Here is a 55,294-nt window from a genome sequence, read left to right as displayed (position 1 = left end):
GCGCCCTCGGGCAGTTCCGCGGCACGGGCCGCGAGATCGGAGTTGGTGGACCCGGTGGCGGCGACGACCTCCAGCGAGGTCCACAGGCCGTCCGGCGTGACGAGCGCCTTCGTGAGCGCGGAGGCGTTCAGGGGCGGGCGGTCCAGGCTCGACCAGCGGCCCTGACCTGCTCCGGCTGAAGCATCTTGTGGAGTCATGCAAGTAAATGTAGGTGTGTCAAACGCCGCACTGCCGAGCGCCATGCCCGCCGATACGCTACGCACCAGTAGCCAGCAGCAGTCAATCAATTGACCAGGCAGTTGACACCACACAGGGAGCCGCGACCCCGATGTCCCAACCCTCAGAGCCGATCGACATGCACACGACCGCGGGCAAGCTCGCGGACCTGCGGCGCCGCGTCGAGGAAGCCACGCACGCCGGTTCCGAGCGCGCCGTCGAGAAGCAGCACGCCAAGGGCAAGCTGACGGCACGTGAGCGCGTGGCGTTGCTGCTGGACGAGGGGTCCTTCGTAGAGCTGGACGAGTTCGCCCGGCACCGGTCGACCAACTTCGGACTGGAGAAGACCCGCCCCTACGGCGACGGCGTCGTCACCGGCTACGGCACGGTGGACGGCCGGCCGGTGGCCGTGTTCTCCCAGGACTTCACCGTCTTCGGCGGGGCCCTCGGCGAGGTCTACGGCCAGAAGATCATCAAGGTGATGGACTTCGCCCTGAAGACCGGCTGCCCGGTCGTCGGGATCAACGACTCCGGCGGCGCCCGCATCCAGGAGGGCGTCAGCGCGCTCGGGATGTACGGCGAGATCTTCCGCCGCAACGTCCACGCCTCGGGCGTGATCCCGCAGATCAGCCTGGTCGTGGGGCCCTGCGCGGGCGGCGCCGTGTACTCGCCGGCCATCACCGACTTCACGGTCATGGTCGACCAGACCTCGCACATGTTCATCACCGGCCCGGACGTCATCAAGACGGTCACCGGCGAGGACGTCGGCTTCGAGGAGCTGGGCGGGGCGCGCACGCACAACAGCACGTCCGGCGTCGCCCACCACATGGCCGGTGACGAGAAGGACGCGATCGAGTACGTGAAGTCGCTGCTCGCGTACCTGCCGTCGAACAACCTCTCCGAGCCGCCCGCCTTCCCCGAGGAGGCGGACACCGAGGTCTCCGGGACCGACCTGGAACTCGACGTCCTGATCCCGGACAGTGCGAACCAGCCGTACGACATGCACACTGTGATTGAGCACGTGCTGGACGACGGGGAGTTCCTGGAGACGCAGTCCCTGTTCGCCCCGAACATCCTCACGGGCTTCGGCCGGGTCGAGGGACACCCGGTGGGCGTCGTCGCCAACCAGCCGATGCAGTTCGCCGGCTGCCTGGACATCAACGCCTCCGAGAAGGCCGCGCGGTTCGTCCGGACGTGCGACGCCTTCAACATCCCGGTGCTGACGTTCGTCGACGTCCCGGGCTTCCTGCCCGGCACCGACCAGGAGTACAACGGAATCATCCGGCGCGGCGCGAAGCTGATCTACGCGTACGCCGAGGCCACCGTCCCCCTCATCACCGTCATCACGCGCAAGGCCTTCGGCGGCGCCTACGACGTCATGGGCTCCAAGCACCTCGGCGCGGACCTGAACCTGGCCTGGCCGACCGCCCAGATCGCCGTCATGGGCGCGCAGGGCGCGGTGAACATCCTGCACCGGCGCACCATCGCGGAGGCCGCTCCGGAGGAGGTGGAGGAGACCAGGGCACGGCTCATCACCGAGTACGAGGACACCCTGCTGAACCCGTACACCGCCGCCGAGCGCGGTTACGTCGACGCGGTGGTCATGCCGTCCGAGACCCGCGCCCACGTGGTGAAGGGGCTGCGGCAGCTGCGTACGAAGCGGGAGTCGCTGCCCCCGAAGAAGCACGGCAACATCCCCCTCTAGGCCCTCCAGGAGGACTCTGTGGTGATCAAGGTCGTCAAGGGCAACCCGACCCCCGAGGAGCTGGCCGCCGCACTGGCGGTGGTCCAAGCGCGCGCGGCGGCGCTGGCCTCGGCCCCGTCGGGCGCGCCCCGGGTCCCGGACGAGTGGGCCTCGCCGAGCCGGGTGGCGCGGCGGCGCCAGATGCTGCCCGGGCCGCGCGCGTGGGGCCGCACGTACTGGCCCGGACGGGGCTGAGCCCCGCGTTCCGGAAGATGGCGCGAACGGACGGTGGCGCCTGAGTACCCGTACTCAGGCGCCACCGGCGTACCACGGGCCAGGATCGGGGCATGCTCTGGTCAGACCCGAAGAACGAGCCCCCGAAGGACATGCGCGACGCCCAGGCGATGCTCCGGCGGATGCTCGTGGTCCTCGTACTGGCGATGGTGGTCGCGGTGTACGTCCTCGGCGTGCCCCCGTTCTAGGGGGGCCGGCCCGGCGGCGGCCGCGGGCGACCGCGGGGGCCGCCCTACGATGGCCCCCATGACCGTACGCACGCTCGTCCTCGCCTCCGCCTCGCCCGCCCGGCTGAACCTGCTGCGGCAGGCCGGGCTCGCCCCGCACGTGATCGTCAGCGGCTTCGACGAGGACACCCTGGACCACGACGAACCGGCCGGCCTGGCGCTCGCCCTGGCCGAGGCCAAGGCGGGCGTGGTGGCGGGCCTGGAGGAGGCCGCGGGCGCCCTGGTGATCGGCTGCGACTCCGTGCTGGAGCTGGACGGCGAGGCGCTCGGCAAGCCGGCCGACGCGGCCGACGCCACGGCCCGCTGGAAGTCGATGCGCGGCCGGGCCGGGGTGCTGCGCACGGGCCACTGCGTGATCGACACGGCGAGCGGCCGTCAGGTCTCGGCGACGGCCTCCACGACGGTCCGCTTCGGCGAGCCGACGGACGCGGAGGTGGCGGCGTACGTGGCCAGCGGCGAGCCGCTGCACGTGGCCGGGGCGTTCACCCTGGACGGCCTGTCGGCGCCGTTCATCGACGGCATCGACGGCGACCCGGGCAACGTCATCGGGCTGTCGCTGCCGCTGCTGCGCTCACTGCTGGGCGAACTGGACGTGTCCATCACGGACTTGTGGGCCTGAGGCTCCCGCCGGGCTGTTCCGCCGGGCCGGCCGCCGGCCCGGCGTAGAGCATCAGGGTCAGTACGAGCAGGCAGAGGATCGCCGCCGTCGCCGCGAAGGCGGCCCAGCCGACGAGTCCCACGGCGAGGGCGCCGAGCACCCCGTGGGTGACGGCGGCGACGACGAGCACGATGCGGGCGGGGCGGCCCGGCGGGCGGTCGCGCAGGGCGGCGACGGCGGCCAGGACGGCGCACAGCAGGAGGAAGGCGCCCATGCCGGCACCCATGCCATAAGTAGCCATGGCCATGACATCCGGATCCATGCCCGCGACGGACATCGACTGGGCCTCGGTCGCCCGGCCCAGCACGAGGTGGACGAGCACGAGCACGGCGGCCTCCGCGACGAGCGCGATCGCGACCAGCCCCGCCACGAGTCTGCGCAGCACGACGCCCCCATCCCTCCCACGCCACAAGCGTGTTCGACGCCTGGGAGGCTACTAACGAGTAAACCTTCGGACAAGAGTCCGGGCCCGCTTCGTTACGGGAAAGGGCGCGCGGGGCGCGCGTGACGGCCCTCACTCAAAGAATGCATAGGCTGTTCGTAGGGACTCCACAAAGAATCGGCGGGGGCCGCTGACCCGCCGAACAGAGACCTCCCCCTCCCCACGGGGTTACTGTGCAGTCGGGGATCTCCCTGACCTGGGGCGACACACGGGCTTTCCCACTCAAGGGGCACTCGAATAACACTCCGTGTGGGCAAGGTCACCATTGGGGAAGGGTCGTAAGGCCGTGTCGACTGTCCCTAAACTCAGCTTGTTTCAAGGAGGGAGCCATCGTGCGCAAGGTGCTCATCGCCAACCGTGGCGAAATCGCTGTCCGCGTTGCTCGGGCCTGCCGGGATGCCGGAATCGGGAGCGTAGCCGTCTACGCCGATCCGGACCGGGATGCCCTGCACGTCCGCGCGGCAGACGAAGCTTTCGCGTTGGGCGGTGACACCCCGGCAACCAGCTACCTCGACATCGCGAAGGTACTGCAGGCAGCCGCGGACTCCGGTGCGGACGCCATCCACCCTGGATACGGCTTCCTCTCCGAGAACGCCGACTTCGCCCAGGCCGTGCTCGACGCCGGCCTGACCTGGATCGGCCCGCCGCCGCAGGCCATCCGCGACCTCGGCGACAAGGTGGCCGCCCGCCACATCGCCCAGCGCGCCGGGGCCCCGCTCGTCGCGGGCACCCCCGACCCCGTCTCCGGTGCCGACGAGGTCGTCGCGTTCGCCCAGGAGCACGGCCTGCCCATCGCCATCAAGGCCGCCTTCGGCGGTGGCGGCCGCGGCCTCAAGGTCGCCCGCACCCTCGAAGAGGTGCCGGAGCTCTACGAGTCCGCCGTGCGCGAGGCCGTGGCCGCCTTCGGCCGCGGCGAGTGCTTCGTCGAGCGCTACCTCGACAAGCCGCGCCACGTCGAGACCCAGTGCCTCGCGGACACGCACGGCAACGTGGTCGTCGTCTCCACCCGTGACTGCTCGCTGCAGCGCCGCCACCAGAAGCTGGTCGAGGAAGCCCCCGCGCCGTTCCTGTCGGAGGCTCAGAACGCCGAGCTGTACGCGGCGTCGAAGGCGATCCTGAAGGAGGCCGGCTACGTCGGCGCCGGCACGGTCGAGTTCCTGGTCTCCGCCGACGGCCTGATCTCCTTCCTGGAGGTCAACACCCGCCTGCAGGTCGAGCACCCGGTCACCGAGGAGGTCTCGGGCATCGACCTGGTGCGCGAGATGTTCCGCATCGCCGACGGCGAGGCGCTCGGCTACGGCGACCCGGAGCTGCGCGGCCACTCCTTCGAGTTCCGCATCAACGGCGAGGACCCGGGCCGCGGCTTCCTGCCCGCCCCGGGCACCGTCACCAAGTTCGCCCCGCCGACCGGTCCGGGCGTCCGCCTCGACACGGGCGTCGAGTCCGGCTCGGTCATCGGCCCCGCCTGGGACTCGCTGCTCGCCAAGCTGATCGTCACGGGCGCCACCCGCGAGCAGGCCCTGCAGCGTGCCGCGCGTGCGCTCGCCGAGTTCGAGGTGGAGGGCATGGCCACGGCCATCCCGTTCCACCGCGCGGTCGTCGTGGACCCGGCCTTCGCCCCCACGGACGGCAACCCGTTCACGGTCTACACCCGCTGGATCGAGACGGAGTTCGTCAACGAGATCAAGCCCTTCGCCGCTCCGGCGGCCGAGGAGACCGAGGACGAGCCGGGCCGCGAGACGGTCGTCGTCGAGGTCGGCGGCAAGCGCCTGGAGGTCTCCCTCCCGTCCTCGCTGGGCATGACCCTGGCCCGCACGGCCGCCGCCGGCGGTGCCAAGCCGAAGCGCCGCGCCGCCAAGAAGTCCGGCCCGGCCGCTTCCGGCGACACCCTCGCGTCGCCGATGCAGGGCACGATCGTCAAGGTCGCGGTCGAGGAGGGCCAGCAGGTCAACGAGGGCGACCTGGTCGTCGTCCTGGAGGCGATGAAGATGGAGCAGCCGCTGAACGCGCACCGCTCCGGCACCATCGTCGGCCTCACGGCCGAAGTCGGAGCCTCCCTCACCTCGGGCGCCACGATCTGCGAGATCAAGGACTGACGCCCCGCCGCTCCACGCGAAGGCCCCCGCCCGGCATCCCGGACGGGGGCCTTCGCCATGGATAGCCCCGCCGGCGTTTGAGGCGCGGGGTCTGGGGGCGGAGCCCCCAGGAAGGGGTCCGGGGCGAAGCCCCGGTGAGCGGGAGAGGGGCGGGTAGGGGACCAGCCCCTCAGGGCACCGCACCGCAGCCACCGGCCGGTGTCCCGACGGGCCGCCCTGGCGGGAACCGCCCGGCAGAACCCCACCCCGAGCGGCTAGCGACGCCGCATGTCCGCGACCCGCCCCCGCTCCCCCGCCTGCTGCTCCAGCAGCGACGCCGGCGCGCTGCGCAGCTGCGCGGTCGGCCCGCCGCGCCGCTGGACCGGCAGCGGGGACTCCCGGCGCGGCCTGCGCCCCGGCATCCCGTCCCCGGCGCCCCCGTGGCCGCCGGCCACCGGCGCCGACCCGGCCACGGTGATCTGCACGCCCTGGTCGGCCAGCGCCTGGAGCTCCGTCGCGGCCCGTTCGTCGTGCTGCGGGGGCTCGTCCGTCACCAGCCGCGTCATCACGTCCGTCGGCACGGTCTGGAACATCGTGTCCGTGCCGAGCTTCGTGTGGTCGGCCAGTACGACGACCTCCGCCGCCGCCTGCACCAGCGCCCGGTCCACGCTCGCGGAGAGCATGTTGGAGGTGGAGAGCCCGCGCTCGGCGGTCAGGCCGCTCCCGGACAGGAACGCCCGGGAGACCCGCAGCCCCTGCAGGGACTGCTCGGCGCCGCTGCCCACGAGGGCGTAGTTCGAGCCGCGCAGCGTGCCGCCGGTCATCACCACCTCCACCCGGTTGGCGTGCGCCAGCGCCTGGGCGACGAGCAGCGAGTTGGTGACGACGGTCAGACCGGGCACCCGTGCGAGCCGGCGGGCCAGCTCCTGGGTCGTGGTACCCGCGCCGACGACGACGGCCTCGCCTTCTTCGACGAGGCCGGCCGCGACATCGGCGATGGCGGTCTTCTCCGCCGTCGCGAGATGGGACTTTTGCGGAAAGCCGGACTCCCGCGTGAAACCGCCCGGCAAGACCGCACCGCCGTGCCGGCGGTCGAGGAGTCCTTCTGCCTCCAGTGCCCGCACGTCCCGACGTACGGTCACTTCGGAGGTCTGGACGACGCGGGCGAGCTCCCGGAGCGATACCGCACCGTTGGCCCGCACCATTTCGAGGATCAATTGGCGACGTTCAGCAGCGAACACGAAACTGACAGTAACCCCAACGACCGTCTGCTTTCAGCTCTTTGCGCCGGAATACCGAAGTTGTCCATACGACGGCCCGACAGGTGGTATACGCGGCGGGCCCACTTGCCGGCCCCCGCCACCACAAGCCCCCGCCCCACCTCGGCTTCCGCCCCAACCCGCGTACGGGAAGGGGCGGTTGGGCCTCGGGGCGGGGCCCGCTACGCCTCGTCGCCCGCCTTGCGGGTGTGCAACTGGCGGGCCACTTCGGCGATCGAACCCGACAGCGAGGGGTACACGGTGAACGCGTTTGCGATCTGCTCGACGGTCAGGTTGTTGTCGACGGCGATCGAGATGGGGTGGATCAGCTCGCTCGCGCGCGGCGAGACGACGACACCGCCCACCACGATCCCGGTGCCCGGACGGCAGAACAGCTTCACGAAACCGTCCCGGATGCCCTGCATCTTCGCGCGCGGGTTGCGCAGCAGCGGCAGCTTCACCACACGGGCGTCGATCTTGCCGGCGTCCACGTCGGCCTGGGTGTAGCCGACGGTGGCGATCTCGGGGTCGGTGAAGACGTTCGAGGAGACCGTCTTCAGGTTCAGCGGGGCCACCGCGTCGCCGAGGAAGTGGTACATCGCGATGCGGCCCTGCATGGCGGCGACGGAGGCGAGCGCGAACACGCCCGTCACGTCGCCGGCCGCGTACACGCCCGGCGAGGACGTGCGCGACACCTTGTCGGTCCAGATGTGCCCGGACTCCTTGAGCCGGACCCCGGACTCCTCCAGGTTCATGTTCCGGGTGTTCGGGATCGCGCCGACCGCCATCAGGCAGTGGGTGCCCGTGATCACGCGACCATCGGAGAGGGTGACCTCGACCCGGTCGCCGACCCGCTTGGCGGACTCGGCGCGCGAACGGCCGATGACGTTCATGCCGCGGCGGCGGAAGACGTCCTCCAGGACGGCGGCCGCGTCCGGGTCCTCGCCGGGCAGCACGCGGTCGCGCGAGGACACCAGGGTCACCCGGGAGCCCAGCGCCTGGTACGCGCCGGCGAACTCGGCACCGGTCACACCGGAGCCGACCACGATCAGCTCCTCGGGGAGCTCCTCCAGGTCGTAGACCTGGGTCCAGTTCAGGATCCGCTCCCCGTCGGGCATCGCGTCCGGGATCTCGCGGGGGGTGCCGCCCGTGGCGATCAGCACGGCGTCGGCGGTGAGGATCGTCTCCGTGCCGTCGGCGGCGGTGACGATGACGTCGCGCGTGCCGTCGATGCCCTGCGGGCCGCCGAGCTTGCCGCGGCCGCGCATCACGCGGGCGCCGGCCCGGGTCACGGAGGCGGTGATGTCGTGGGACTGCGCCAGCGCGAGGCGCTTCACGCGCCGGTTCACCTTGCCGAGGTCCACACCGACGACGCGGGCGGCCTGCTCGATGTGCGGGGTGTCGTCCGCGACGACGATCCCCAGCTCCTCGTACGACGAGTCGAAGGTCGTCATGACCTCTGCGGTCGCGATGAGGGTCTTCGAGGGCACGCAGTCGGTCAGCACCGACGCCCCGCCCAGACCGTCGCAGTCGACGACGGTCACCTCCGCGCCGAGCTGGGCCCCCACCAGGGCTGCCTCATACCCGCCGGGTCCGCCGCCGATGATCACGATCCGGGTCACGAAAAGTCCGCCTCACGTCTACCCGGCCGGCTGCCGCCCCGGCCGGTGGTCCGGGGGTTCTCCCCGGGGGATGCATTCCGTGCCCCATTGTCCCGCACGCATCAAGGTGCTCGCACCATCCGGACACGCGGGCCGGGGCGAGCCTCCCGTACCCTCGACCTCATGTCGCTCTACGCCGCGTACGCCGGCAACCTCGACCCGCGGCTGATGACGCGCCGCGCTCCCCATTCCCCGCTGCGCGGCACGGGCTGGATCAACGACTGGCGGCTGACCTTCGGCGGCGAGCAGATGGGCTGGGAAGGCGCCCTCGCCACCATCGTGGAGGCCCCGCGCCAGCAGGTCTTCGTCGCGCTGTACGACATCGCCCCGCTCGACGAGGACTCCATGGACCGCTGGGAGGGTGTCGGCCTCGACATCTACCGCCGCATGCGGATCCGCGTCCACACCCTGGACGGCGAGGAGGCGGCCTGGTGCTACGTCCTCAACGGCTACGAGGGCGGCCTGCCCTCGGCCCGCTACCTGGGCGAGATCGCGGACGCCGCCGAATCGGCCGGCGCACCGCACGACTACGTCATGGAGCTCCGCAAGCGCCCCTGCTGAGCCCTGCCGTGCCCTGCCGGGGCCTGCTGGGGCTTGACCGCCCGTACGGGCGCAGGGGCGGACGGGGACGATTCGGCGGAAACGACAAGGCAACGATCCGAACACCGTGAGCTGCGCCATCTACGCGCGTAGGCGATAAGCGGCTACGCTCGTCTGCGTGAACGCATCTGTTACCGACCCCTTCGCCGCCGCCGACGCCGCCGCCGCCCGCCTCCGCGAGCTCACCGGCGTCGAATCCCACGATGTCGCCCTCGTCATGGGCTCCGGCTGGGCCCCCGCCGCAGAGGCGCTCGGCGCCCCCGAGTCCGAGTTCCTCGTCACCGAGCTGCCCGGCTTCCCGCCCGCCGCCGTCGAGGGCCACGGCGGCAAGATCCGCTCGTACAAGATCGGCGACAAGCGCGCCCTGGTCTTCCTCGGCCGGACCCACTACTACGAGGGCCGCGGCGTCGCCGCCGTCGCCCACGGCGTGCGCACCGCCGTCGCCGCCGGCTGCAAGACCGTCGTCCTGACCAACGGCTGCGGCGGCCTCCGCCAGGGCATGCAGCCCGGCCAGCCGGTCCTGATCAGCGACCACCTCAACCTGACGGCCACCTCGCCGATCGTCGGCGCGAACTTCGTCGACCTCACCGACCTGTACTCGCCGCGCCTGCGCGCGATGTGCAAGGAGATCGACGAGACCCTCGAAGAGGGCGTCTACGTCCAGTTCCCCGGCCCGCACTACGAGACCCCGGCCGAGATCAACATGATCCGCGTCATGGGCGCCGACCTGGTCGGCATGTCCACCGTGCTCGAAGCCATCGCCGCCCGCGAGGCCGGCGCCGAGGTCCTCGGCATCTCCCTGGTCACCAACCTGGCCGCGGGCCTGTCCGGCGAGCCGCTGAACCACGAAGAGGTCCTCCAGGCCGGCCGCGACTCCGCCGCCCGCATGGGCACGCTGCTGACGCAGGTCCTCGCCCGCATCTGATCGACACGATCGACACCGACGACGTACGAGAGGCAAGGCGGAAGCAGTGCAGGAACAGGACGACCTCCTCACCCGGGCCCGGACCTGGCTGGCCGAGGACCCGGACCCGGAGACGGCGGCGGAGCTCGCTGCCCTGATCGACGCGAACGACACGGCCGAGCTCGCGGACCGCTTCTCCGGCACGCTCCAGTTCGGCACCGCCGGACTGCGCGGTGAGATCGGCGCCGGCCCGATGCGGATGAACCGCTCCGTGGTCATCCGCGCCGCGGCGGGCCTCGCGGCCTACCTGAAGGCCGAGGGCCACGACGGCGGCCTCGTCGTCGTCGGCTACGACGCCCGCTACAAGTCCGCGGACTTCGCCCGCGACACCGCCGCCGTGATGACCGGCGCCGGACTGCGCGCGGCCGTCCTGCCCCGGCCGCTGCCGACGCCCGTCCTCGCGTACGCCATAAGGCACCTCGGCGCCGTCGCCGGCGTCGAGGTGACCGCCAGCCACAACCCTCCCCGGGACAACGGCTACAAGGTCTACCTCGGCGACGGCTCCCAGATCGTGTCCCCCGCGGACACCGAGATCGCGGCGCAGATCGCGGCCGTCGGCGCGCTGGCCGACGTACCGCAGCCCCAGGACGGCTGGCTGCAGCTCGACGAGGAGGTCCTGGAGGCCTACCTGACCCGCACGGACGCCGTCCTGACCCCCGGCTCCCCCCGGGGCGTGCGGACCGTCTACACGGCCATGCACGGCGTCGGCAAGGACGTCGTCCTGGCCGCCTTCGCCCGCCACGGCTTCCCCGAGCCGGTGCTCGTCGCCGAGCAGGCCGAGCCCGACCCGGCCTTCCCGACGGTCGCGTTCCCGAACCCGGAGGAGCCGGGCGCCATGGACCTGGCCTTCGCGAAGGCCGCCGAGGTCCAGCCCGACATCGTCATCGCCAACGACCCGGACGCCGACCGCTGCGCGGTCGCGGTCCCGGACAACGGCGGCTGGCGCATGCTGCGCGGCGACGAGGTCGGCGCGCTCCTCGCGGCCCACCTGGTCCACAAGGGCGCCCAGGGCGTCTTCGCGGAATCCATCGTCTCGTCCTCCCTCCTCGGCCGGATCGCGGAGGCGGCCGGCGTCGGCTACGAGGAGACCCTGACGGGCTTCAAGTGGATCGCCCGCGTCGACGGCCTGCGCTACGGCTACGAGGAAGCCCTCGGCTACTGCGTGGACCCCGAGGGCGTCCGCGACAAGGACGGCATCACCGCCGCCCTGCTGGTCGCCGAGCTCGCCTCCGTGCTCAAGGAGCAGGGCCGCACCCTGACCGACCTCCTGGACGACCTGGCGATGGCCCACGGCCTGCACCACACCGACCAGCTGTCGGTCCGCGTCTCGGACCTCTCGGTCATCGCCAACGCCATGGCGCAGCTGCGCGCCGAACCCCCGGCCTCCCTGGCGGGCCTGCGGGTGGTCTCGGCGGAGGACCTGTCGCAGGGCACCGAGAAGCTCCCGCCCACGGACGGCCTGCGCTACTACCTGGACGGCGACTACAAGGCCCGCGTCATCTGCCGCCCCTCCGGCACGGAGCCCAAGCTCAAGTGCTACCTGGAGGTGGTCGTCCCGGTGGCGGAAGCCTCCGACCTCGCCGGCGCCCGCGTGCGCGGCCAGGAAATCCTGGACGCGGTGAAGAAGGACCTCGCGGCGGCCATGGGCCTCTGACCCCACGCCCGCAGCACCCGGACGGCCCCCTCAGCCCAGGCTGAGGGGGCCGTCGGCGTACGCGGCTCCCGGCGCGGGCTTCCATCTCCCCCGCGAGGGGGCGGGGGCCGGCCGGCGGCTGCCCACCCGCCCCCTCGTCTGCGGGCCGGTGGGCTGGGGGCGGGACCCTCTCGGGCGGTAGTCAGGGAGGGTTTGGGGGTTTCCCGTCAGTCCCATCGTCCTTCCGCGTCGGGCCGCCCTGTCAAGGGCGCTCCTTCGTCGCGTCGCTTCGCGATCGCCTTCGGCGACCCTTGACAGGCCGTCCCGCCACGGAAAGCCGAAAGACTGCCGGGAAACCCCCAAAAGGAACGGTCACAGGGGGAGAGAAGCCAGAAGCGGGCCCGTCGGAGATGAGGCGAGGGGCCGGGGGCCGGCACGCCGGGCATCCGGGCCCTCACATCTGCGATTCCGGGCCGGGGGCCCGGCTACCCGCACGAGAGGCCGACCAGAGCAGCCCAGGGAGCCGAGGGGCGCGTCAGATCGCTACGCGCTCCTCCCGTCTCAGCGTCCGACGACCGCCTGTGGCCGATACCTGCACGAGAGGACGATCAGAGCAGCGGGGGAAAGCGGATGGGCGCGACAGATCGCTACGCGCTCCTCCCGTCTCAGCGGCTGACGGCCGTCCGGGGCTGATGTCCGCGCTGCAGGACGTCAGGTGCTCAGGTCGGATCATTCCGGGGGCTGGCTGTACCTCTCCAGCGTTGCCTTGGTCGTGGACCGGTCCACGAGGCGCAGTTCCCAAGGGCCGGTGTTGACGTCGAAGTCCTTGCCGAAACCGACCCATTTGCCGGCCATGCAACGTCCGGTCGGCTCCACCAGGAGTTGGATCGCCCCGTGGTAGCGGGCTCCGTTGTAATAGCCGTCTGCGGCGGTCTGCTCGACCCAGGTACCTGTGACGACGTTGCGGTCGAGGGTCAGGTCGAGAGTGAGCGGGCTGTCCGGGTTGCTGCTCGCCCCGGGCAGGCTCTGAGCGGTCAGACGGTTCCCGTGCTGGACGATCACCACATAGTGCTTGCCCTCGTACGAGGCGTCCCGGCTCGAAGAGAAGAACTCGTAGCGGCTGAGCCACACCCCCGAGAACGTCTCCTCACCCGCCTGCGCCCCTGCAACAGCGGACGTGGGTGCCGTGGTCTTCATGACTTGCCCTCCCCAACTCCTCTGGTGCACTGCGCGCGACGCAGTCGCGGGCATTCGATACCCGACGCCGAGCGCCGACACTCGTCCCGAGGGGTCAGGCACTGCTCAACGGGACGGGGGTGATTTCGGCTGTCCGGATACTGTTCTGGTGTCGAGTCAGAACGGAGCTCAGCATGCACGCTCTCCCGCACGACCACACCGGCGCGCGCATCAAGCGCCTGCGCCTGGAGCGCGGCCTCACTCAGACGGCTCTCTCCGAGCTCTCCCAAGTCCCCTACTCCACACTGACGAAAGCCGAGCAGGGCGTGAAGCCCGCATCGCCTTACGTCATCGCCCAGGTAGCCCGTGCACTCCGTGTCGACGTTGCCACGGTCATCGGCCAGCCCTACATTTCCGAACTCCGCGAAGACCAGCTGGACGTCCTGGTTCAGCCGATCCGCGAAGCCCTCGACGTCTACGACCTCGGCGTCGACCCAGAGATCAGCCCCCGCCCGCACCAACTCCTCGTGGACGATGCCGAAGCCCTCCTCGTCGCGGTCCGTGCGGGAGAGATCAAGCAGGCGGCAACATCGGTCCCGGGCCTCATCCTGGAAGCCACCACGGCTGCGCACGCCGCGCCCGGTCATGAGCGCTGGATGCTGCTGGCGAGCACCTACCGCACGGCGTACGACGTCGCCACCAAGCTCGGTTACGGCGACCTGGCGGCCATCGCGCTCGCTCGCATGGACTGGGCCGCCGAGCGTGCCTCCAACGCGACGCTCGGCGGTATCTACCGGTACATGCGCGCCCTCAGCTACCTCCGCGACGGCCAATACCGCACCGGCCAGCGCCTCACGACCCTCGGTCTGAGCCTGCTGGAACAGGCCGAACCCGGTCGCGAACGCGAGGTCGCCACCGGTCAGCTCCACCTGGGTGCGGCGGTCATGGCCGGCCGCTCCAAGGACAAGGCGACCGCCGAGATCCACCTGGCCGAGGCCGACAGGATCGCCTCGGGTACCGGGGAAAGCCCCACCGTGCACTACCTGTCCTTCGGACCGACCAACGTGAAGGTCCACCGGGTGAGCGTCTTGGCCGAACTCGACGAATACGGCGAGGCAACCCGCACAGGGCGCACCATCCAGATCCCGGGCGACTGGCCGAAGTCGAGGAAGGGCCACCACTACGCCGAACTCGCCCGGGCACAACTGTGGACCGGCGACCTGGAAGCGTCATTCGAGAACCTCCTCCGTGCCCGCAAAGCAGCACCACAACAGGCCCGCTACCACCAGACGGTGAGAGACACGTACACCGGACTGGAAGCCGCCCGCCGTCAGCTTCCCGATAACTTCCTGTCCTACGGGAACTGGCTGGGCGTATAACGCTCAGCCACCCACTGGCCCCGACTATCACCAACTCGTGATAGTTGGGGCCTTCTTGTCCCCCCACCCTGGTCACACCATCCGCCAACGACGGTAGGGAGTGCCCAATGTGCAACTGCGCTCACGACGAGACCTCGGACACCCTCGTGGTGCGGGTGGATGCCATAGCGGAACCCAGCACGGATCTACTTGACCGAGCCTTGGCCGGCTGGGAGCGCTTCCTCACGACCTTCAAGGCGGCATCCGATGAGTGAGTGCTACGAGTACGTGCCCCACCGCCTCCTCCACCAGCGCGTCCGCGACATCGCATCCGGTACCGAGGGGGTGCTGATGGCCGTGATCAACGAGAACGTCTCCGACACCGGCATCGAGCACTGGATGGAGCTCGCCTACATCCGCAACTCCTCCGGCCGTGAATTCACCACCGCCGCCACCAACGTCGAACCCGCCTACGACCAGCCCAAGACGGCCGCCGGCCGCCGAGATCAGAGGAGCGCGTAGCGATCTGTCGCGCCTGTCGGCTCCCTGGGCTGGTCCTTTCGACCTCTCGTGCCGGCATCAGCCCCAGACGGTCGTCGGACGCTGAGACGGGAGGAGCGCGTAGCGATCTGACGCGCCTGTCGGCTGCCTGAGCTGCTCTGTTCGGCCTCTCGTCCGGGTAGCCGCGCCCCCGGCTCGGGATCAGGACTCCAGGGCCCGGATGCGCGGTGGGCCAGCCCCCGGCCCCTCGCCTCATCTCCGACGGAACCGCTTCTCGCTCGTCTCCCCCTGTGACCGTTCCTTTTGGGGGTTTCCCGGCAGTCTTTCGGCATTCCGGGGCGGGACGGCCTGTCAAGGGTGGAGCGCAGCGACATCGCGAAGCGACGCGACCGCAGGGAGCGCCCTTGACAGGGCGGCCCGAACCGGAAGGACGATGGGACTGACGGGAAACCCCCAAACCCTCCCTGACTACCGCCCGAGAGGGTCCCGCCCCCAGCCCACCGGCCCGCAGACAAGGGGGCGGGTGGGCAAACACCGCCCGACCCCACCCCCTCGCGGGGGAAGCAGCGCGCCCCGACCGCGAGCCTCCTACGACGCCGAAGGCGACGGCACCGGCGACGTCGTCGGCGACGCCGTCGGCGTCGGGGAGGCCAGGTCGCCCAGGGTCGGGACCGACTCCGGGCGGGAGCGGACTGCGTCCGTGCACTCCCAGGCGCGGGGCGGGTCGGCGTTCGGGCCGCCGAGGACGACCGGGCCCGGGCCGGCGGAGACGGCGTCGCTCGCCGACAGGGTGCAGACGATCTGGGCCAGCGCCACCGGCGGCAGGTCCTCCGGCTTGCGGCTCAGCCGCAGTGTTCCCGCCGGGTCGCCGGGGCGGGCCGGGGAGGCCGACAGCTGGTCGGGGACGCTGGTGGTGAAGCCGCCGTCGCGTTCCTCCGCCGACGGGCTGCGTTCCAGTTCCTCCAGCAGCGCCTGCGCGACCAGTACGACGGGCTGCCCCGTGGCGCGCTTCTCGGGGACGGGGACGACGCGTTCCACGCCCACCAGCTGCGATCCGCAGACCAGCTCGACCGTGGCCCGGAAGCCCTGGACGCCGCTCTGGCCGGCCGGCTGCCCGGCGGTCTCGCAGGACACCCGGGAGGGGGCCGCGCCCACGTCGACCGGGACGGTCGTGGCCCGGATCCCGCATCCGGACAGCGCGAGGGCCCCCATCAGCAGCGCCGCAGTCCTACGCTTCCACGCCGCCACCGGCGATCACCGCCCCCACGTCCATCGGGAGCCGCAGTGTGAACACGGCTCCGCCTTCCGGCCCGTTCGCGGCGGTGATGTCACCGCCGTGGATGTGGGCGTTCTCCATCGCGATCGACAGGCCGAGCCCGCTGCCGTCCGACTTGGGCCGGGACGCGCTCGCCTTGTAGAAGCGGTCGAAGACGTGCGGCAGCACTTCCTCGGGGATGCCCGGGCCGTTGTCCCTGACCGCGATGACCAGCCACTCCCCCTCCACGCACACCGACACCCGCACCGGCGAGCCGCCGTGCTTGAGGGCGTTGCCGATGAGGTTGGCGAGGATGACGTCGAGGCGGCGCGGGTCGAGGCGCGCCACGATCCCGCGGCCGGCGTCGAGTTCGACGGCGTCGAGCCAGGCGCGGGCGTCGATGCAGGCCGTGACCTGGTCGGCGACGTTGACGTCGTCGAGGACGAGCCGGGCGGTTCCCGCGTCGAAGCGGGTGACCTCCATCAGGTTCTCCACGAGGTCGTTGAGCCGCCGCGTCTCGCTGACGACGAGGCCGACGGCCGGGGCGATCATCGGGTCGAGGTCCTCGACCTCCTCCTCCAGCACCTCGGCGACCGCCGTCAGTGCCGTCAGCGGGGTGCGCAGCTCGTGGCTCATGTCGGCCACGAAGCGCCGGCTGGCCTCCTCGCGGGCGCTCATGTCGGCGACCTTCTTCTCCAGCGCCTCCGCCGTGCGGTTGAAGGTCCGTGACAGGTCGGCCAGTTCGTCCGTCCCCGACACGTCGAGGCGGTGGTCGAGCTCGCCCTCGCCGAGGCGGCGGGCCGCGTCGCCGAGGCGCTGTACGGGCTTGAGGACGGTGCGTGCCGCGCCCTGCGCGAGCAGTGCGGATCCGAGCAGGGCCAGGCCCGTCGCGATGGTCAGGGACCAGCCGAGCGCGTTGAGGTCGTCCCGTTCGGTGGCGAGGGACTTGTACATGTAGCCGGTGGGGCCGCCGCCGACGATGCGGGTGCCGCCGACGAGGTACGGGTTGCCCTGGGGCTTCGTCCGCTGCCAGTACATGTGGTACTCGGCGTCGTTGGCGGCGGTGGTCTTCTGCCGGTCGTTGACGGCGTACTGGAGGGACTTCGGTACGTCGTTCAGCCCGAAGGGGACCGCGCCCGCCGCGCCGATGACCTTGCGGCCGTCCTTGCGTTCGTGGACGAGGAGCACGCTGTACCCGGGGCTGCTGCCCGCCATGAGTTCGGCGGTGCGCTGTATCTCCTCGGGCGTCGGGTCGGCGGGCAGTGCCGCGGCCCGGTTCTGCATCTCCTGGCGGAAGTCGCCGAGGGCCGCGTCCTGGGTGCGGGTGAGCACGGCTTCGCGGTTGAGCCAGTACGCGATGCCGGACGCGGAGACCGCGGCGACGAGCGCGACGAGGGCGAACACGACGAGCAGGCGCAGCCGCAGGCTGGTCCAGCGCCGGCCCGCGAACAGGGCCTTGGTCACTGCGGGGAGTCCAGCCTGTAGCCGACACCCCGGACGGTACGGATCAGCGTGGGTGAGGAGGGCACTTCCTCGACCTTGGCGCGCAGCCGCTGGACGCAGGCGTCGACGAGCCGCGAGTCGCCGAGGTAGTCGTGCTCCCACACCAGCCGCAGCAGCTGCTGGCGGGAGAGGGCCTGCCCGGGCCGGCGGCTGAGTTCCAGCAGCAGCCTCAGCTCGGTGGGCGTCAGCTGGAGGTCCTCGCCGTTCTTCGTCACGGTCATGGCGGCCCGGTCGATGACCAGGGTCCCGAACGTGGCGGAGTCGCTCGCCTCGCGTTCGCCGCGGCGCAGTACGGCACGGATGCGCGCGTCGAGCACGCGTCCCTGGACGGGCTTGACGACGTAGTCGTCGGCTCCGGACTCCAGGCCGACGACGACATCGATGTCGTCGCTGCGCGCGGTGAGCAGGATGATCGGCAGCTGGTCGGTGCGGCGGATCCTCCGGCACACCTCGAAGCCGTCGATCCCGGGCAGCATGACGTCGAGCACGATCAGGTCCGGCCGCTGCTCGCGCAGCAGTTTCAGGCCGTCCTCGCCCGTCGCCGCGGTGGCCACTCGGTGGCCCTGGCGAGTCAGGGAGAGTTCGAGGGCCGTGCGGATGGCGTCGTCGTCCTCGATCAGCAACAGGAAAGGCACGGGCTCATTCTGTCCCATCGGCCGTCCGCACTTCGACCGTCCGGACGGTGGCAATCGCGGGGGGCGCATTCGCGCCACTGTCTGGCGCACGGATGGCTGTGACAGGCCTGTGACAGTCGGCGGACACCCTGGTTATACCGGCCGGGCAGTCTTTTCTCATCGACACGACGGACCGAAGCAGACTCCACGACGGGGGGCGCGAGATGAACACGCTGCACAGCACCACGACCAGCGCGGTTGTCACGCGGCTGCACGATGTGAACCGCCGGGCGGGTGTCCGTACGGTGACGGTCGCCCGTCAGCGGCCGGCACACGTCACAGCCATTGACGCGAAGCAGTACCAGGCGGTTCCCGCGCAGCGCAGCGCGCCGGCCCCGTCCTCCTCCTCGGAGGCGGAGTTCACGGCGTACGTGCAGGAGCGGCGGGCGGCGCTGTACGCGACGGCCTTCCACCTCACCGGCGACCGCCACGAGGCCGAGGACCTGTTGCAGAGCGCGCTGTTCTCCACGTACCGCGCCTGGGACCGGATCAGTGACAAGGCGGCGGTGGGCGGGTACCTGCGCCGCACGATGACGAACCTGCACATCAGCGCCTGGCGTCGGCGGAAGCTGAACGAGTACCCGACGGAGGAGCTGCCGGAGACGGCGTCGGACACGGACGCGATGCGGGGTACGGAGCTGCGCGCGGTGCTGTGGCAGGCGCTGGCCCGGATTCCGGAGCCGCAGCGGACGATGCTGGTGCTGCGCTACTACGAGGGCCGTACGGACCCGGAGATCGCGGAGATCCTGGGCATCAGCGTGGGCACCGTGAAGTCGAGCATCTGGCGCTCGCTGCGCCGGCTGCGGGAGGACGAGGTGCTGAGCTTCGGGCGTGACGAGGCGGAGTCCTTCGGGGAGCTCGTCGCGTAACCGGGAAAGACCATGGGGCCAGGGGGCCCGTCCTACGGGGGTGGGACGGGGGCCGCAGGGGGAGAAGAGGCGGGATCAAGCGGCCGGGGGTCCGCGTGATCCCGCCTTTTCACTGTGTCCGGGTCGGCTCGGGGCCGGTGCGCGGGGATGGTGCGCGGGCCGGTGTGCGGGCCCGTCAGAGGGTGGTGGGGGTGCGGTGGCGGCCGGCGGCCGCGGCCGCGAGCCGGCCGAGGGCTTCGTCGCGGGCGCAGGCGTGGGCGCCGAGGGCGACGTGGCGGGCGACGATGCCGCGTTCGGCGCGCATGAGGCGGTAGCCGCGGCGCAGCAGGAAGGGCACGGACTTGCGGCCTTCGCGCAGGTCGCGCAGGAAGCGGCGGCGGAAGGTCGTGGAGGGGCGGCCGCGCAGGCAGATGGCGTCGGCGAGGAGTCCCAGTTCCTGGCAGCGGGCCGCGATGTCGGCGGCGAAGATGCCCTCGGCGATGAACAGCGGGGTGCGGTCGATGTCGAGGGTCTCGGTGCCGGTCCGGGAGGACGAGGCGATGGAGTAGACGGGGACCTCGGTGCGGCCGGCGGCGCAGAGTTCCGCGATGGCGGCGACGGCGGTGTCGGCGTCCCAGGAGAGCGGGGAGTCCCAGTCGATGTCGGAGCTGCCTTCGACCAGGGGGAGGGTGGGGTCCGTCGCCTCTTTGTAGAAGTCGTCCAGGCGCAGTACGGGGAGGCCCGACCGGGCCGCGAGCGAGGACTTGCCGGAACCCGAGGGACCGGTCAGCAGCACGACGCGTGTGGGAAGGGGAGATGAACAGCTCACGGGAGACCAGTGTGAGGCATTACCCGGCGTATCAACACACTGCCGACAGGCCCTGCGACCGGTCTCACACGGCGGGTTGGAATCGGGGACACCGCCTCCACTACTCTGTGTGCGCACGCGACTACGACCACAGGCGGGAACCATGGCACGTCACGCAGCATCCGACCCCTCTCCGCACCGGCTCCGCGCCGCCGGCCTGAGCCTGTCCATGGCCGGGGCGGCCCTGGCGATGGCGGCAGGTGGGGCCCAGGCCTCGCAGACCAACCTCCAGGCGGCCGAGACCGACCTCAACGCGGCGGTGGCCGGGATCGCCAACCCGCTGGGGGACCTGAAGGTGAACCCGCTGGCCAAGACCGGGGTGGACCCGCTGGACAACGGAGTGGCGACGAAGGTCGCGGACTTCCCGGCGGTCGGCACGACGATGGTGACGGGGATCCTGACGCAGGGGCCGTCGGTGAAGGAGCTGCCGACGGCGGCGGTCGGCTCGCTGCTGGGGCCGGTGCTCCCGAAGGGGTAGCGGGCCCGGGATGCGTGAAGGCCCTGGCAGCACGGGGGTTTGCTGCCAGGGCCGGTCTCACGGGGCGGTTCTAGTAGGAGGAGCCGCCCGAGCCCAGGGAGCCCGTGGGGTGCCAGACGGTCTTGGTCTCCAGGAAGGCCGTCATGCGGTGGGTGCCGGGGTCGGCGGTCCAGTCGTCCACAGGCTGTGGACGCAGGACGCGCTTGAGGTTGTCCGCCGCGGCGATCTCCAGCTCCTTGGCGAGGGCCGCGTCGGCGCCCGCCAGGTCGATGGCGTTGACGTCCTGGTGGGCCGCCAGGTGGGGGCCCATCTCGGCGGCCTTGCCGGAGAGGATGTTGACGACGCCGCCGGGCAGGTCGGAGGTGGCCAGTACCTCGCCCAGGGAGAGGGCGGGGAGCGGGGCCTTCTCGCTGGCGATGACGACGGCCGTGTTGCCCGTCGCGATGACCGGGGCGATCACCGAGACGAGGCCGAGGAACGACGACGCCTGCGGGGCGACGACGGTGACGACGCCGGTCGGCTCCGGGGTGGAGAGGTTGAAGAACGGGCCCGCGACGGGGTTGGCCCCGCCGACGACCTGGCCGATCTTGTCGGTCCAGCCCGCGTACCAGACCCAGCGGTCGATGGCCGCGTCGACGACCGCGGCGGCCTTCGACTTGGACAGGCCCTCGGCCTCGCCGACCTCGCGGACGAACTGCTCGCGGCGGCCCTCCAGCATCTCGGCGATGCGGTAGAGGATCTGGCCGCGGTTGTAGGCGGTGGCGCCGGCCCAGCCGCCGAAGGCCTTGCGGGCCGCGACGACCGCGTCACGGGCGTCCTTGCGGGAGGACAGCGGAGCGTTGGCCAGCCAGTTGCCCTTGGAGTCGCTCACCTCGTACACCCGGCCGCTCTCGGAGCGGGGGAACTTGCCCCCGACGTACAGCTTGTAGGTCTTGAAGACGTTCAGGCGGTTCGCAGAAGACTCAGACATCGAGGTAGCCCTCCAGGCCGTGGCGGCCGCCCTCGCGGCCGAAGCCCGACTCCTTGTAGCCGCCGAAGGGCGAGGTCGGGTCGAACTTGTTGAACGTGTTGGCCCACACCACACCCGCGCGGAGCTTGTTGGCGACCGCGAGGATGCGGGAGCCCTTCTCCGTCCAGATGCCGGCGGACAGGCCGTACTGGCTGTTGTTGGCCTTGGCGACGGCCTCGTCGGGGGTGCGGAACGTCAGCACGGACAGGACCGGGCCGAAGATCTCGTCGCGGGCGACGGTGTGCGCCTGGGTGACGTTCGTGAAGAGCGTCGGGGCGAACCAGTAGCCGGCGGACGGCAGCTCGCAGGCCGGGGACCAGCGCTCGGCGCCTTCGGCCTCGCCGGTCTCGGCGAGGGCGGTGATGCGGGCGAGCTGCTCGGCGGAGTTGATCGCGCCGATGTCGGTGTTCTTGTCGAGCGGGTCGCCCAGGCGCAGCGTGGAGAGGCGGCGCTTGAGGGAGTCGAGGAGCTCGTCGTGGATCGACTCCTGGACCAGGAGGCGGGAGCCCGCGCAGCAGACCTGGCCCTGGTTGAAGAAGATGCCGTTGACGATGCCCTCGACGGCCTGGTCGATGGGGGCGTCGTCGAAGACGATGTTGGCGCCCTTGCCGCCCAGCTCCAGGGTGACCTTCTTGTCGGTGCCGGCGATCTGGCGGGCGATGGCCTTGCCGACCGCGGTGGAGCCGGTGAAGGCGACCTTGTTGACGTCGGGGTGGGCGACGAGTTCGGCGCCCGCGTCCCCGTAGCCGGGGATGATGTTGACGACGCCCTTGGGCAGGCCGGCCTGGCGGCAGATGTCCGCGAAGAACAGCGCCGAGAGCGGGGTGGTCTCGGCCGGCTTGAGGACGACGGTGTTGCCGGTGGCGAGCGCCGGGGCGATCTTCCACGCGAGCATCAGCAGCGGGAAGTTCCACGGGATGACCTGGCCGGCCACGCCGAGCGGGCGCGGGTCGGCGCCGTAGCCGGCGTGGTCGAGCTTGTCGGCCCAGCCCGCGTAGTAGAAGAAGTGCGCGGCGACCAGGGGGAGGTCCGCGTCGCGGGTCTCCTTGATCGGCTTGCCGTTGTCCAGGGTCTCCAGGACGGCGAGCTCGCGGCTGCGCTCCTGGATGATCCGGGCGATGCGGAAGAGGTACTTGGCGCGCTCGGAGCCGGGGAGCGCGGACCACTTCTCGAAGGCGCGGCGGGCGGCCTTGACGGCGCGGTCGACGTCGGCGGCGCCGGCCTGGGCGACCTCGGCCAGCACCTCCTCGCTGGAGGGGCTGACGGTCTTGAAGACCTTGCCGTCGGCGGCGTCGGTGAACTCGCCGTCGATGAAGAGCCCGTAGGAGGGGGCGATGTCGACGACCGAGCGGGACTCGGGGGCCGGTGCGTACTCGAAGAGGGATGCCATGGTGATCAGTCCACCGTCACGTAGTCGGGACCGGAGTAACGCCCGGTGCTCAGCTTCTGGCGCTGCATGAGCAGGTCGTTCAGCAGGCTGGAGGCGCCGAAGCGGAACCACTCGTTGGTCAGCCAGTCCTCGCCCGCGGTCTCGTTGACCAGGACCAGGAACTTGATGGCGTCCTTGGTGGTGCGGATGCCGCCGGCCGGCTTCACGCCGATCTGGATTCCAGTCTGCGCCTTGAAGTCGCGTACGGCTTCGAGCATGAGCAGGGTGTTGGCGGGGGTGGCGTTGACGCCGACCTTGCCGGTGGAGGTCTTGATGAAGTCGGCGCCGGCGATCATGCCGATCCAGGAGGCGCGGCGGATGTTGTCGTACGTCGACAGCTCGCCGGTCTCGAAGATGACCTTGAGGCGGGCGGCGGTGCCGTCGGGGCGGACGCACGCCTCCTTCACGGCCTTGATCAGCTCGTACGTCTCCAGGTAGCGGCCGGCGAGGAAGGCGCCACGGTCGATGACCATGTCGATCTCGTCGGCGCCTGCGGCGACGGCGTCCCGGGTGTCGGCCAGCTTGACCGGCAGGGCGGCGCGGCCCGCGGGGAAGGCGGTGGCGACGGAGGCGACCTTGACGTCGGCGCCGTTCAGCGCGGCCTTGGCGGTGGCCACCATGTCGGGGTAGACGCAGACCGCGGCGGTCATGGGCGTCGTCCGGTCGGTCGGGTCGGGGTTGACGGCCTTGGCGGAGAGCGCCCGGACCTTGCCCGGGGTGTCCGCACCCTCAAGCGTGGTCAGGTCGATCATCGAGATGGCCAGGTCGATGGCGTACGCCTTGGCCGTCGTCTTGATCGAGCGGGTGCCGAGCGAGGCCGCGCGGGCCTCCAGGCCGACTGCGTCTACGCCGGGCAGCCCGTGCAGGAAGCGGCGCAGCGCGCTGTCGGACGTCGTCACGTCAGCGAATGCGGTGAGGGTGGTGGGCATGGTCACCAGATGAGCATATCTACGCGCGTAGCGCCTGTCACCCCCCTCGGTGCACATATGGGCGTGAGATCCGTCATCGGAGCTTTCCGCCCCGCTCGCCCGTACCTCCCGGCAGGCCATGGGGCAGAATCGGCCGCATGACTACGCCCTCCCCCCACGAGCCGGTCTACGCCGACCGCGTCTACCGCTCCCCCATGGCCGTCGTCTCCGGGGTGCTGCTGCTCGCGCTCGTCGCCTGGCTGTGCGGGGACGCCATCGTCCGGGGCGGGGGGAGCGCCCGGTGGACCGGCATCGCGGTGGCGCTGTTCGCCGTCCCGCTGATCGTGGCGTTCACGATCCGCCCGGCCGTCTTCGCCAACGACGACCGGATGCGGATCCGCAACCCCTTCCGGAACATCGAGCTGCCCTGGGCCGCCGTGGACGCGGTGCGCGCCGGGTACTCGGCGGAGGTGCTGGCGGAGGGGTCGAAGTACCAGCTGTGGTCCGTGCCCGTGTCGCTGCGGGAGCGCAAGAAGGCCGGCCGGCAGTACAGCCGCCGGGAGGCGCTGCGCGGCAAGGGCATGGCGGCCGAGGACGCCGGGGCCGAGCCGGCCGCGGTGCCGCGGGCCGCCGCCGACCGGGCCGTGGACGAGCTGCGCGAGCTCGCCGAGCGCGGGGCCGGCCGGCCGGGCGCGCAGGGCTCGGTCCGCGTGCGGTGGGCGTACGAGATCATCGCGCCGGCGGTGGTGGGCGCGGTCCTGCTGGCCGTACTGCTGGCCACGGGCTGACCGGTTCCGGCCGTCCGATGATCGGGGCATCCGCTGAGCTGCCGTAACCACTGCGTAACGGACACGGGTGCCGGAACCGGTGCCACCGGGGGGCGCGTCCTCGGAGGTGTGCACCGTCATGAGGGCAGCGGCAGCGCCGCCACCGCCACAAAGCTCCCGGTCCGGTCCCGGCTCCTGAGCGGGGGCCTGCTGGCCGCGCATCTGCTGCTCGTCGGATGGCTGACGCTGAGCCCCCTGGACGTTCCCTGGGCGGCGGCCGCGAACCTGACCCCGCTGGAGGGCATCCGGGCGGACCTCGCCTACGGCCCGCTGGAGGCCGCGCGGCGGATCGGCGAGGGGCTGGCGCTGCTGGCCCCGCTGGGGGTGCTGCTGCCGCTGGCCGGGGGCCGGCTGGCGGCGGGGCCGCTGGCGGCCTGGTCCTCGCTGGTCCGGACGGCGGCCGCGGCCGTACTCATCTCGCTCGGCATCGAGATGCTCCAGACCGCCGTCCCCGGCCGGGTGCTGGACGTGGACGCGCTGCTGCTGAACACCGCCGGAGTGGTGATCGTCCACCTGGCCGTCGTCCCGGTGCTGCGCAGGCGGCTGCGCCGCACGCACGCTTCTCAGGGGCCCACCCCGAGAATTCCCAGGGTCGGCATCGGACCCTGGACCGAGGTCCTCTCGGCGGTACCGCGCGAGTATTGAGGCATCGCGGAAGGGAAAGGTCCCGGAGCGCGATCCCCATACGAAGGAGAAGAAAATGAGCGCGATTACCCGCCCCCGTGACGGACGGATGATCGGCGGCGTCTGCGCCGGGCTCGCACGGCGTTTCGGTATCAAGGCCCGCACGATGCGGATCATCTTCGTGGCCTCGTGCCTGCTGCCCGGACCGCAGTTCCTCATCTACCTGGCGCTGTGGCTGCTGCTCCCGAACGAGAAGCCCGGCGCGGGCTCGGCGCAGACCGCCTGGTAATTCCCCAGAGCTCCCCAGTGGCGCTCCGGCGGGGCTCCGGCGGGGCTCCGTCCGGACTCAGCCCGCCTTCTTGACCTTCTCCAGCTGCTTGTCGGCGATCTCCTGCGGGACCAGCGCCTTCTGGTCCGCGGCGGCCACGTTCAGGGCCATCAGCCGCACGACCCGGTCGCCCCGGCGTACGACGACCAGGTGCACCGGCGCCGAGACGCCCTCGGCGGTGGCGGTGGTGGTCCAGCTGACCGTCTCGTCGCCGGCCGTCTTGTACGGGACGGCCTTCACGTCCCGGTAGCGGCCGGTCTGCTTCTCGACGGTGGCGGTGAAGCCCGTACCGCAGGCCGCGACGGCCTCGCGGAGCCGGGCGACGACCCGCTTGGCCTCGGCCTCCGCGTAGGAGCTGACGGAGGCGGAGACCGCGAGGCCCACCTGCTTCTGGGAGCCGATGCCGCGGTTGACCGTCTCGTGGGCGGCCGGGTCGGGCTTGTCGCCCATGATGTCGGCGAGCGGCTGGCAGGCCTTCCTGTCGGCCTGCGGCTGTCCGTCGGGGGCGTTCGGGTTCTTGCCCTGCGCGGAGATCTGGTAGCCGGCGATGTCGCCCTGGACGAGGGCGGCCCGTTCCAGGCTCGCGTCCTTGGCCTTGGGCGCGGCGGGGGCCGCCGGGGCGCCGGGTGCGCCCGAGGGGCGGGCGGCCGCGGAGCCCTTGGGGTCGGGGGTCTTCCCGGGCGCGGAGCCGTCCGTACCGCCGCCGCAGGCGACCGCTCCGAGGAGCAGAGCGGGGAGCAGAGCGGGGAGCAGCGCGAACCTCGTCGCGGGCGCCGTGAACCGTGCCGTGATGCGCATGACCGAACCTCATACCCCGTGCGTCGGCGGGCAGTTGGTGGTGATCGTGGCACACCGCGCGACGCGGCGCACACCTCCTCGAAGGGGCGTGCGCCGCGTGCGCGTGCGTGCGATTTCGAGGGCTGCGGTCAGCCGCCGAGGGCGCCCAGCGGGGCGGCCACCGTGGACAGGCCGCCGAGGAGCTGGTTGGCGGGCTGAGCCGCGTCGGTGGCCTCGCCCTCCTGCGCAGCCTTGCCCGTCTGGTCGGTGAGGGAGCTGGTCGCGCTGGTCAGGGAGCCGAGGGTGTCCGTCAGGCTGGCGGCGGGCAGGCCGGAGGCGGATGCGGTGCCCGCGGCGCCCGCGGCGAGGGCGGCACCAATCACAGCGACACCGAGGGACTTGGCAGCAGACTGCTTCATGAAAAATCGTCCTTGCGACGGGGAACTGAGCGGCTCCGCAAACTAGCCACTTCAAACCCCCTCCCGCAAACATCCTTAAATACGAGAAAGCGTCCGGGAGTTGAATCTCCCGGACGCTTTCCGTGGGTCAGCCCGTGGCCTAGGCCGAGACAGTTCCGCTGGTGGAAGCGGTCTGCCGGAACAGCCATTCGGACTTCAGCTCCGCATAGCCCGGCTTGATCACGTCGTTGATCATCGCGAGTCGTTCATCGAAAGGAATGAACGCGGACTTCATCGCATTGACGGTGAACCACTGCATGTCGTCGAGCGAGTAGCCGAAGGTGTCGACCAGGTGCTCGAACTCGCGGCTCATGCTGGTGCCGCTCATCAGGCGGTTGTCGGTGTTGACCGTCAGCCGGAAGTGCAGCTTGCGCAGCAGGCCGATCGGGTGTTCGGCGTACGAGGCGGCCGCGGCGGTCTGCAGGTTCGAGGTCGGGCACATCTCCAGGGGGATGCGCTTGTCCCGGACGTACGAGGCCAGGCGGCCCAGCTTCACGGAACCGTCCTCGGCGACCTCGATGTCGTCGATGATCTTCACGCCGTGGCCGAGGCGGTCGGCGCCGCACCACTGCAGGGCCTGCCAGATCGACGGGAGGCCGAAGGCCTCGCCCGCGTGGATGGTGAAGTGGTTGTTCTCGCGCTTGAGGTACTCGAAGGCGTCGAGGTGGCGGGTGGGAGGGAACCCGGCCTCGGCGCCGGCGATGTCGAAGCCGACCACGCCGTTGTCGCGGTAGCGGTTGGCCAGCTCGGCGATCTCCAGCGCGCGGGCCGCGTGGCGCATGGCCGTCAGCAGGGCGCCGACGCGGATGCGGTGGCCGTTGGCCTTGGCGCGGCGCTCGCCCTCGCGGAAGCCGTCGTTCACGGCCTCGACGACCTCTTCGAGGGACAGGCCGGCTTCGAGGTGCTGCTCGGGGGCGTAGCGGATCTCGGCGTACACGACGCCGTCCTCGGCCAGGTCCTCGGCGCACTCGGCGGCGACCCGGAAGAGGGCCTCCTTCGTCTGCATGACGGCGCAGGTGTGCGCGAACGTCTCCAGGTAGCGCGGGAGGGAGCCGGAGTCGGCGGCGTCGCGGAACCAGACGCCCAGCTTGTCGGCGTCGGTCTCGGGCAGCTTGTCGTAGCCGACCTCGGCCGCCAGCTCGATGATGGTCCCGGGGCGCAGTCCACCGTCGAGGTGGTCGTGCAGCAGCACCTTCGGGGAGCGGCGGATCTGGTCCGGGGTGGGCAGGTTGGGGGTCTCGCTCGTCATCCCGGCACTCTACTCCTACGCGCGTAGAGCAGCGCGTCGGCGACGGGGGTCGATATGTAACAGAGACCGTACGGACGGGTGGCGTACACCTGTCAGTCTGAGACTGTTCCGCCATGGCACAGCATGCGCCGCCGGCGCGCGGGGCCCGCCTGGGGCGGGCGGCCGGCGCGAACGGCTCGGTCTCGACGGTCAGTGGTGTGGTGCTCCTGCTTCCCGGGGCGTCCAGATTCGCCCCCGGTCCGCTGCGCCCGCTCGCGCGGGCGCTGGCCCGGGCGGGCGGGGCGCAGGGGCTCGTGGCGCACCCGGTGGCGCACGGGGCCGGGCCCCGGGAGGAGGCCGCCGGGTGGGCGGCGGACGAGGTGGTCAGGCTCTACGGGGACGTCCCGGTGTGCCTGGCCGGCTTCGGCGCGGGCGGCCGGGCGGCGCTGCTGGCGGCGGGGCACGATGCCGTCAACTCGGTGGTGGCGATGGCCCCTTGCTTAACGGAGGGCGCGGGAGCGGATTCCCCGGAACCGGTGAAACAGCTCGCGGGGCGGCAGGTGCTGATCGTGCACGGCACGAACGACGCGCGCAGCGACCCGGAGTCCTCCTTCCGGCTGGCGGCCCGGGCGAAGAAGGCGAATCGTTCTACTTGCCGGTTCGAGGTGCACTCGGACGGCCACGGGCTGCGGGAGCACCGCTCGGAAGTGGTGGCGCTGGCGGTGGACTTCGTACTCGGCGCGATGCTCTCGGGCCGGTACTCGCGGCCGGTCGTGGACGCGCTGGCGGCGCCGCCGCCGCTGGGCCTGCGGATGCCGCTGGCCTCGGGCTTCGGGCGTTCCCTGCGGGGCTGAACGGGAGCGGGTGCGGGCGTAGAGTGAGGAATGGACTCGGGGTCGGCTCGGGGTGCTCTCCGGGAGGCGGTCCGCCATGGCCGGGATGGTGCGCAGGAACTTCGACGGCGCGGACGAGACGCGGCCGTTCGCCGACGGCAAGGGCAGGCTGGACCTGATCCAGACGGACGGCGGGCCGGTCGGGCGCGCGGTGTTCGAGCCGGGCTGGAAGTGGTCGGAGCACATCAAGCCGCTGGCAGGCACGGACAGCTGCCAGTCCGCGCACACGGGGTACATGGTCAGCGGCCGGATGCAGGTCGTGATGGACGACGGCGAGGGCGCCGAGTACGGGCCGGGGGACTTCATGCAGATCGCCCCGGGGCACGACGCGTGGGTGCTCGGCGACGAGCCCTGCGTGGTGGTCGACTGGACGGGCTTCGGCGGCTACGCGAAGCCGGCCTGAGCACGGGCCGCGCCGGACCGCCGGGACCGGCCGTTCCGTCCCCTCTCGGTCGGATGGCCCCGGTGTTCCGGCGCTGCCGCGCGTCGTGGGTCCACTGTGCCTGTTCGGCATATGCCGGAAGCCGTCATTCAGGCGTCGACTTGTCGCCTTGCGGGAACCTGAGGGGTTTACGAAGGGGCACAGGCAGGGACGAATGTGCATATGCCAGCCCCAGCCGATGCCGGCAGCGACGCCGGTTCCGAAGACCCCGAAGACCTCAGCCCCACGGCCCGGCGCCTGTACGCGTACGCCGTCGACCGGCCCGCCTTCACCGTCGCCGAGGCCACCACCGCCCTCGGGGCCCGCGCCGCCGCGGCCGTCACCGAGCTGGCCGCCGGACACCTGCTCCAGCGGGTCCCCGACGGCGACGGCCCCGAGCGCTGGTGCGCGGTCGCGCCCCGCGCGGCGGCGGCCCGCGCGCTGGCCCCGCTGGCGCTGCTCGTACGGGAGACGCACGACGAAATGGACCGGCTGCGCGGGCGGCTGGAGGCACTGGTCCCCGCGTACGAGGCGGGCGCCGCGCACCGGGACCTGAGCGGGTCGGGACGGCTGGAACTGGTCACCGACCTCGGAGCGGTGCGCGGCCTGATCACCGAACTGGCCGCGGGCTGCGAACGGGAACTGCTGACCTCCCAGCCCGGCGGCGGCCGGCCCCAGGAATCCCTGGAAGAGGCGGTCGACCGGGACGAGTCCCTGCTGGCCCGCGGCGTCCGCATGCGCACGATCTACCAGCACACCGCCCGCTACTCCCGCCCCACGGCGGCCTACGTCGAACGCGTCACGGCACTCGGCGCCCAGGTACGCACCCTCGGCGACGGCCTCATGCGCATGCTCATCTTCGACGCCCACACCGGCCTCATGGCGGTACCCGACCGCCAGGGCGCGGCGCTGGTCGTCCGGGAACCGAGCGTCGTCCACTTCATGACGGCCGCCTTCGAACGCTCCTGGCTCGGCGCCCAGCCCTTCCCCACGAGCGTCGGCCCCGACGCGGCCCGCGCGGTCTCCGACGAACTCCGCCAGACCATCGTCCGCCTCCTCTCCGACGGCCTGGAGGACAAGGTCATCGCCCGCCGCCTCGGCATGTCGGAGCGCACCTGCCAACGCCACATCGCCGAGATCATGCGCGCGGTGGGAGCCAAATCCCGCTTCCAGGCCGGGTACTTGCTGTCGGCGGCGCATAGGTCCCAGTGCCGGGAGGAAGACCCGGGGGCCGACGGTCCGGCCTAGGCCGGCGGCTCCAGTTCCGGGATGAGGCGGCCGCGGCGGGAGAGGAGGAAGCGTTTGAAGGCCGCGACCGGCGGGGTGTCCGGGTGGCCGTCCAGCCAGGCCACGCCGATCTCGCGGGCCGCGCGCGGTGCCGTCACCGTCAGCTCGACCACTCCCGGGCGGGGGACCAGCGGCGGCGGGAGGAGGGCCACGCCCAGGCCCGCCGCGACCAGGCCGCGCAGGGTTTCCGCCTCCTCGCCCTCGAAGGCCACCTTCGGGGTGAACCCGGCCTCCGCGCACAGGTTGTCGGTGATGCGGCGCAGGCCGTAGCCGGGCTCCAGGGTGACGAAGGTTTCCTCGGCGGCCTCGGCGAGGCGGATGCGCTTGCGGCCCGCGAGGCGGTGGTCGTCCGGGACCACCAGCCGCAGCCGCTGCTCGTCGAGGCGGCGGGCGACCAGGTCGGGGGCGTCGGGGACGGGCGAGGTCAGGCAGAGGTCCAGCTCCCCGGCGCGGAGCTTCTCCAGCATGGCCTCGCCGTAGTTCTGGACCAGGGCGAAGCGGACCCGGGGGTGGTCGGCGCGGAAGGCGCGGATCAGGGCGGGCACCGTCTCGGGGCCCAGGGTGTGCAGGAAGCCGAACGCGACCTTGCCGAAGGACGGGTCGGCGTCCTGCTGGACGGAACCGGCGGCGCGGGCGATCCCCGCGAGGGCCTCCTCCGCGGAGGCGAGGAAGGTGCGGCCCGCCGTGGTGAGGGCGACGGTGCGGCCCTTGCGGGCGAACAGCGAGACGCCCAGGTCCTGTTCGAGTCGGACCATCGCCCGGGACAGGCTGGACTGCGGCACGCCCAGCTCGTGGGCGGCGCGGGTGACGTGCTCGTGGCGGGCGACCGCGACGAACTGGGCCAGGCGCGGGGCCAGGCCTTGTGTCACAGCCATGTCTTCTTCGTAACGGTTCATTGATATCCGAGGCCCTGGGCTGGGGTGATGCGTGGGTGGATTGATTATCCCCTGTTTGTGCATTGGACGCATGAAAAAGGGGGGCCTACGGTCGACGTATGCCTCCCGCTCATACCGGGGCGCCCGTGATCACGGGTGCCTCCACCCCGTCGTCCCCCGAGCCCCACTCCCCCGGCCGCCCCGGCTACCGCCGGATGAGCCTCGCGCTCTTCGCCGCGGGCCTCGCGACCTTCGCCCTCCTCTACTCCACCCAGGCCCTGCTGCCCGCGGTCTCCGCCGGATTCGGCGTGACGGCCGGCCAGGCCAGCTGGACGGTCTCCGCGGCCACCGGCGCCCTCGCCCTGTTCGTCCTGCCGCTCAGCGCGCTGTCCGAGCGGTTCGGCCGGACCCGGATGATGACCTGGTCGATGGTGGTCGCCGTCGGCATCGGCCTGCTGGTGCCGTTCGCGCCGAACCTGGAGTGGCTGGTGGCGCTGCGCGCGGTGCAGGGCGCCGCGATCGCGGGCATCCCCGCCTCCGCGATGGCCTACCTGGCCGAGGAGGTCAAGCCGAGGGCGCTGGTCGGTGCGATCGGCCTGTTCGTCGCGGGCAACTCCATCGGCGGCATGAGCGGCCGCATCGTCACCGGCTGGGGTGCGCAGCTGTGGGGCTGGCGCGGCGGGCTGCTGGCCGTCGGCGTGATGGCGCTGGCCTGCGCGGTGGCCTTCCTGGTGCTGCTGCCCCGGGCGCGGTTCTTCCGGCCGGCGTCGCTGAACCCGCGCGCGGTGGGGCGTACCGTCGCCGGACACCTGCGGGACCCGCTGCTGCTGCGGCTGTACGGCATCGGCGCGCTGTTCATGACCGTGTTCGGGGCCGTGTACACGGTCATCGGATACCGGCTGGTGGAGGCTCCGTTCTCGCTGGGCCAGGGCGTCGTCGGGTCGATCTTCCTGATCTACCTGGTGGGCACGGTCTCCTCGGCGGCGGCCGGGCAGCTGGTGGCCCGTGCGGGCCGGCGCGGGGCCCTGTACCTGGCGGTGACCACGACCGCGCTGGGGCTGCTGCTGTCGCTCGGCGACTCGCTGTGGCTGATCCTGCCCGGGCTGGTGCTGATCACGGCCGGGTTCTTCGCGGGGCACGCGGTGGCGTCGGCGGCGGTGAGCCGGACGGCGAAGACGGGCCGGGCGCAGGCCTCGGCGCTGTACCAGTCCGCGTACTACCTCGGCTCCAGCGCGGGCGGCACCCTGGGCGCGCTGGCGTACCACGCCTCGGGATGGGCGGCCACGGTCGGGATCGCGCTGCTGGCGGTGCTGGGCGTCGTCTCGATCACCCTGTACGGGTCGCACGCGGCCCGTGCCGAACGGCGCCGGATGCTCGCCCCCGGCGCCCGCGCCGCGGCGGCCCGCTGACCCCCCTCGGAATCCCCCGGAACCGGTCCGCCGGCGGACCCCGGCGGACTCGCGGCGGACCCGCGGCGGACCCGCGGCGGCCAACTCCGTTCAAGGTCTGTGCGCCGTGCGCAACTCGCTCTAGCTTGGGAGGCATTGGCGCCCCCACGGTGCGGGCGCGGCAGGGGAGGACCGGATGGCGGCGATAGGCGTGCGCGCGCGGCGGCGGGCTGCGGTGGTGTTCGGCGGGGCTCTGGCGCTGGCGGCGCCCCTGGTGGTCGCGGGGGGCGGTCCGGCTCAGGCCGCCGCCTGCAACGTGACCACCGGGCCCTACCAGCGGCAGGTCGAGCAGTTCCTCGGGCGGCCGGTGGACGGGGTGCAGTCGGCGGCCGACTGCACGGCGATCCAGTCGTTCCAGGCCACCCACGGGATCACCCCGACCATGGGGTACGCGGGGCCGCTGACCTGGCAGACGATGAGCACGATGCTGGCGCAGCGGGCGGCGGGCAAGAACCCGAACGCCGAGGGGAAGTGCCCCGTCAACCTGGGGCGGATCGCGTGCGTCGACCTGACCCGGCAGCTCAGCTGGATCCAGGACGGGGCGACGCTGAAGTACGGTCCGGTGCCGGTGCGCACCGGCAAGGCGGAGACGCCGACGCGGACGGGCCTGAAGAAGATCTACTACCGGTCCATCAACCACTGGTCGACGATCTACAACGTCTCCATGCCCTACTCGCAGTTCTTCGACGGGGGCATCGCCTTCCACTCGGTCACGAAGAGCATGTGGAACCCGCCGGGTTCGGGCGGCTGCGTGAACATGACGACGACGGACGCGAAGGCCTACTGGAACATGCTGACCAACGGCGAGGACGTGTTCGTGTACGGGCGCAAGCCCGGAACCTGACGGTTTCCCCCGCTCCGGCTGCCGTTGTCAGACCCCTCAGGTAGCTTCCGAAGGGACGGAATCCACCTGGGGGACGGCGGCCATGAGCGACCTTGCTACCTCGTCACCGGAACTCGACGCGGCGATGGACCGCTACCGCGTCGAGCTGACCGGCTACTGCTACCGGATGCTCGGCTCGTCCTTCGACGCCGAGGACGCGGTGCAGGACACGTACGTCCGTGCCTGGCGGGCCCACGAGAAGTTCGAGGGGCGGTCGTCGCTGCGGTCGTGGCTGTACCGGATCGCCACCAACGTCTGCCTGGACCTGCTGAAGGCGGGGAACAGGCGGGCCCGGCCGATGGACCTGTCCGCGCCGCAGCACCAGGCCTCCGCCGTGCTCAACGAGCGGCCCGAGGTGACCTGGCTGGAGCCGGTGCCGGACGGGCGGGTGCTGCCGCAGACCGCCGACCCGGCGGAGCTGGCGCTGGCGAAGGAATCCGTCCGGCTGGCCTTCGTTGCGGCCCTCCAGCACCTGCCGGCGAAGCAGCGGGCCGTGCTGATCCTGCGCGAGGTGCTGGCCTGGAAGGCGGACGAGGTCGCGCAGCTGCTGGAGACCTCGGTGGCGTCGGTGAACAGCGCGCTCCAGCGGGCGCGGGCGACGCTGTCGGGGCAGGCGCTGCGGCCGAGCGAGCCGAAGGATCCGCTGGACGCGGAGCAGTCGAAGCTGCTGGAGCAGTACCTGTCGGCCTTCGAGGCGTACGACATCTCGCGGCTCACGGAGCTGCTGCACGAGGACGCGGTGCTCTCGATGCCGCCGTTCGACCTGTGGCTGCGGGGGCCGGCCGACATCGCCGCGTGGCACCTGGAGCAGGGCATCGGCTGCAAGGGCTCGCGGCTGGTTCCGACCACGGCGAACGGGCTGCCGGCCTTCGGGCAGTACCGGCCTCGGGAGGACGGCCTGCCCGGGCACGTGCCGTGGGCTCTGCAGGTGCTGGAGGTGTCAGAGGGGCGGATCGTCGGGCTGAACGCCTTCCTGGACACGGCGCGGTGGTTCCCGCTGTTCGGGCTGCCGGAGGAGCTCTCCGAGGCCGACGAGGTGCAGCAGGGCGCGTAGCGCCGGGGTGGCGCCGGTGACGGTGAAGGGGGTGCCGTGGTGGCGGGCCGCCAGGGCCATGCGGGCGAGGGCGTCGACGGTGGCGAGGGTGGGGGCCGTTACGCCGCCGGCGTCGCAGGTCACCGGGCCGTCGCGGGAGGCCTCGCGGACGCGGGCGCAGAGGGCGGGGATGTCCGGGGCGGGCCCCTCCAGGGCCAGGATTCTGATCTCCACGCGGGGATGACCGGCCGGGGGCCCGGAACTCATCGGTGGCGCTGCGCTGCCGCGCGGGCCTGAGCGGTGCGCTGCCGGGGGGCGGGCTGCCGCTGCGCGGGGCTGGGTCCCCTACCCGCCCTTCGCCCGTTCCCCGGGCTGCGCCCGGACCCCTCCTGGGGGCTCCGCCCCCAGACCCCGCGCCTCAAACGCCGGCGAGGCTGAGATCAGCCTCGCCGGCGTTTGAGGCGCGGGGGTCCGGGGGCGGAGCCCCCGGGGAACGGGCGAAGGGCGGGTAGGGGACCTCGCCCCGCGCAGCGGCAGCGCACCCGCACCGGACCCACCGGCCCCGCCCGGCGCGGCGCGGCGGCGCGCAAGCGGGCCCGGCTACGGGTTACACGTAGCGTTCGAGGATCGAGGACTCCGCCAGGCGGGACAGCCCCTCGCGGACGCTGCGCGCACGGGCCTCGCCCACGCCGTCCACCGTCTGGAGGTCGTCCACCGACGCCGCCAGCAGCTTCTGCAGGCCGCCGAAGTGCTCCACCAGCCGCTCGATGATCGCCCCCGGCAGCCTCGGCACCTTCGCCAGCAGCCGGTACCCGCGCGGCGACACCGCCGAGTCCAGGGTTTCCGGCGAGCCCGTGTACCCCAGCGCCTTCGCGACGATCGCCAGCTCCAGCAGTTCCGGATGCGTCAGCGCGTCCAGCGCCGGCAGCGCCTCCTCCACCGTGCGGGAACGCTTCGCCGTCGGTTCCGGAACGTAGTCCCGGATCACCAGCTCCCGCTCCTGCTCGATGCCGACCGTCAGCTCGTCCAGCTGGAGCGAGAGCAGTCGCCCGTCCGTGCCCAGTTCGACCACGTACTCGGCGATTTCCGTCGCGATCCGGCGAACCATTTCCAGCCGCTGCGCGACGGCGGTGACGTCGCGGACCGTGACCAGGTCCTCGATCTCCAGCGCCGACAGCGTGCCCGCGACCTCGTCCAGGCGGAGCTTGTACCGCTCCAGCGTGGCCAGCGCCTGGTTCGCGCGCGACAGGATCGCCCCGGACTCCTCCAGGACGCGCCGCTCGCCGTCCACGTACAGGGCGATCAGCCGCATCGACTGCGACACCGACACCACCGGGAAGCCGCACTGCTTGGAGACGCGGTCCGCCGTGCGGTGACGGGTGCCCGTCTCCTCCGTGGGGATCGACGCGTCGGGCACCAGCTGCACGCCGGCCCGCAGGATCTTGGTGATGTCCTTGTCGAGGATGAGCGCCCCGTCGAGCTTGCACAGCTCGCGCAGCCGGGTCGCGGTGAACTCCACGTCCAGCACGAAGCCGCCGGTGCACATCGCCTCGACGGCCTTGTCCATGCCGAGGACGATCAGGCCGCCCGTGTTGCCGCGGACGATCCGCTCCAGCCCGTCGCGCAGGGGCTGACCAGGCGCGACCGCGCTCAGCGAGGCGCGCATCAACGCCTCGTGCTTGGAGCTCGCGCCGGACTTCCCGGGTGCTGCTGCCCCGTCCTTGGCTGCCACTGCACTCCTCCGGTCGCGGGTTGCGCCGCCGCGTACGGCCGGGCGGACCAGCACAAAGTCTACCGGCGCACGCTGCGCGCCCGCCGGGGCTTGGCCCGTACCGCCGCCACGAGGGCCCGTACGGGCCCTGCGGCCCGCCCGTCGGGGGACCCCCGCCGGGCGGCGGCTCCGGCCGCGTCCGGCTGACGTCAGCCCGCTGACCTGGCGTTTGGGCCCGTCTGCGGAGGGAGGGATTCCGGCCGCGGGTCCGGCCCGCGCCGCCGGGGACGGGCTACTCGGCCGCCGCCCGCTCCCTGGCCGGCGTACGCGACCGCCCGCGCGGCAGGACCCGCAGCGCGTCCCCCATGTCCGCCACCTCGGTCACCTTCATGCCCGGCGGCACCTTCCCCGGATCCGCCGGGACCAGCGCGTGCGTGAAGCCGAGCCGGTGCGCCTCGGCCAGGCGCCGCTGCACGCCGGTCACCCGCCGCACCTCGCCGGCCAGGCCGACCTCCCCGATGGCGACCAGGTTCTTCGGCAGCGGCACGTCGCTCGCCGCCGAGGCCAGCGCCAGCGCGATCGCCAGGTCGGCGGCCGGCTCCGTCAGCTTCACGCCGCCCACGGTCGCGCTGTAGATGTCCCGCTTGCCCAGCGCGGTGATCCGCCCGCGCTGCTCCAGCACCGCCAGCATCATCGAGACCCGCGAGGTCTCCAGGCCCGAGGTGGTGCGGCGCGGGGAGGGGATCTGCGAGTCGACGGTGAGCGCCTGCACCTCGGCGACCAGCGGGCGCTTGCCCTCCAGCGTCACGGTCAGGCAGGTGCCCGGCACCGCCTCGGCGCGCCGGGTCAGGAACAGTCCGCTGGGGTCGGCGAGCCCGGTGATGCCCTCGTCGTGCAGCTCGAAGCAGCCGACCTCGTCCGTGGCGCCGTAGCGGTTCTTCACACCGCGCACCAGGCGCAGCCGCGCGTGCCGGTCGCCCTCGAAGCTGAGCACCACGTCCACGAGGTGCTCCAGCAGGCGGGGGCCGGCGATGGCGCCGTCCTTGGTGACGTGGCCGACGAGCAGGGTGGCCATGCCCCGCTCCTTCGAGGCGCGGATCAGCGCGCCGGCGACCTCGCGGACCTGGGCCATGCCGCCGGGCGCGCCGTCGATCTCGGGGGAGGCGATGGTCTGTACGGAGTCCAGGACCAGCAGCGAGGGCTTCACCGCGTCGAGGTGGCCCAGTACGGCGGACAGGTCGGTCTCGGCGGCGAGGTACAGGTGGTCGTTCAGGGCGTTGATGCGGTCGGCCCGCAGCCGCACCTGGCTCGCCGACTCCTCGCCGGTGACGTAGAGCGTGCGGTGGTCGCCGGTGGCCGCCTTGGCGGCGACGTCCAGCAGCAGCGTCGACTTGCCGACGCCCGGCTCGCCGGCCAGCAGGACCACGGCGCCGGGGACGAGGCCGCCGCCGAGCACGCGGTCCAGCTCGTCCACGCCGGTGCTGCGGGCGGTCGCGGTCCTGCCGTCGACCTGGGCGATCGGCAGCGCGGCGGCCGAGACGCGGCCGGCCGCGGTGGTCCGTACGGCGGGCGCGCCCATCTCCTCGACGGTCCCCCACGCCTGGCACTCGGGGCACCGGCCGAGCCATTTCACGGTGGCCCAGCCGCACTCGGAGCAGCGGTAGGACGGCCGGTCCTTGGCGGATGAGCGAGATGTACGGGCAGCCATGCCGCCCACGGTAGCCGCCGCCACCGACAACGCCCGACCGGTCCGGCAGGCGGGCATCGCGGCCGGGCGGCCGGCGCGGTCCGCCGTCAGGGCCGCTGTCAGCGGAGTGGCGATCTGTTCACCCTTAAGGGCTAAAAGCCCGGAAGGCTTCCGGAGGGTCACCGGCGCGCCGCCTACGGTTCGCCGAGTGAACAGCAGCGACCAGGGAGACCCCGTATCGCGCACCGGCGCACACCCGGCGCACAGGCGCACACCCCGAGCGGAATGGACGGGTCCGGCGGGTGGCGCGGGTGGTGGCACGCGCGGCGACACGGGTGGTGCGCAGGGTGCGCCTGTTGCCGGTGGCGCGTCCGATGCGGTAGGGGCACCCGGGGCGAGTGGTGCAGGTGGTGCGAGCGGTGCGGCTGGTGTGAGCGGTGCGGGCGGTACGGCTGCTGCGGCCGACGCCGGTGACACCCTCCGGCTGGAGCTCCCCGATCCCCCGCCCTTCCGGCACGAGCCCTACCTGGACGGGCTCTTCACGTACTGCCTGTCGGTCCTGTGCGACCACGACGCCGCCGCCGACGTGCTCGGCGACGTCCTCGCCGTGGCCGAGCGGCACCCCGGCCGATGTCCCGACGAGAGCGACCGGCGGGCCTGGCTCTACGCCCTCGCCCGCTGGGCCTGCCTGCGCCGGCTGGCCGAGCGCAGGCGCGTACGCCAAGGGGCGCATTCCGCAGCCCGGCGCACGCCGGAGCACACCGACCCCGAGCATGCGCCCCGGGCGCACCGCCCTCTCGACGTCAGCGCCTACCACCGCACCGAGCTCGCCCGGCTCGCCTGGCCCGAAGCCGCCGGCACCACCCCCGAACAGCGCGAAGCCCTCGAACTCGCCGTCCGCCACCGGCTCGGCGTCACCGAACTCGCCGCCGTCCTCGGCACCGCCCCCACCACCGCCCGGGACCTGCTCTCCGGCGCCGCCTGCGAAGTCGAACGCACCCGCGCCGCCCTCGCCGTCGTCGAGACCGCCAACTGCCCGGCCGTCTCCCGCATCACCGGCGACGACGACGGCCCCGGACCCGGCCAGGTCCTGCTGTCCGCCACCCTGCGCGCCGAGCTCGTCCGCCACGTCGACGACTGCCCGCGCTGCCGCCGCGTCGCCGAACGCGTCGGCGCCGGCGCGCCCTGGCCCGGCTCCGGCGGCATCAACGCCGCCCTCCCCCTCGTCCCCGCCCCCCGCACCGCCGTCCACGCCGCCATGCTGCGCTCCGGCCGCCGCCGCGGCGGCCGCCCCGGCCCGCGCTTCGACCGCACCGGCTTCCCCATGGACCCCAAGGACCGCGCCGCCCGCCGCGACCGGTTCCGGGCCCGCGCCGTGACCACCACCGTCGTGGCCACCGTCGTGGCGGCGCCCGTACTCGCGCTGTGGGCCGCGTACCGGGGCGCACCCGCCACCGGCGAACCCGTCGGCGGCGACGGCACCCGCATCTCCGCCAGCGAGTCTCAGATCCCGCCCCCGTACGTCGCCGGCCGCCCCCTCACCGGGTACGAGAACACCGGCAACACCGCCCACACCACCGGAGAACCCGGCTTCGCCCCCGGCAGCGAAGCCCCCGACGTCTCCGTCGAGGTCATCAGCGCCGGCGCCCCGGCCACCCCCGAGGCCGACGGCCCGGGCGCACCCGGCCGCCTCACCGTCGCCGCCGCCACCCGCGGGGCCACCACCCTGCTCACCCTCACCGCCTCCGGCGGCAGCCCGGTCGACTGGCGGCTCTGGTCGGACGCGCCCTGGCTGCGGGCGAGCCAGACGGCGGGCACCCTCGCACCCGGAGAATCGGTCACCCTGCGGATCACCGTCGACACCGCGGCCCAGCCCGTCGGCGCCTGGACGGCCCGGGTCGGCGTCGACCCCGGCGGCGCGGTGATCTCCCTCCAGGGCCGCGGCCGCCCGGCCCCCACCACCGAGCCGACCCCGCCCGCCCCGGACCCCACGCCGACGCCCCCGGCCCCGGACCCGACACCGACCCCGACGCCCACGCCGACGGCCCCGGACCCCACGCCGACCCCGACGCCCACGCCGACCCCGACGGACCCGGCGACCCCGGCGCCGTCTTCAGGAGGAACGGTTTCCCCCGACCCGGGGGCGGGGACTCCGGCCGGCTGAGGCGCCCCGGCCCCGCCCTACTGCGGGTCGGCCGGGTGCGGGGCCATCGGCAGCAGCGACGCCAGCCGCGCCTCGCACAGCTTCACCAGCTCCGCGTAGGCCTCCTTGCCCATCAGCTCCGTCAGCTCCGCCCGGTACGACACGTACACCGGGTCGCCGGCACCGTGCGCGGACGTCGCCGACGTGCACCACCAGTGCAGGTCATGGCCGCCCGGGCCCCAGCCGCGCCGGTCGTACTCGCCGATCGACACCTGGAGCACCCGGGTGTCGTCCGGCCGGTCGATCCAGTCGTACGTCCGCCGGATCGGCAGCTGCCAGCACACGTCCGGCTTCGTCTCCAGCGGCTCCTGCCCGCTGCGCAGGGCCAGGATGTGCAGGGAACAGCCCGCGCCGGCGGGGAAACCGGGCCGGTTCAGGAAGATGCAGGCGCCGTCCCAGCGGCGGGTCTGCTTGTCCCCGTCGTCGTCCAGCTGGGTCCAGCCCGACTCGCTGCCGACGTCGTGGAACTGCCACAGCTCGGGCGTGAGCCGGGCGACGTGCTCGGCGACCCGCTTCTCGTCGTCCTCGTCGGAGAAGTGCGCGCCGAGGGTGCAGCAACCGTCGGACGCCCGGCCCGCCTGGATGCCCTGGCAGCCGCTGCCGAAGATGCACGTCCAGCGGGAGGTCAGCCAGGTCAGGTCGCAGCGGAAGACCTGCTCGTCGTCGGCGGGATCGGGGAACTCCACCCAGGCCCGGGGGAAGTCGAGCCCCTTCTCGTCCGACACCTTGCTGTTCTTCTTCGTGGTCTCGGTCTTGCTCTTGCTGGCCTTCTTCGTATTTGGCACAAGCCCAGCCTAAGCGCCCCTTCCTCCACCGCTCCGCGTTCGGCCCAGTAGCGTTTCCCGTATGAGACTCGGTGTCCTTGACGTGGGTTCGAACACGATCCATCTGCTGGTGGTGGACGCGCACCCCGGCGCGCGCCCGCAGCCCGCGCACTCGCACAAGGTGCAGCTGCGCCTCGCCGAGCTGCTCGACGAGCGCGGCGCCGTCAGCCCGGAGGGCGTGGAGCGCCTCGTCTCGGCGATCGCCGGCGCGGTGCAGGCGGCCGAGGACAAGGGCTGCGAGGACGTGCTGCCGTTCGCGACGAGCGCGGTGCGCGAGGCCCCGAACGCCGACGAGGTCCTCGCCCGGGTCAAGGAGGAGACCGGCATCGACCTGCCGGTGCTCAGCGGCGAGGACGAGGCCCGGCTGACCTTCCTCGCGGTCCGGCGGTGGTTCGGCTGGTCGGCCGGGAAGCTGCTGGTCCTCGACATCGGCGGCGGCTCCCTGGAGATCGCGTTCGGCATCGACGAGGACCCCGACGCGGCCGTGTCCCTGCCGCTGGGCGCGGGCCGCCTCACCTCGGCCTGGCTCCCGGGCGACCCTGCCGACCCGGCGGACGTACGGGCACTGCGGCGGCACGTCCGGGCGCAGATCGCCCGGACCGTCGGCGAGTTCAGCCGCTTCGGGGCGCCGGACCACGTGGTGGCGACGTCGAAGACCTTCAAGCAGCTGGCCCGCATCGCGGGCGCGGCCCGCGAGGCCGACGGCCTGTACGTGCAGCGCGAGCTGACGCGGAAGTCCCTGGAGGAGTGGGTGCCCCGCCTGACGGCGATGACCACCACGGAACGCGCCGCCCTCCCCGGCGTCTCGGAAGGCCGCGCGGCCCAGCTCCTGGCGGGCGCGCTGGTCGCGGAGGCGACGATGGACCTCTTCGGCGTGGACGAACTGGAGATCTGCCCCTGGGCCCTCCGCGAGGGCGTAATCCTCCGCCGCCTGGACCACCTGCCGTAGGGACGGCACCGGGCCCTTGTCGGCGGAGGCGGGGGCGGGGCTGGGAGCGGGAACCCCCCAAAAGGAACGGTCACAGGGGGAGGGGAGGCAGGAGCGGCCCCATCAGCGACGAGGCGAGGGGTCGGGCGCCGGCCGGCTGGGCGTCCGGGCCCTCAGAAGTCCCGATCCCGGACCGGGTGCGCGACAGATCGCTACGCGCTCCTCTCGGCTTGGCGTCTGACGGCCGCCTGGGCCCCCGGGGGTTGCTCGGGTCGTCCAGCCAGGCGTGCTGGTCGTTCTCGCCGACGCTGATGCCGCCCAGGGCTTCGCGGCAGATCTCGCGGTTCATTCGTTGTCCGGCGGAGGAGGGCGCGTCCACGGTTCGTCCTGCGGGGGTCCGGCAGCGGTTCGGCTCCGCAGTGCGGGCATCGGGGAGGTGGGCCGGTCCATCGGCCGGCCGGTTACGTCGGGGGTGTCGTCACGGGCACTCGACGGCCCAGCCGTATCCGCACAGCCGGCAGTCGGCCATGGGGCCGCCGTACTTGAAGGTGACGGGGGAGGGCAGGCCGCAACCGGGACAGTCGGTGGTGCGGGTGCCGTCCGGGTGGATGACGGGAGGGGCGAGCTGCAGCCCTTGCGTCGAGAGGATGAGGGCCGCTTGGTGGAGCGCCTCCAGTTGGCTGCTGCTGAAGGGGTTTACCGCGCTTGGACGTGTCGGCATGACCAGCACGCTAGGAGGCGAGGGCACCTATCTGCTCGGCGATTGCGCGCGATTGCGCGACCAGCAGGACGTCTTGTGGCTGGTTGCTTATGAAGAGGGCAAGGCCGCCCGAGCGCGGGCGATCAGTCGGTGCGCGTGCGGGCCGTACGCGGCGGCTTCACTGAGTTTGTCCCACACCCGCTGGTAGAGGCCGACGTCCCCGGCGGAATCGAGGCGGAGTTCGACACTGATCGTCTCGACGGTGACTCGTCGCTCGTCGTAGATCCAGAACCCGTGCTTTGGCGTCGTCGCCATGGGAGCGCCGAGCGGAATGATGCCCAGCTCGACGGTGTCGCGACCGATGAGTCCCGACAGCCGGTCGAGTTGGCCGGCCATGGTCTCGGAGGGGCAGAGCAGGACGCGCAGGGCGGCTTCCTCCGTGTCCTTCGGTGAGCGATGCCTGTTCGAGCCGTTGAGGAACACGTGACGGGCGTAGTCGGGGGTTTGGAACAGGCCGGGGATGACGCCCGTCTCGTAGCCGCGCCACGTGGAGGTGGAGCGCGCTGCGAGTGTCTTGCCGTTGAGGCCGGCCTCGATACGCAGCTCGCGGAGCCGGGCACCGAGGGCCTCCCTCGCGTGCTGGTAGTCGGTGCTGCTCACACAGCAGACGGTACCTGGGCCATGAACTCGGCTGTAGGGATGGCGAAGTGCCAGGCGACGTCGCGGGCTTGGCATGCCGCCAGTACTTCCATCGGGTCCTCGATCACGTACACGCCGAGGGTGTGTCCATCCGTGTCGAACGTGAATTTGACCATGGTGCGGGAGTCGAAGAGCCAGAAGTCGAAGTCGGGAAGACCGTGTCGGACAGCATCAGTGCGAGTGATGTTGCGGATGTCCTCACCTGCCTCGACATTGCCCAGGCCGCTCGCCAGGAGGTGGACGGATTCCGAGAAGGGCATCAGGTCGGCCACGGGGTCATTCCTTCGGGGCGAAGCGGGTCAGGAGTTCGCGCGGGATGACGACGAAGGTCTCGGACTCCTTCACGTCACGCAATTGGGCCAGGGCTGCCGGGTCGGTGAGGCGGTCGCCCTGGACCACGATGTCGCCGGTCTCCACGATTTCGTAGAGGGTGGGGCATTCGCCGTCGTCGGAGGTCGTGCCGATGAACCGCAGGGTCATGGTGGAGCTCCGTCCGTGCTGGTCGGGGATCCAGGATGGCTGGAGCCGGTGCGGCGTGGCTCCAGATTGCTCCGGATCGCCGGATCACGTCGGCCTTGGCTGATTGCGTGCAACCGGAGCCGCTCGGCTTCCAAGGGGACCGGGCCCGAGTCGGTCAGGACGCGGGAGCCGGGTGGGGGCGGGCCTCGGGCAGTGGCCCGGTTTTCATTCGAAAAGTATGACGAAAGTGCTGCCGCTTACGGTTCGCCGGGGAGGGGCCCCGTAACCTGTCACCGTGGCAGATCCGCTCCGTATCCCGAACAGCCGGACCCCGAAGGTCGCCCTGTCCACCGCCTCCGTGTACCCGGAGTCCACGGCGACCGCCTTCGAGATCGCCGCCCGTCTCGGCTACGACGGGGTGGAGGTCATGGTCTGGACGGACCCGGTGAGCCAGGACGTCGACGCGCTGCGCCGCCTGTCGGACCACCATCAGGTGCCGATCCTGGCCGTGCACGCGCCCTGTCTGCTCATCACCCAGCGGGTGTGGTCCACCGATCCGTGGATCAAGCTCCAGCGGGCGCAGGCCGCGGCCGAGCGGCTGGGGGCGTCGACCGTCGTCGTGCATCCGCCGTTCCGCTGGCAGCGGCAGTACGCCCGGGACTTCGTGTCCGGGATCTGGCGGATGGCGGACGAGACGGATGTGCGGTTCGCCGTCGAGAACATGTACCCGTGGCGCTACCGGGAACGCGAGATGCTCGCGTACGCGCCCGAGTGGGACGTGACGAAGGACGACTACCGGCACTTCACCGTCGACCTGTCCCACACCGCCACCGCCCGGACCGACGCCAGCGCGATGATCGACCGGATGGGCGACCGGCTGGCGCACGTCCACCTCGCCGACGGCAACGGGTCGGCGAAGGACGAGCACCTCGTCCCCGGACGCGGTACGCAGCCCTGTGCCGAGCTGCTGGAGGGGCTGGCCCGGAGTTCCTTCGACGGGCACGTGGTGATCGAGGTCAACACGCGGCGCGCCATGTCATCCGCCGAGCGGGAGGCCGACCTCGCCGAGGCGCTGGCCTTCACGCGGGCGCACCTCGCCAGGTCGGCCGGGCGCCGGTGAGCGAGCCCGTGAAGCGGCGGCGGGGTCCCGGCCGGCCGCGGCAGGACGAGGCCGACGACGGCCCCGGTACCCAGGAACGGATCCGGCTGGCGGCCCGCGAGGTGTTCGCGGAGCGCGGTTACGACAAGACGTCCGTGCGCGGCATCGCGAAGGTGGCCGGGGTGGATCCGGCGCTCGTGCACCACTACTTCGGCAGCAAGGACGACCTGTTCGCCGCCGCCGTCGAGGTGAGCATGGAGCCCGCCCTGGTGGTTCCGGCCATCCTCGGGGAGGGCCCGGACGGGATCGGGGAGCGGCTGGTCCGCTACTTCCTCGGGGTGTGGGAGAACCCGGTGACGCGTGCGCCGCTGCTCGCCGTGATCCGGTCCGCGCTGACGCACGAGGCCGCCGCGAAGGTGCTGCGCACGCTGGTGCTGCGCCGGCTGCTGGAGCGGATCGCCGCGGACCTGGACGTCCCGGATCCGACGTTCCGGGCGGAGCTGGCCGCCTCGCACATGGTCGGCATCGCGATCCTGCGGTACGTGGTGCAGGTCGAGCCGCTCGCGTCCGCCGATCAGGAGAGCATCGTCGCCCTGGTGGCTCCCACGCTGCAGCGCTACCTCACCGAGGAGTGACGGGGGAGGGCCGGGGGAGGGCCGGGGGAGTGACCGAGGAATGACCCTCCCGTCCCGCCATCCGGACGAGCTGTCCGGATCGCGGGCGGTGGGCGTAGCCTCGTAACCGAGCCATATCCACAGTCGCGGCTGACCGTACAGCCGTACTCATGGGGAGTGAAACCGCATGCCCGAGCTGAGGTCCCGCACCGTCACCCACGGCCGCAACATGGCAGGCGCTCGTGCGCTGATGCGCGCTTCGGGCGTAGCGAGCGAGGACATCGGCAAGCCGATCATCGCGGTCGCCAACTCCTTCACCGAGTTCGTCCCCGGCCACACCCACCTGGCGCCGGTCGGCCGCATCGTCTCCGACGCCATCCGCGCCGCCGGCGCGATCCCCCGCGAGTTCAACACCATCGCGGTCGACGACGGCATCGCCATGGGCCACGCCGGAATGCTGTACTCCCTGCCCTCGCGCGACCTGATCGCGGACAGCGTGGAGTACATGGTCGAGGCGCACTGCGCCGACGCCCTGATCTGCATCTCCAACTGCGACAAGATCACCCCCGGCATGCTGATGGCCGCGCTGCGCCTGAACATCCCGGTGGTCTTCGTCTCCGGCGGCCCGATGGAGGCCGGCCAGGCGACCCTGGTGGACGGCACCGTCCGCAAGCTGGACCTGATCGACGCCATGGTCGACGCCTCCAACGAGAACATCTCGGACGAGGACGTCCTGCGCATCGAGGAGAACGCCTGTCCGACCTGCGGTTCGTGTTCGGGCATGTTCACCGCCAACTCGATGAACTGCCTCGCCGAGGCCATCGGTCTCGCCCTCCCCGGCAACGGCTCGGTCCTCGCCACGCACACCGCCCGCCGCGCCCTGTACGAGGACGCCGGCCGCACGGTCGTGGAGATCACCAAGCGCTACTACGAGGGCGGCGACGAGTCCGTCCTGCCGCGCAACATCGCCTCCCGCGAGGCCTTCGAGAACGCCATGGCCCTGGACATCGCCATGGGCGGCTCGACCAACACGATCCTGCACCTGCTGGCCGCCGCGCAGGAGGCGGGCCTGGACTACGACCTCAAGGACATCGACGCCGTCTCGCGCCGCGTGCCCTGCCTGGCCAAGGTCGCCCCGAACGTCGCCCCGGGCGGCACGTACTACATGGAGGACGTGCACCGCGCCGGCGGCATCCCCGCCATCCTCGGTGAGCTGCACCGCGGCGGGCTCCTCAACAAGGACGTCAGCACCGTCCACTCCGAGGGCCTGGACGACTGGCTCGCGAAGTGGGACGCCCGCTCCGGCACGGCGTCCGAGGAGGCCATGGAGCTGTGGCACGCGGCCCCCGGCTGCAAGCGCTCCGCGACCGCCTTCTCCCAGTCCGAGCGCTGGGAGACCCTCGACCTGGACGCGGCGGGCGGCTGCATCCGCTCCGTGGAGCACGCGTACTCCAAGGACGGCGGCCTGGCCGTGCTGCGCGGCAACCTCGCGGTCGACGGCTGCGTGGTGAAGACGGCGGGCGTCGACGAGTCGATCTGGACCTTCGAGGGCCCGGCCGTCGTCTGCGAGTCGCAGGATGAGGCCGTCGACAAGATCCTCCGCAAGGAGGTCCAGCCGGGCGACGTCGTCGTCATCCGCTACGAGGGCCCGCGCGGCGGCCCCGGCATGCAGGAGATGCTCTACCCGACGTCCTTCCTCAAGGGCCGCGGCCTCGGCAAGGTCTGCGCCCTGGTGACGGACGGCCGGTTCTCCGGCGGCACCTCGGGCCTGTCCATCGGCCACGCCTCCCCGGAGGCGGCCTCGGGCGGCGACATCGCCGTCGTCCGGGACGGCGACCGGATCCGCATCGACATCCCGAACCGGTCGATCGAGCTGCTGGTCTCCGAGGAGGAGCTGGCCGCCCGCCACGCGGAGCTCGGCGGCGTGTACGCGCCGAAGACCCGCGAGCGCACCGTCTCGGCGGCCCTGCGCGCCTACGCGGCGATGGCCACCAGCGCCGACAAGGGCGCGGTCCGCGACGTGACGAAGCTGGGCTGAGCCTCCCGGATCCCGTGAACCCCGCCGAGGTGGCCTACCACCCGGCGGGGTTCCGCGTTTCCAGGGCGAAGACCGTGCCGTCGGGGGCGGAGGCGTAGACGCGGCCGTCGGCGACGACGGGGGAGGGGAGGGTGGCGCTGAAGGTGCCCTGCGAGGCCATGCGCGGCTTGGTCTGGCCGGCCAGCCGCCCGGTGGCGGCGTCGACGGCCAGCAGTCGGCCGTCCGGCGCGGTCAGGTAGAGCCGTCCGTCCGCGAGCACCGGCCGTGAGGCGGAGGCCATGCCCGTCTCCAGCTGCCACCGCTGCCCGTCCAGGCCGACGGCCACCAGACGCCCGCCCGTCCCGAAGGCGTAGACGGTGCCATCGGGCCCGAGGACGGCTTCGGCGTCGAACAACGGCGCCGCCAGCGCCGCCCGGCGCAGGGTCCGGTTCGCCAGGTCGACCCGGACGACTGCGCGGGCCCCGCCGGCCGTGTCGTCGTCGAGGAGGTACGCGCCCCCGCCGACGACCCCCATCGGGCGCAACACGCCCGACGTGCGTAGCTGCCAGCGCTCGGTTCCGTTCTCGGGAGCGACCGAGGCCAGGTGCGTCGACCTGCCGTCGGAGTTCCGTGAGGCCACGTACAGGGAGGGGCGTCCCGCCTCGTCCGGGCCGGACCACCAGACAGATCCCACTCCGCCGATCTTCTTCGTCCAGCGCTGGGCGCCAGTGGCCGCGTCGAGGACGGTGACTTCCCCGGTGGGCCCGGCCAACAGCACCCGCTCGCCGGTGACCACCGTTTGAACGGTGTCCCGGAGCGGACGCTGCCAGCGCTCTGCCCCGGTACTGGGATCCACCGCGTGGAGCAGTCGGCTGCCGGAGGCGATGGAGATGAGAAGCCCGCCCCCGTACCTGGGTGCGCTGTCGGCCGCCGTGTGGTCGGCGGGGGCCGCCGCCGGTACGGACCACATCGTCGAGCCGTGGGCCGGGTCCAGCCGGGTCACTGCCAAGCCTTGCGCCGAGCAGTACAGGCCGCCGGCCAGCCAGGAACATGCCGCGGCACGGTTGCCAGGGCCCCGGTCGCCCACTCCGACGGCCCAAGGGGTGAAGGCCGCCTCCGTCCGTTGCGTGGTCTCCGTGCGCGGTGTTTCCCCTACCGAGCCCAGGTATCGGTAGGCGCCGTACCCGCCCATCACTGCGAGGAGCAGTCCCAGAGCGGCCGCGAGTGCCGCCGGGCGCCGCCGTCGGGGCTTCGCGCCGGTCCGGGGATCGGGCCCGGCGGATGGCGCGACCGCATCCCTCAGGTGTGTGACGACCTCGTCGGCGGCCGGCAGGCGCGGCCGGGGGATGAACGCCTGGGTGTCCTCGCCGGTCGGGTACGCGACGGCGCGCATCTCCGCGATCAGCGCCTCGGCGGTCGGCCGCTCCGCCGGGTCCTTCGCCAGGCAGCGTGCCACGATCGGCACGAGCCGGGCCGGCAGCCCCGTCAGGTCGGGCTCACTGTGGACCACCTGGTACGCCACCAGGTAGTGGCTGTCGGAGTCGAAGGGCCCGCGCCCGGTCGCCGCGTGCACCAGCACCGCGCCCAGCGCGAACACGTCCGCCGCCGTCCCCACCTCGCGCGGCCGCTGGAACTGCTCCGGCGCCATGAACGGCGGGGTCCCGATCAGCTTGCCTGTCTCGGTCCGCAGGTCGCTGTCCGCCGGGCGCGAGATGCCGAAGTCGATGACCCGCACCCCGTCCGGCGCCATCAGCACGTTGCTCGGCTTCAGGTCCCGGTGCACCACCCCGGCCCGGTGGATGTCGCGCAGGGCCTCCGCCAGCCCGGCGGCGAGCCGGGTCAGCTCGACGGGGTCCAGCACGCGTTCGCGTACCCGCTCGGACAGGGTGGGGGCGTCGATGAAGAGGGTGGCCATCCAGGGCCGCTCGGCGTCCGGGTCGGCGTCGACGACGGGCGCGGTGAAGGCCCCGCTCACCCGCCGCGCGGCCGTGACCTCCTGCCGGAACCGCGCCCGGAACTCCGGATCCACCGCGTGCTGGGCGTGTACGACCTTGACGGCGAGTTTCAGCCCCGAACTGGAGGCGGCCAGGTGGACGACGCCCATGCCACCGGAGCCGAGCACGGATTCGAGCCGGTACTGGCCGGCGTACTCCGGAAACCCGGCGTAGTCCGCGCGCCGCGACTGCACCGCTCACCACCCCCGCCGGAGCCTAGTCGATGGCCCGTGGGAACATCCAAGGGCTTGCTACCCTGCGCGCGTTGCGCAGCGCAGCAACCCATGGGGGGAGTAATCGCATGTCCATCGAGAATGATTCCAGCCAGGCGCAGAGCCTCGCTGCGGCCGACTCGGGCTTCCAGTCGTACCCGGTTGCGCCGGGCTACCAGGTGAACGTCCGCTCCGGCCCCGGCACCAACTACTCCGTGGTCCGAGTGCTGACACTGGGCGCCAGCGTCACGATCCGCTGCCAGTGCCCCGGCACCACGGTCTCGGGCCCGTACGGCACGACCGATCTGTGGGACTGCATCGGCAACGGCCAGTTTGTGTCCGACGCCTACGTACGCACCGGCGCGGACGGCTACGTGGCAGGCCGCTGCGGCTGACCCTGCCGTCACGGCAAGGTCACCGTTCTGCCAGGTGAGACGCCCCCGGCGGGTCCTGCCCGCCGGGGGATAATCGGCACCGTGAGCGACGACCAGCAGCGAGACCCGAGCCAGGACCAGAGCCCGAGCCAGGGCCAGAGCCCCGCCGCGCCGGCCCCCGGCCCGCAGCCCGAGCCGATCCGGTTCTTCGGCACGTCCTGGGTGGACCACGACAACGGCTACGCCCTGCGCCGCGCCGGCGTGGCCGTCGGCTCGCTCGCCGCCGCCGTCATCGGCGCGTACCTGCTGCGCTTCGCCTACGAGGGCCTGGAGATCGGCGACGTCGGCCCGTTCCTCAGCATCTCCGTCGTCGTGCTGTTCGCGATCGCCAGTGCCATCGCGTTCGCCAAGACCTGGGAGTCCTTCGGCCGCCGCCCGCGCCCGTCCTCCGACGAGGCCGCCCTCAAGGGCCTGAAGACCATCGGGTTCATCGGCTCCCTCGCCGCGTACTTCCTGCGCAGCCTGTCCGAGGCCCCGGGCGAGAAGCTCCGCCGCACCGAGTACGAGCGGGCCGTGGCCGAATTCAGCCGTCGCCGCAGCGCCCGTACGGGCAACCCGGCCGCGCGCCGGCCCAAGCGCAAGAAGTAGCGCCCCAGCCCCACCCCCAGCCCACGCCCCGCCCCCGCTCACCCGAACCCCGAACACCCGGCTCATTGACGCCCGGCACAGCCGGGAGCATTATTCATCACATGATGAATAACCAGCCGGAGGAACCCCCTCCCGCCGCCGTCCACGCCCAGGACCTCACCGTCCGCCGCGGCACCGGCCGCCACCCCCGCACCGTCCTCGACGGCATCGGCTTCGACGTCCCCCGCGGCCGCATCACCGGCCTCCTCGGCCCCTCCGGCTGCGGCAAATCCACCCTCATGCGCGCCGTCGTCGGCACCCAGGCCCACGTCACCGGCACCCTCGACGTCCTCGGCCGCCCCGCCGGCCACCCCGAACTCCGCTCCCGCATCGGCTACGTCACCCAGGCGCCCTCCGTCTACGACGACCTCACCGTCCGGCAGAACCTCGACTACTTCGCCGCCGTCCTCGACCCCGGCCGCGCCGCCGCCGAACGCCGCCGCGCCGCCGTCGAGCAGGCCATCACCGACGTCGACCTCACCACCCGCGCCACCGCCCTCGCCGGCAACCTCTCCGGCGGCCAGCGCAGCCGCGTCTCCCTCGCCGTCGCCCTCCTCGGCACGCCCGAGCTGCTCGTCCTCGACGAACCCACCGTCGGCCTCGACCCCGTCCTGCGCCGCGACCTGTGGAACCTCTTCCACGACCTCACCGCCCGCCGCGGCACCACGATCCTCGTCTCCTCCCACGTCATGGACGAGGCCGAGCGCTGCCACGACCTGCTCCTCATGCGCGACGGCCGCATCCTCGCCCAGGACACCCCCGAAGCCCTCCGCACCCGCACCGCCGCCGCCACCGTCGAGGAAGGCTTCCTCCGCCTCGTCGACGAAGCCAACGCCAAGGCCGGCACCCTCGAAACGGAGACCCAGCGATGAACGGCGCCCGCACCCTCGCCACCGCCGGCCGCGTACTGCGCCAGCTCCGCCACGACCCGCGCTCCATCGCCCTGATGCTGCTGGTCCCCGTACTGATGCTCACCCTGCTGCGCTACGTCTTCGACGGCAGCCCCCGCACCTTCGACAGCATCGGCGCGTCCCTCCTCGGGATCTTCCCCCTCATCACGATGTTCCTCGTGACCTCGATCGCCACCCTCCGCGAACGCACCTCCGGCACCCTCGAACGCCTCCTCGCCATGCCGCTCGGCAAGGGCGACCTCATCGCCGGCTACGCCCTCGCCTTCGGCGCGGTCGCCGTCGTCCAGTCCCTCCTCGCCACCGGCCTCGCCCTCTGGCTCCTCGGCCTCGACGTCATCGGCTCCCCCTGGCTGCTCCTGCTCGTCGCCCTCCTCGACGCCCTCCTCGGCACCGCCCTCGGCCTCTTCGTCTCCGCCTTCGCCGCCTCCGAGTTCCAGGCCGTCCAGTTCATGCCGGCCGTGATCTTCCCGCAGCTGCTGCTGTGCGGCCTGTTCGCACCCCGCGACACCATGCAGCCCGTACTCGACGGCCTCTCCGACGTCCTGCCCATGTCCTACGCCGTCGACGGCATGACCCAGGTCCTCACCCACACCGACATGACCGCCGACTTCGTCCGCGACGCCGTCGTCGTCGCCGCCTGCGCGCTCCTCGTCCTCGCCCTCGGCGCCGCCACCCTCCGCCGCCGCACGCCCTGACCACGGAGCGGACACCCCCTCGCCACCAGGCGGACGGGTGCAAGGATGAGGGCGTACGTCCTGAAGGTTCGTTCGGCGAGGTGAATCGGGCATGACCCAGACAGTCGCAGTCCTCGGTACCGGCAAGATCGGCGAGGCCCTGCTCAGCGGGATGATCCGCGGCGGCTGGCCGGCCGCCAAACTGCTCGTCACCGCCCGCCGCCCCGAGCGCGCCGAAGAGCTCCGCACCCGCTACGGCGTCGAGGCCGTCAGCAACGCCGAAGCCGCCAAGCGCGCCGACACCCTCATCCTCACGGTCAAGCCGCAGGACATGGGCAAGCTCCTCGAAGAGCTCGCCCCGCACGTCCCCGCCGACCGCCTGGTCATCAGCGGCGCCGCCGGCATCCCCACCGCCTTCTTCGAGGAGCGGCTCGCCCCCGGCACCCCCGTCGTCCGCGTCATGACGAACACCCCGGCCCTCGTCGACGAGGCCATGTCCGTCATCTCCGCCGGCAGCCACGCCACCGCCGCCCACCTCCAGCACGCCGAGGAGATCTTCGGCGGCGTCGGCAAGACCCTCCGCGTCCCCGAGTCCCAGCAGGACGCGGCCACCGCCCTCTCCGGCTCCGGCCCCGCCTACTTCTACTTCCTCGTCGAGGCCATGACCGACGCCGGCATCCTCCTCGGCCTGCCCCGCGCCCAGGCCCACGACCTCATCGTCCAGGCCGCCATCGGCGCCGCCGTCATGCTCCGCGACAGCGGCGAACACCCCGTCAAGCTCCGTGAAGCCGTCACCTCCCCCGCCGGTACGACGATCAACGCCATCGTCGAGCTGGAGAAGCACGGCGTACGCGCGGCCCTGATCGCCGCCCTCGAAGCGGCCCGCGACCGCAGCCGCGAACTCGCCACCGGCAACAGCTGACGAGGTGAGGAGGGGGAGGGATCCTTCTTTCCCTCCCCCTCCTCCACCCGTTCACGGAGCCAGCAGGCCGATGGCCTCGTACGCCCGGTCCACCACCGGCCGCGCGATGCCCCGCGCCCGCCCGGCCCCTTCGCGCAGCACCCGCTCCACCTCGCCCGGATCGGCCGCCAGCCCGGCGTGCCGCTCGCGCAGCGGCCGCAGCAGCTCCACCACGGCCTCGGCGACGTCCCGCTTCAGCGGCCCGTACTGCTCGTACCCGTCGGCCAGCTTCTCCGGCTCCCCGCCCGTACAGGCCGCCAGGATGTCCAGCAGGTTCGCCACCCCCGGCCGCGCGGCCCGGTCGTAGACCACCCCGCCGTCCCCGCTGTCGGTCACCGCACGCATCACCTTCTTGGTGATCACCGCCGGCTCGTCGAGGAGGTAGACGATCCCGGCGCCGCTCTCACTGGACTTCCCCATCTTCGACGTCGGGTCCTGGAGGTCCATGACCCGCGCACCCACGGCCGGCAGCGTCACCTTCGGCACCGTGAACGTCTGCCCGTACCGCTGGTTGAACCGCACCGCCAGGTCCCGGGTCAGCTCCACGTGCTGCCGCTGGTCCTCACCGACGGGCACCTCCTCCGCCGCGTACGCCAGGATGTCCGCGGCCATCAGCACGGGATACGTCAGCAGCGACAGCCGTACGCCGTTCCCGGCGGCCTCCGCCTTCGCCGCCTTCTCCCGGTACTGGATCATCCGCCGCAGCTCCCCGTCGGCGGCGGTGCACTCCAGCAAGTAGGACAGCCGGGTGTGCTCGGCGACGTGGCTCTGCACGAAGAGGGTGCACCGCCGCGGATCCAGGCCGGCGGCGAGGAACAGCGTCGCGGCCTGCCGGGTGAGGCGCCGCACCCGTGCGGGATCGTGCTCCGTGGTGAGCGCGTGCAGGTCCACCACGCAGAACAGCGCGTCGGACGGCGCGTGCTCGGCCGCGACCCACTGCCGCAGGGCCCCCAGGTAGTTGCCCAGCGTCAGGTGCCCGGACGGCGTGATCCCGCTGAAGATCCTCGTCATGTCTGCTGTTCTCCCTCTGAGTGCGTGAGTGGGGCCACCGCGCCGGCGACCGGGCCACTCCCGAGGGGGAGAAACAGAAACGGCCGCCGTAGCGGCGGCCGAGAGCGCGTGCGTGCTCGCGTTGGGGGTCGGCCGCCGTCAGGCGGCCCACCAGCGAAGGCTGAGCGTGAGCACGTGCGTAGTCATGGGGCCCAGCGTAGACCCGGGGGCGTGAGGAGCACGTGAGGTTTTCCGGCCAGTCGCCCGCCGGTCAGCGCAGGGTTGACACAGGTGTGCCAGGTCCGTAAGGTTCTTCGAGTTGTCCGACGTGAGCGCCGACTCCGGTCGGTCCCCGGACAGCCATCCCGCACATACGACATTCGAACGAACGATGCACTTCGTCGTCTCGTTTTCATGCATATTTGCGAATGAGGAATCCGCGTTCCAGGACGCAGCCGCCGATTGGCTTCGGGGGCAAGGAATCCGCTACTGTCTCACTCGCCGGAAGGGCCCAACAGCCCGAAAGGCAAACCCCGCTGACTGGGGGTCAGGCCCGAAAGGATCTGATAGAGTCGGAACCGCCGGAAAGGGAAAACGCGAAAGCGAAGGACCTGGAAAGCAAGCGAGAAAGACTCTGATAGAGTCTGAATCGCAAGAACGAAAGCCCGGAGGAAAGCCCGAGAGGGTGAGTACAAAGGAAGCGTCCGTTCCTTGAGAACTCAACAGCGTGCCAAAAATCAACGCCAGA

56 protein-coding genes and 1 pseudogene (1 of these 57 cut by a window edge) are annotated in these 55,294 nt (G+C 72.1%); 31 read left to right on the top strand and 26 right to left on the bottom strand.

Annotation, left to right across the window (positions count from 1 at the left end):
* Positions 1-197 carry the beginning of a biotin--[acetyl-CoA-carboxylase] ligase gene (locus ACQKM2_RS18825; protein ID WP_427711018.1) on the bottom strand. It extends 670 nt beyond the left edge of the window, so 197 of the gene's 867 nt are visible here — the first part of the coding sequence; it begins with the start codon at positions 195-197; its stop codon lies beyond the left edge, outside the window.
* Positions 198-328: 131 nt separating this feature from the next.
* On the opposite strand from ACQKM2_RS18825, the gene ACQKM2_RS18820 reads away from it, so the two are divergent.
* The 4 genes from ACQKM2_RS18820 to ACQKM2_RS18805 all read left to right on the top strand — a co-directional run bounded on the left by ACQKM2_RS18820 (position 329) and on the right by ACQKM2_RS18805 (position 3,040).
* A complete protein-coding gene (locus ACQKM2_RS18820) occupies positions 329-1,921 on the top strand; it encodes an acyl-CoA carboxylase subunit beta (RefSeq protein WP_125599239.1) in 1,593 nt (530 codons plus the stop codon).
* A gap of 21 nt (positions 1,922-1,942) precedes the next feature.
* Positions 1,943-2,155, top strand: a complete 213-nt coding sequence (locus tag ACQKM2_RS18815; protein WP_125599251.1) for an acyl-CoA carboxylase epsilon subunit — start codon at positions 1,943-1,945, stop codon at positions 2,153-2,155.
* Positions 2,156-2,247: 92 nt separating this feature from the next.
* Positions 2,248-2,382, top strand: coding sequence for a morphogenic membrane protein MmpB (gene mmpB, locus ACQKM2_RS18810; RefSeq protein ID WP_267033075.1), 135 nt, complete (start codon positions 2,248-2,250; stop codon positions 2,380-2,382).
* Between the two features lie 49 nt (positions 2,383-2,431).
* Complete coding sequence (locus ACQKM2_RS18805; RefSeq protein ID WP_427711016.1) at positions 2,432-3,040, top strand: Maf family protein; 609 nt, start codon at positions 2,432-2,434, stop codon at positions 3,038-3,040.
* Here ACQKM2_RS18805 and ACQKM2_RS18800 read toward each other — a convergent pair.
* The gene (locus ACQKM2_RS18800; RefSeq protein ID WP_427711015.1) at positions 3,021-3,464 is read right to left on the bottom strand and encodes a hypothetical protein; all 444 of its coding nucleotides are present in this window, start codon (positions 3,462-3,464) and stop codon (positions 3,021-3,023) included. The two genes, ACQKM2_RS18805 and ACQKM2_RS18800, sit on opposite strands and share 20 nt — an antisense overlap.
* Positions 3,465-3,853: 389 nt before the next feature.
* Here ACQKM2_RS18800 and ACQKM2_RS18795 point away from each other — a divergent pair, with 389 nt between their 5' ends.
* Positions 3,854-5,617 (top strand): acetyl/propionyl/methylcrotonyl-CoA carboxylase subunit alpha, encoded by a 1,764-nt coding sequence (locus tag ACQKM2_RS18795; protein ID WP_427711013.1) that lies wholly within the window; start codon positions 3,854-3,856, stop codon positions 5,615-5,617.
* A gap of 254 nt (positions 5,618-5,871) precedes the next feature.
* On the opposite strand, the gene ACQKM2_RS18790 is transcribed toward ACQKM2_RS18795, so the two are convergent.
* Positions 5,872-6,801, bottom strand: coding sequence for a DeoR/GlpR family DNA-binding transcription regulator (locus ACQKM2_RS18790; protein ID WP_427711182.1), 930 nt, complete (start codon positions 6,799-6,801; stop codon positions 5,872-5,874).
* 236 nt (positions 6,802-7,037) lie between these two features.
* Positions 7,038-8,477: an NAD(P)H-quinone dehydrogenase gene (locus ACQKM2_RS18785; protein ID WP_427711012.1), complete on the bottom strand. Its 1,440-nt coding sequence runs from the start codon at positions 8,475-8,477 to the stop codon at positions 7,038-7,040.
* 162 nt (positions 8,478-8,639) lie between these two features.
* Between ACQKM2_RS18785 and ACQKM2_RS18780 the strand changes: the two genes are divergently transcribed.
* From ACQKM2_RS18780 to ACQKM2_RS18770, 3 genes are all read left to right on the top strand, one after another.
* Positions 8,640-9,077 (top strand): gamma-glutamylcyclotransferase, encoded by a 438-nt coding sequence (locus ACQKM2_RS18780; protein WP_007266087.1) that lies wholly within the window; start codon positions 8,640-8,642, stop codon positions 9,075-9,077.
* Between the two features lie 157 nt (positions 9,078-9,234).
* Positions 9,235-10,041, top strand: coding sequence for a purine-nucleoside phosphorylase (locus tag ACQKM2_RS18775; protein ID WP_427711010.1), 807 nt, complete (start codon positions 9,235-9,237; stop codon positions 10,039-10,041).
* A gap of 46 nt (positions 10,042-10,087) precedes the next feature.
* On the top strand, positions 10,088-11,734 hold the full coding sequence (locus tag ACQKM2_RS18770) for a phospho-sugar mutase (RefSeq protein WP_427711008.1): 1,647 nt from the start codon (positions 10,088-10,090) through the stop codon (positions 11,732-11,734).
* 708 nt (positions 11,735-12,442) lie between these two features.
* Here ACQKM2_RS18770 and ACQKM2_RS18765 read toward each other — a convergent pair.
* Positions 12,443-12,922 (bottom strand): annotated as a pseudogene (locus ACQKM2_RS18765) (XRE family transcriptional regulator); the annotation flags it as partial.
* A 161-nt stretch (positions 12,923-13,083) separates the two neighbouring features.
* On the opposite strand from ACQKM2_RS18765, the gene ACQKM2_RS18760 reads away from it, so the two are divergent.
* Entirely contained in the window at positions 13,084-14,268 is a 1,185-nt protein-coding gene (locus tag ACQKM2_RS18760; RefSeq protein WP_427711007.1) for a helix-turn-helix domain-containing protein, read from the top strand.
* 246 nt (positions 14,269-14,514) lie between these two features.
* Positions 14,515-14,769, top strand: coding sequence for a hypothetical protein (locus ACQKM2_RS18755; protein ID WP_427711005.1), 255 nt, complete (start codon positions 14,515-14,517; stop codon positions 14,767-14,769).
* Positions 14,770-15,336: 567 nt separating this feature from the next.
* Here ACQKM2_RS18755 and ACQKM2_RS18750 read toward each other — a convergent pair.
* Genes ACQKM2_RS18750 through afsQ1 form a run of 3 tightly spaced genes read right to left on the bottom strand, consistent with a single transcriptional unit; the run spans position 15,337 to position 18,141 of the window.
* Positions 15,337-15,960, bottom strand: coding sequence for a hypothetical protein (locus ACQKM2_RS18750; protein ID WP_427711004.1), 624 nt, complete (start codon positions 15,958-15,960; stop codon positions 15,337-15,339).
* A gap of 16 nt (positions 15,961-15,976) precedes the next feature.
* Complete coding sequence (locus tag ACQKM2_RS18745) at positions 15,977-17,467, bottom strand: sensor histidine kinase (RefSeq protein ID WP_050779698.1); 1,491 nt, start codon at positions 17,465-17,467, stop codon at positions 15,977-15,979.
* Complete coding sequence (gene afsQ1 / locus ACQKM2_RS18740; RefSeq protein ID WP_007266078.1) at positions 17,464-18,141, bottom strand: two-component system response regulator AfsQ1; 678 nt, start codon at positions 18,139-18,141, stop codon at positions 17,464-17,466. Before afsQ1 ends, ACQKM2_RS18745 begins: the two co-directional genes overlap by 4 nt.
* Positions 18,142-18,344: 203 nt before the next feature.
* On the opposite strand from afsQ1, the gene ACQKM2_RS18735 reads away from it, so the two are divergent.
* Complete coding sequence (locus ACQKM2_RS18735; protein ID WP_427711002.1) at positions 18,345-19,049, top strand: SigE family RNA polymerase sigma factor; 705 nt, start codon at positions 18,345-18,347, stop codon at positions 19,047-19,049.
* A gap of 175 nt (positions 19,050-19,224) precedes the next feature.
* Here the strand turns inward: ACQKM2_RS18735 and ACQKM2_RS18730 are convergent, their stop codons facing one another.
* A complete protein-coding gene (locus ACQKM2_RS18730) occupies positions 19,225-20,001 on the bottom strand; it encodes a uridine kinase family protein (RefSeq protein WP_427711001.1) in 777 nt (258 codons plus the stop codon).
* Here ACQKM2_RS18730 and ACQKM2_RS18725 point away from each other — a divergent pair.
* The gene (locus ACQKM2_RS18725) at positions 20,000-20,374 is read left to right on the top strand and encodes a hypothetical protein (RefSeq protein ID WP_427711000.1); all 375 of its coding nucleotides are present in this window, start codon (positions 20,000-20,002) and stop codon (positions 20,372-20,374) included. The two genes, ACQKM2_RS18730 and ACQKM2_RS18725, sit on opposite strands and share 2 nt — an antisense overlap.
* A gap of 70 nt (positions 20,375-20,444) precedes the next feature.
* Here ACQKM2_RS18725 and ACQKM2_RS18720 read toward each other — a convergent pair whose 3' ends face one another.
* Genes ACQKM2_RS18720 through deoC form a run of 3 tightly spaced genes read right to left on the bottom strand, consistent with a single transcriptional unit; the run spans position 20,445 to position 23,741 of the window.
* Entirely contained in the window at positions 20,445-21,344 is a 900-nt protein-coding gene (locus ACQKM2_RS18720) for an aldehyde dehydrogenase family protein (RefSeq protein WP_427710998.1), read from the bottom strand.
* Positions 21,337-22,773 carry an aldehyde dehydrogenase family protein gene (locus ACQKM2_RS18715; protein ID WP_427710997.1) on the bottom strand — a complete coding sequence of 479 codons (1,437 nt, stop codon included), beginning with the start codon at positions 22,771-22,773 and terminating at the stop codon, positions 21,337-21,339. The genes ACQKM2_RS18720 and ACQKM2_RS18715 overlap by 8 nt, the downstream gene beginning before the upstream one ends.
* Positions 22,774-22,778: 5 nt before the next feature.
* Complete coding sequence (deoC, locus tag ACQKM2_RS18710) at positions 22,779-23,741, bottom strand: deoxyribose-phosphate aldolase (RefSeq protein WP_427711180.1); 963 nt, start codon at positions 23,739-23,741, stop codon at positions 22,779-22,781.
* 137 nt (positions 23,742-23,878) lie between these two features.
* Here deoC and ACQKM2_RS18705 point away from each other — a divergent pair, with 137 nt between their 5' ends.
* From ACQKM2_RS18705 to ACQKM2_RS18695, 3 genes are all read left to right on the top strand, one after another.
* Complete coding sequence (locus tag ACQKM2_RS18705; RefSeq protein WP_427710995.1) at positions 23,879-24,508, top strand: PH domain-containing protein; 630 nt, start codon at positions 23,879-23,881, stop codon at positions 24,506-24,508.
* Positions 24,509-24,616: 108 nt separating this feature from the next.
* Positions 24,617-25,192: a VanZ family protein gene (locus ACQKM2_RS18700; protein ID WP_427710993.1), complete on the top strand. Its 576-nt coding sequence runs from the start codon at positions 24,617-24,619 to the stop codon at positions 25,190-25,192.
* A 55-nt stretch (positions 25,193-25,247) separates the two neighbouring features.
* On the top strand, positions 25,248-25,460 hold the full coding sequence (locus ACQKM2_RS18695; protein ID WP_427710992.1) for a PspC domain-containing protein: 213 nt from the start codon (positions 25,248-25,250) through the stop codon (positions 25,458-25,460).
* 57 nt (positions 25,461-25,517) lie between these two features.
* Here the strand turns inward: ACQKM2_RS18695 and ACQKM2_RS18690 are convergent, their stop codons facing one another.
* The 3 genes from ACQKM2_RS18690 to ACQKM2_RS18680 form a co-directional block, all read right to left on the bottom strand.
* Complete coding sequence (locus tag ACQKM2_RS18690; RefSeq protein ID WP_427710990.1) at positions 25,518-26,297, bottom strand: hypothetical protein; 780 nt, start codon at positions 26,295-26,297, stop codon at positions 25,518-25,520.
* 128 nt (positions 26,298-26,425) lie between these two features.
* The gene (locus ACQKM2_RS18685; RefSeq protein WP_427710988.1) at positions 26,426-26,695 is read right to left on the bottom strand and encodes a hypothetical protein; all 270 of its coding nucleotides are present in this window, start codon (positions 26,693-26,695) and stop codon (positions 26,426-26,428) included.
* 139 nt (positions 26,696-26,834) lie between these two features.
* Positions 26,835-27,983: an adenosine deaminase gene (locus tag ACQKM2_RS18680; protein WP_427710986.1), complete on the bottom strand. Its 1,149-nt coding sequence runs from the start codon at positions 27,981-27,983 to the stop codon at positions 26,835-26,837.
* A gap of 113 nt (positions 27,984-28,096) precedes the next feature.
* Here ACQKM2_RS18680 and ACQKM2_RS18675 point away from each other — a divergent pair, with 113 nt between their 5' ends.
* From ACQKM2_RS18675 to ACQKM2_RS18665, 3 genes are all read left to right on the top strand, one after another.
* On the top strand, positions 28,097-28,816 hold the full coding sequence (locus ACQKM2_RS18675) for an alpha/beta hydrolase (RefSeq protein WP_427710985.1): 720 nt from the start codon (positions 28,097-28,099) through the stop codon (positions 28,814-28,816).
* Positions 28,817-28,892: 76 nt separating this feature from the next.
* Positions 28,893-29,258: a cupin domain-containing protein gene (locus ACQKM2_RS18670; RefSeq protein WP_427710983.1), complete on the top strand. Its 366-nt coding sequence runs from the start codon at positions 28,893-28,895 to the stop codon at positions 29,256-29,258.
* Positions 29,259-29,459: 201 nt separating this feature from the next.
* Entirely contained in the window at positions 29,460-30,524 is a 1,065-nt protein-coding gene (locus tag ACQKM2_RS18665) for a LuxR C-terminal-related transcriptional regulator (RefSeq protein WP_427710981.1), read from the top strand.
* On the opposite strand, the gene ACQKM2_RS18660 is transcribed toward ACQKM2_RS18665, so the two are convergent.
* Complete coding sequence (locus ACQKM2_RS18660) at positions 30,521-31,459, bottom strand: LysR family transcriptional regulator (RefSeq protein WP_427710979.1); 939 nt, start codon at positions 31,457-31,459, stop codon at positions 30,521-30,523. The genes ACQKM2_RS18665 and ACQKM2_RS18660 overlap by 4 nt on opposite strands.
* A 98-nt stretch (positions 31,460-31,557) precedes the next feature.
* Between ACQKM2_RS18660 and ACQKM2_RS18655 the strand changes: the two genes are divergently transcribed.
* The 3 genes from ACQKM2_RS18655 to ACQKM2_RS18645 all read left to right on the top strand — a co-directional run bounded on the left by ACQKM2_RS18655 (position 31,558) and on the right by ACQKM2_RS18645 (position 34,823).
* Positions 31,558-32,847, top strand: coding sequence for an MFS transporter (locus tag ACQKM2_RS18655; protein ID WP_427710978.1), 1,290 nt, complete (start codon positions 31,558-31,560; stop codon positions 32,845-32,847).
* 175 nt (positions 32,848-33,022) lie between these two features.
* The gene (locus ACQKM2_RS18650) at positions 33,023-33,730 is read left to right on the top strand and encodes a L,D-transpeptidase family protein (RefSeq protein ID WP_427710976.1); all 708 of its coding nucleotides are present in this window, start codon (positions 33,023-33,025) and stop codon (positions 33,728-33,730) included.
* An 82-nt stretch (positions 33,731-33,812) separates the two neighbouring features.
* A complete protein-coding gene (locus tag ACQKM2_RS18645; RefSeq protein WP_427710974.1) occupies positions 33,813-34,823 on the top strand; it encodes a sigma-70 family RNA polymerase sigma factor in 1,011 nt (336 codons plus the stop codon).
* Here ACQKM2_RS18645 and ACQKM2_RS18640 read toward each other — a convergent pair.
* From ACQKM2_RS18640 to radA, 3 genes are all read right to left on the bottom strand, one after another.
* Positions 34,710-35,036 (bottom strand): STAS domain-containing protein, encoded by a 327-nt coding sequence (locus ACQKM2_RS18640; protein ID WP_427710972.1) that lies wholly within the window; start codon positions 35,034-35,036, stop codon positions 34,710-34,712. The two genes, ACQKM2_RS18645 and ACQKM2_RS18640, sit on opposite strands and share 114 nt — an antisense overlap.
* Before the next feature lie 373 nt (positions 35,037-35,409).
* Positions 35,410-36,534 (bottom strand): DNA integrity scanning diadenylate cyclase DisA, encoded by a 1,125-nt coding sequence (disA, locus tag ACQKM2_RS18635; RefSeq protein ID WP_007264801.1) that lies wholly within the window; start codon positions 36,532-36,534, stop codon positions 35,410-35,412.
* A gap of 271 nt (positions 36,535-36,805) precedes the next feature.
* The gene (gene radA / locus ACQKM2_RS18630) at positions 36,806-38,221 is read right to left on the bottom strand and encodes a DNA repair protein RadA (RefSeq protein WP_427710971.1); all 1,416 of its coding nucleotides are present in this window, start codon (positions 38,219-38,221) and stop codon (positions 36,806-36,808) included.
* 409 nt (positions 38,222-38,630) lie between these two features.
* Between radA and ACQKM2_RS18625 the strand changes: the two genes are divergently transcribed.
* Positions 38,631-40,364: a BACON domain-containing protein gene (locus ACQKM2_RS18625; protein WP_427710970.1), complete on the top strand. Its 1,734-nt coding sequence runs from the start codon at positions 38,631-38,633 to the stop codon at positions 40,362-40,364.
* A gap of 17 nt (positions 40,365-40,381) precedes the next feature.
* Here ACQKM2_RS18625 and ACQKM2_RS18620 read toward each other — a convergent pair whose 3' ends face one another.
* Entirely contained in the window at positions 40,382-41,188 is an 807-nt protein-coding gene (locus tag ACQKM2_RS18620; RefSeq protein ID WP_427710969.1) for a hypothetical protein, read from the bottom strand.
* A 61-nt stretch (positions 41,189-41,249) separates the two neighbouring features.
* Between ACQKM2_RS18620 and ACQKM2_RS18615 the strand changes: the two genes are divergently transcribed.
* Positions 41,250-42,176 carry a Ppx/GppA family phosphatase gene (locus ACQKM2_RS18615; protein WP_427710967.1) on the top strand — a complete coding sequence of 309 codons (927 nt, stop codon included), beginning with the start codon at positions 41,250-41,252 and terminating at the stop codon, positions 42,174-42,176.
* A 457-nt stretch (positions 42,177-42,633) separates the two neighbouring features.
* Here ACQKM2_RS18615 and ACQKM2_RS18610 read toward each other — a convergent pair whose 3' ends face one another.
* The 4 genes from ACQKM2_RS18610 to ACQKM2_RS18595 form a co-directional block, all read right to left on the bottom strand.
* The gene (locus ACQKM2_RS18610; RefSeq protein WP_427710966.1) at positions 42,634-42,876 is read right to left on the bottom strand and encodes a hypothetical protein; all 243 of its coding nucleotides are present in this window, start codon (positions 42,874-42,876) and stop codon (positions 42,634-42,636) included.
* 87 nt (positions 42,877-42,963) lie between these two features.
* A complete protein-coding gene (locus tag ACQKM2_RS18605) occupies positions 42,964-43,515 on the bottom strand; it encodes a Scr1 family TA system antitoxin-like transcriptional regulator (RefSeq protein WP_427710964.1) in 552 nt (183 codons plus the stop codon).
* Complete coding sequence (locus tag ACQKM2_RS18600; protein WP_427710962.1) at positions 43,512-43,826, bottom strand: DUF6879 family protein; 315 nt, start codon at positions 43,824-43,826, stop codon at positions 43,512-43,514. Before ACQKM2_RS18600 ends, ACQKM2_RS18605 begins: the two co-directional genes overlap by 4 nt.
* A gap of 4 nt (positions 43,827-43,830) precedes the next feature.
* Positions 43,831-44,034 (bottom strand): hypothetical protein, encoded by a 204-nt coding sequence (locus ACQKM2_RS18595; RefSeq protein ID WP_427710960.1) that lies wholly within the window; start codon positions 44,032-44,034, stop codon positions 43,831-43,833.
* Between the two features lie 274 nt (positions 44,035-44,308).
* Between ACQKM2_RS18595 and ACQKM2_RS18590 the strand changes: the two genes are divergently transcribed.
* From ACQKM2_RS18590 to ilvD, 3 genes are all read left to right on the top strand, one after another.
* Positions 44,309-45,133 carry a sugar phosphate isomerase/epimerase family protein gene (locus ACQKM2_RS18590; protein ID WP_427710959.1) on the top strand — a complete coding sequence of 275 codons (825 nt, stop codon included), beginning with the start codon at positions 44,309-44,311 and terminating at the stop codon, positions 45,131-45,133.
* Entirely contained in the window at positions 45,130-45,747 is a 618-nt protein-coding gene (locus ACQKM2_RS18585) for a TetR family transcriptional regulator (RefSeq protein WP_427710958.1), read from the top strand. The genes ACQKM2_RS18590 and ACQKM2_RS18585 overlap by 4 nt, the downstream gene beginning before the upstream one ends.
* A 166-nt stretch (positions 45,748-45,913) precedes the next feature.
* Positions 45,914-47,764 (top strand): dihydroxy-acid dehydratase, encoded by a 1,851-nt coding sequence (gene ilvD, locus ACQKM2_RS18580; protein ID WP_427710957.1) that lies wholly within the window; start codon positions 45,914-45,916, stop codon positions 47,762-47,764.
* 34 nt (positions 47,765-47,798) lie between these two features.
* Here the strand turns inward: ilvD and ACQKM2_RS18575 are convergent, their stop codons facing one another.
* Positions 47,799-49,931: a serine/threonine-protein kinase gene (locus tag ACQKM2_RS18575; protein WP_427710955.1), complete on the bottom strand. Its 2,133-nt coding sequence runs from the start codon at positions 49,929-49,931 to the stop codon at positions 47,799-47,801.
* Between the two features lie 107 nt (positions 49,932-50,038).
* Between ACQKM2_RS18575 and ACQKM2_RS18570 the strand changes: the two genes are divergently transcribed.
* The 5 genes from ACQKM2_RS18570 (at position 50,039) to proC (ending at position 53,517) form a co-directional block, all read left to right on the top strand.
* On the top strand, positions 50,039-50,344 hold the full coding sequence (locus ACQKM2_RS18570) for a peptidase (protein ID WP_427710954.1): 306 nt from the start codon (positions 50,039-50,041) through the stop codon (positions 50,342-50,344).
* A gap of 81 nt (positions 50,345-50,425) precedes the next feature.
* The gene (locus ACQKM2_RS18565) at positions 50,426-50,971 is read left to right on the top strand and encodes a hypothetical protein (protein ID WP_427710953.1); all 546 of its coding nucleotides are present in this window, start codon (positions 50,426-50,428) and stop codon (positions 50,969-50,971) included.
* A gap of 101 nt (positions 50,972-51,072) precedes the next feature.
* Positions 51,073-51,882, top strand: coding sequence for an ABC transporter ATP-binding protein (locus tag ACQKM2_RS18560; protein ID WP_427710951.1), 810 nt, complete (start codon positions 51,073-51,075; stop codon positions 51,880-51,882).
* Positions 51,879-52,616 (top strand): ABC transporter permease, encoded by a 738-nt coding sequence (locus tag ACQKM2_RS18555; RefSeq protein ID WP_427710949.1) that lies wholly within the window; start codon positions 51,879-51,881, stop codon positions 52,614-52,616. Before ACQKM2_RS18560 ends, ACQKM2_RS18555 begins: the two co-directional genes overlap by 4 nt.
* Before the next feature lie 91 nt (positions 52,617-52,707).
* Complete coding sequence (proC, locus tag ACQKM2_RS18550; RefSeq protein ID WP_125818675.1) at positions 52,708-53,517, top strand: pyrroline-5-carboxylate reductase; 810 nt, start codon at positions 52,708-52,710, stop codon at positions 53,515-53,517.
* Between the two features lie 51 nt (positions 53,518-53,568).
* On the opposite strand, the gene trpS is transcribed toward proC, so the two are convergent.
* Entirely contained in the window at positions 53,569-54,567 is a 999-nt protein-coding gene (gene trpS, locus ACQKM2_RS18545) for a tryptophan--tRNA ligase (RefSeq protein WP_427710947.1), read from the bottom strand.
* Positions 54,568-55,294: the final 727 nt, after the last annotated feature.

The sequence above is a fragment of the Streptomyces sp. NPDC004126 genome, assembly GCF_050275515.1.
Classification (GTDB): Bacteria; Actinomycetota; Actinomycetes; order Streptomycetales; family Streptomycetaceae; genus Streptomyces.
This window is presented reverse-complemented; position numbering and strand designations above follow the sequence as displayed.

Bases quoted from the DNA above. Each gene is read 5' to 3' on its own strand.
- ACQKM2_RS18820 (WP_125599239.1), top strand. From the start codon at position 329: ATGTCCCAACCCTCAGAGCCGATCGACATGCACACGACCGCGGGCAAG.
- mmpB (WP_267033075.1), top strand. From the start codon at position 2,248: ATGCTCTGGTCAGACCCGAAGAACGAGCCCCCGAAGGACATGCGCGAC.
- ACQKM2_RS18805 (WP_427711016.1), top strand. From the start codon at position 2,432: ATGGCCCCCATGACCGTACGCACGCTCGTCCTCGCCTCCGCCTCGCCC.
- ACQKM2_RS18790 (WP_427711182.1), bottom strand. From the start codon at position 6,801: ATGGTGCGGGCCAACGGTGCGGTATCGCTCCGGGAGCTCGCCCGCGTC.
- ACQKM2_RS18780 (WP_007266087.1), top strand. From the start codon at position 8,640: ATGTCGCTCTACGCCGCGTACGCCGGCAACCTCGACCCGCGGCTGATG.
- ACQKM2_RS18760 (WP_427711007.1), top strand. From the start codon at position 13,084: ATGCACGCTCTCCCGCACGACCACACCGGCGCGCGCATCAAGCGCCTG.
- ACQKM2_RS18755 (WP_427711005.1), top strand. From the start codon at position 14,515: ATGAGTGAGTGCTACGAGTACGTGCCCCACCGCCTCCTCCACCAGCGC.
- ACQKM2_RS18750 (WP_427711004.1), bottom strand. From the start codon at position 15,960: ATGGGGGCCCTCGCGCTGTCCGGATGCGGGATCCGGGCCACGACCGTC.
- ACQKM2_RS18735 (WP_427711002.1), top strand. From the start codon at position 18,345: ATGAACACGCTGCACAGCACCACGACCAGCGCGGTTGTCACGCGGCTG.
- ACQKM2_RS18725 (WP_427711000.1), top strand. From the start codon at position 20,000: ATGGCACGTCACGCAGCATCCGACCCCTCTCCGCACCGGCTCCGCGCC.
- ACQKM2_RS18730 (WP_427711001.1), bottom strand. From the start codon at position 20,001: ATGGTTCCCGCCTGTGGTCGTAGTCGCGTGCGCACACAGAGTAGTGGA.
- ACQKM2_RS18720 (WP_427710998.1), bottom strand. From the start codon at position 21,344: ATGTCTGAGTCTTCTGCGAACCGCCTGAACGTCTTCAAGACCTACAAG.
- ACQKM2_RS18715 (WP_427710997.1), bottom strand. From the start codon at position 22,773: ATGGCATCCCTCTTCGAGTACGCACCGGCCCCCGAGTCCCGCTCGGTC.
- deoC (WP_427711180.1), bottom strand. From the start codon at position 23,741: ATGCCCACCACCCTCACCGCATTCGCTGACGTGACGACGTCCGACAGC.
- ACQKM2_RS18705 (WP_427710995.1), top strand. From the start codon at position 23,879: ATGACTACGCCCTCCCCCCACGAGCCGGTCTACGCCGACCGCGTCTAC.
- ACQKM2_RS18695 (WP_427710992.1), top strand. From the start codon at position 25,248: ATGAGCGCGATTACCCGCCCCCGTGACGGACGGATGATCGGCGGCGTC.
- ACQKM2_RS18690 (WP_427710990.1), bottom strand. From the start codon at position 26,297: ATGCGCATCACGGCACGGTTCACGGCGCCCGCGACGAGGTTCGCGCTG.
- ACQKM2_RS18685 (WP_427710988.1), bottom strand. From the start codon at position 26,695: ATGAAGCAGTCTGCTGCCAAGTCCCTCGGTGTCGCTGTGATTGGTGCC.
- ACQKM2_RS18680 (WP_427710986.1), bottom strand. From the start codon at position 27,983: ATGACGAGCGAGACCCCCAACCTGCCCACCCCGGACCAGATCCGCCGC.
- ACQKM2_RS18675 (WP_427710985.1), top strand. From the start codon at position 28,097: ATGGCACAGCATGCGCCGCCGGCGCGCGGGGCCCGCCTGGGGCGGGCG.
- ACQKM2_RS18670 (WP_427710983.1), top strand. From the start codon at position 28,893: ATGGCCGGGATGGTGCGCAGGAACTTCGACGGCGCGGACGAGACGCGG.
- ACQKM2_RS18665 (WP_427710981.1), top strand. From the start codon at position 29,460: ATGCCAGCCCCAGCCGATGCCGGCAGCGACGCCGGTTCCGAAGACCCC.
- ACQKM2_RS18660 (WP_427710979.1), bottom strand. From the start codon at position 31,459: ATGAACCGTTACGAAGAAGACATGGCTGTGACACAAGGCCTGGCCCCG.
- ACQKM2_RS18655 (WP_427710978.1), top strand. From the start codon at position 31,558: ATGCCTCCCGCTCATACCGGGGCGCCCGTGATCACGGGTGCCTCCACC.
- ACQKM2_RS18650 (WP_427710976.1), top strand. From the start codon at position 33,023: ATGGCGGCGATAGGCGTGCGCGCGCGGCGGCGGGCTGCGGTGGTGTTC.
- ACQKM2_RS18645 (WP_427710974.1), top strand. From the start codon at position 33,813: ATGAGCGACCTTGCTACCTCGTCACCGGAACTCGACGCGGCGATGGAC.
- radA (WP_427710971.1), bottom strand. From the start codon at position 38,221: ATGGCTGCCCGTACATCTCGCTCATCCGCCAAGGACCGGCCGTCCTAC.
- ACQKM2_RS18615 (WP_427710967.1), top strand. From the start codon at position 41,250: ATGAGACTCGGTGTCCTTGACGTGGGTTCGAACACGATCCATCTGCTG.
- ACQKM2_RS18610 (WP_427710966.1), bottom strand. From the start codon at position 42,876: ATGCCGACACGTCCAAGCGCGGTAAACCCCTTCAGCAGCAGCCAACTG.
- ACQKM2_RS18595 (WP_427710960.1), bottom strand. From the start codon at position 44,034: ATGACCCTGCGGTTCATCGGCACGACCTCCGACGACGGCGAATGCCCC.
- ilvD (WP_427710957.1), top strand. From the start codon at position 45,914: ATGCCCGAGCTGAGGTCCCGCACCGTCACCCACGGCCGCAACATGGCA.
- ACQKM2_RS18570 (WP_427710954.1), top strand. From the start codon at position 50,039: ATGTCCATCGAGAATGATTCCAGCCAGGCGCAGAGCCTCGCTGCGGCC.
- ACQKM2_RS18560 (WP_427710951.1), top strand. From the start codon at position 51,073: ATGATGAATAACCAGCCGGAGGAACCCCCTCCCGCCGCCGTCCACGCC.
- ACQKM2_RS18555 (WP_427710949.1), top strand. From the start codon at position 51,879: ATGAACGGCGCCCGCACCCTCGCCACCGCCGGCCGCGTACTGCGCCAG.
- proC (WP_125818675.1), top strand. From the start codon at position 52,708: ATGACCCAGACAGTCGCAGTCCTCGGTACCGGCAAGATCGGCGAGGCC.
- trpS (WP_427710947.1), bottom strand. From the start codon at position 54,567: ATGACGAGGATCTTCAGCGGGATCACGCCGTCCGGGCACCTGACGCTG.